The organism is Hymenobacter sp. 5516J-16, from assembly GCF_022919335.1.
GTDB lineage: Bacteria > Bacteroidota > Bacteroidia > Cytophagales > Hymenobacteraceae > Hymenobacter > Hymenobacter sublimis.
The window spans coordinates 2,521,781-2,577,812 of record NZ_CP095058.1 but is presented as its reverse complement, the minus strand read 5'-3'; the positions used below and the strand labels follow the sequence as shown (position 1 = coordinate 2,577,812).

At 59.7% G+C, this 56,032-nt stretch carries 57 protein-coding genes and 5 pseudogenes (1 of these 62 only partly in view); 37 read left to right on the top strand and 25 right to left on the bottom strand.

Annotated elements, in window-relative coordinates:
• Nucleotides 1-1,556, bottom strand: partial view of an excinuclease ABC subunit UvrA gene (uvrA, locus tag MUN84_RS12795; protein ID WP_244694441.1) — the 5' end (the start) only. It extends 1,585 nt beyond the left edge of the window; only the first 1,556 of its 3,141 coding nucleotides appear in the window; it begins with the start codon at nt 1,554-1,556; the stop codon falls past the left edge of the window.
• Nucleotides 1,557-1,817: 261 nt separating this feature from the next.
• On the opposite strand from uvrA, the gene MUN84_RS12790 reads away from it, so the two are divergent.
• The 10 genes from MUN84_RS12790 to MUN84_RS12745 all read left to right on the top strand — a co-directional run bounded on the left by MUN84_RS12790 (nt 1,818) and on the right by MUN84_RS12745 (nt 6,825).
• Nucleotides 1,818-2,549 (top strand): hypothetical protein, encoded by a 732-nt coding sequence (locus MUN84_RS12790; protein ID WP_244694440.1) that lies wholly within the window; start codon nt 1,818-1,820, stop codon nt 2,547-2,549.
• Between the two features lie 202 nt (nt 2,550-2,751).
• The gene (locus MUN84_RS12785) at nt 2,752-2,910 is read left to right on the top strand and encodes a hypothetical protein (protein ID WP_244694439.1); all 159 of its coding nucleotides are present in this window, start codon (nt 2,752-2,754) and stop codon (nt 2,908-2,910) included.
• Between the two features lie 35 nt (nt 2,911-2,945).
• A complete protein-coding gene (locus tag MUN84_RS12780) occupies nt 2,946-3,104 on the top strand; it encodes a hypothetical protein (RefSeq protein ID WP_244694438.1) in 159 nt (52 codons plus the stop codon).
• Nucleotides 3,105-3,364: 260 nt separating this feature from the next.
• Nucleotides 3,365-3,607 (top strand): hypothetical protein, encoded by a 243-nt coding sequence (locus MUN84_RS12775; RefSeq protein ID WP_244694437.1) that lies wholly within the window; start codon nt 3,365-3,367, stop codon nt 3,605-3,607.
• Between the two features lie 59 nt (nt 3,608-3,666).
• On the top strand, nt 3,667-3,918 hold the full coding sequence (locus MUN84_RS12770) for a hypothetical protein (protein WP_244694436.1): 252 nt from the start codon (nt 3,667-3,669) through the stop codon (nt 3,916-3,918).
• 290 nt (nt 3,919-4,208) lie between these two features.
• Nucleotides 4,209-4,751 (top strand): hypothetical protein, encoded by a 543-nt coding sequence (locus MUN84_RS12765; protein WP_244694435.1) that lies wholly within the window; start codon nt 4,209-4,211, stop codon nt 4,749-4,751.
• Nucleotides 4,752-4,795: 44 nt separating this feature from the next.
• Nucleotides 4,796-5,068 carry an MBOAT family O-acyltransferase gene (locus MUN84_RS12760; protein ID WP_244694434.1) on the top strand — a complete coding sequence of 91 codons (273 nt, stop codon included), beginning with the start codon at nt 4,796-4,798 and terminating at the stop codon, nt 5,066-5,068.
• Complete coding sequence (locus tag MUN84_RS12755) at nt 5,041-5,472, top strand: hypothetical protein (RefSeq protein ID WP_244694433.1); 432 nt, start codon at nt 5,041-5,043, stop codon at nt 5,470-5,472. Before MUN84_RS12760 ends, MUN84_RS12755 begins: the two co-directional genes overlap by 28 nt.
• 43 nt (nt 5,473-5,515) lie before the next feature.
• On the top strand, nt 5,516-5,707 hold the full coding sequence (locus MUN84_RS12750) for a hypothetical protein (RefSeq protein ID WP_244694432.1): 192 nt from the start codon (nt 5,516-5,518) through the stop codon (nt 5,705-5,707).
• A 59-nt stretch (nt 5,708-5,766) separates the two neighbouring features.
• Nucleotides 5,767-6,825: an alginate O-acetyltransferase AlgX-related protein gene (locus MUN84_RS12745; RefSeq protein WP_244694431.1), complete on the top strand. Its 1,059-nt coding sequence runs from the start codon at nt 5,767-5,769 to the stop codon at nt 6,823-6,825.
• A gap of 104 nt (nt 6,826-6,929) precedes the next feature.
• Here the strand turns inward: MUN84_RS12745 and asnS are convergent, their stop codons facing one another.
• Nucleotides 6,930-8,336 (bottom strand): asparagine--tRNA ligase, encoded by a 1,407-nt coding sequence (asnS, locus tag MUN84_RS12740; protein WP_244694430.1) that lies wholly within the window; start codon nt 8,334-8,336, stop codon nt 6,930-6,932.
• Nucleotides 8,337-8,618: 282 nt separating this feature from the next.
• On the opposite strand from asnS, the gene rpoN reads away from it, so the two are divergent.
• The 5 genes and pseudogenes from rpoN to MUN84_RS12720 all read left to right on the top strand — a co-directional run bounded on the left by rpoN (nt 8,619) and on the right by MUN84_RS12720 (nt 14,706).
• Nucleotides 8,619-10,208: an RNA polymerase factor sigma-54 gene (gene rpoN, locus MUN84_RS12735; RefSeq protein ID WP_244694429.1), complete on the top strand. Its 1,590-nt coding sequence runs from the start codon at nt 8,619-8,621 to the stop codon at nt 10,206-10,208.
• 142 nt (nt 10,209-10,350) lie between these two features.
• Nucleotides 10,351-10,980 (top strand): hypothetical protein, encoded by a 630-nt coding sequence (locus tag MUN84_RS12730; RefSeq protein ID WP_244694428.1) that lies wholly within the window; start codon nt 10,351-10,353, stop codon nt 10,978-10,980.
• A 116-nt stretch (nt 10,981-11,096) separates the two neighbouring features.
• Nucleotides 11,097-11,615: pseudogene (locus MUN84_RS24605) on the top strand (PAS domain-containing protein); the annotation flags it as partial.
• Between the two features lie 236 nt (nt 11,616-11,851).
• Complete coding sequence (locus tag MUN84_RS24600) at nt 11,852-12,565, top strand: PAS domain-containing protein (protein WP_410780102.1); 714 nt, start codon at nt 11,852-11,854, stop codon at nt 12,563-12,565.
• Nucleotides 12,517-14,706 (top strand): PAS domain-containing hybrid sensor histidine kinase/response regulator, encoded by a 2,190-nt coding sequence (locus MUN84_RS12720; protein WP_244694426.1) that lies wholly within the window; start codon nt 12,517-12,519, stop codon nt 14,704-14,706. Before MUN84_RS24600 ends, MUN84_RS12720 begins: the two co-directional genes overlap by 49 nt.
• Before the next feature lie 93 nt (nt 14,707-14,799).
• Here the strand turns inward: MUN84_RS12720 and MUN84_RS12715 are convergent, their stop codons facing one another.
• The 3 genes from MUN84_RS12715 to MUN84_RS12705 form a co-directional block, all read right to left on the bottom strand.
• On the bottom strand, nt 14,800-15,099 hold the full coding sequence (locus tag MUN84_RS12715) for a LytR/AlgR family response regulator transcription factor (RefSeq protein ID WP_244694425.1): 300 nt from the start codon (nt 15,097-15,099) through the stop codon (nt 14,800-14,802).
• The gene (locus tag MUN84_RS12710) at nt 15,096-15,533 is read right to left on the bottom strand and encodes a LytR/AlgR family response regulator transcription factor (protein ID WP_244694424.1); all 438 of its coding nucleotides are present in this window, start codon (nt 15,531-15,533) and stop codon (nt 15,096-15,098) included. The genes MUN84_RS12715 and MUN84_RS12710 overlap by 4 nt, the downstream gene beginning before the upstream one ends.
• Nucleotides 15,534-15,874: 341 nt before the next feature.
• A complete protein-coding gene (locus tag MUN84_RS12705) occupies nt 15,875-17,248 on the bottom strand; it encodes an FAD-dependent oxidoreductase (protein ID WP_244694423.1) in 1,374 nt (457 codons plus the stop codon).
• Between the two features lie 200 nt (nt 17,249-17,448).
• Here MUN84_RS12705 and MUN84_RS12700 point away from each other — a divergent pair, with 200 nt between their 5' ends.
• The 3 genes from MUN84_RS12700 to MUN84_RS12690 all read left to right on the top strand — a co-directional run bounded on the left by MUN84_RS12700 (nt 17,449) and on the right by MUN84_RS12690 (nt 20,359).
• Entirely contained in the window at nt 17,449-17,712 is a 264-nt protein-coding gene (locus MUN84_RS12700) for a hypothetical protein (protein ID WP_244694422.1), read from the top strand.
• Between the two features lie 186 nt (nt 17,713-17,898).
• The gene (locus tag MUN84_RS12695; protein WP_262920513.1) at nt 17,899-18,543 is read left to right on the top strand and encodes a carboxypeptidase-like regulatory domain-containing protein; all 645 of its coding nucleotides are present in this window, start codon (nt 17,899-17,901) and stop codon (nt 18,541-18,543) included.
• Nucleotides 18,544-18,610: 67 nt separating this feature from the next.
• The gene (locus MUN84_RS12690; protein WP_244694421.1) at nt 18,611-20,359 is read left to right on the top strand and encodes a TonB-dependent receptor plug domain-containing protein; all 1,749 of its coding nucleotides are present in this window, start codon (nt 18,611-18,613) and stop codon (nt 20,357-20,359) included.
• A 158-nt stretch (nt 20,360-20,517) separates the two neighbouring features.
• On the opposite strand, the gene MUN84_RS12685 is transcribed toward MUN84_RS12690, so the two are convergent.
• From MUN84_RS12685 to MUN84_RS12660, 6 genes are all read right to left on the bottom strand, one after another.
• Nucleotides 20,518-21,123 carry an alpha-ketoglutarate-dependent dioxygenase AlkB family protein gene (locus MUN84_RS12685; RefSeq protein WP_244694420.1) on the bottom strand — a complete coding sequence of 202 codons (606 nt, stop codon included), beginning with the start codon at nt 21,121-21,123 and terminating at the stop codon, nt 20,518-20,520.
• A gap of 6 nt (nt 21,124-21,129) precedes the next feature.
• Nucleotides 21,130-21,804 carry a hypothetical protein gene (locus MUN84_RS12680; RefSeq protein ID WP_244694419.1) on the bottom strand — a complete coding sequence of 225 codons (675 nt, stop codon included), beginning with the start codon at nt 21,802-21,804 and terminating at the stop codon, nt 21,130-21,132.
• A 108-nt stretch (nt 21,805-21,912) separates the two neighbouring features.
• Nucleotides 21,913-23,193: a kynureninase gene (kynU, locus tag MUN84_RS12675; RefSeq protein ID WP_244694418.1), complete on the bottom strand. Its 1,281-nt coding sequence runs from the start codon at nt 23,191-23,193 to the stop codon at nt 21,913-21,915.
• A 229-nt stretch (nt 23,194-23,422) separates the two neighbouring features.
• Entirely contained in the window at nt 23,423-24,475 is a 1,053-nt protein-coding gene (locus MUN84_RS12670; protein WP_244694417.1) for an amidohydrolase family protein, read from the bottom strand.
• Between the two features lie 25 nt (nt 24,476-24,500).
• Complete coding sequence (locus MUN84_RS12665) at nt 24,501-24,884, bottom strand: four helix bundle protein (protein WP_244694416.1); 384 nt, start codon at nt 24,882-24,884, stop codon at nt 24,501-24,503.
• A 31-nt stretch (nt 24,885-24,915) separates the two neighbouring features.
• Nucleotides 24,916-25,449: a 3-hydroxyanthranilate 3,4-dioxygenase gene (locus MUN84_RS12660; RefSeq protein ID WP_244694415.1), complete on the bottom strand. Its 534-nt coding sequence runs from the start codon at nt 25,447-25,449 to the stop codon at nt 24,916-24,918.
• A gap of 149 nt (nt 25,450-25,598) precedes the next feature.
• Here MUN84_RS12660 and MUN84_RS23845 point away from each other — a divergent pair, with 149 nt between their 5' ends.
• The 5 genes from MUN84_RS23845 to MUN84_RS12640 all read left to right on the top strand — a co-directional run bounded on the left by MUN84_RS23845 (nt 25,599) and on the right by MUN84_RS12640 (nt 29,135).
• A complete protein-coding gene (locus tag MUN84_RS23845) occupies nt 25,599-26,036 on the top strand; it encodes an SDR family NAD(P)-dependent oxidoreductase (protein ID WP_317238928.1) in 438 nt (145 codons plus the stop codon).
• A gap of 79 nt (nt 26,037-26,115) precedes the next feature.
• On the top strand, nt 26,116-26,412 hold the full coding sequence (locus tag MUN84_RS23840) for an SDR family oxidoreductase (protein WP_317238927.1): 297 nt from the start codon (nt 26,116-26,118) through the stop codon (nt 26,410-26,412).
• A gap of 93 nt (nt 26,413-26,505) precedes the next feature.
• Nucleotides 26,506-27,231, top strand: coding sequence for a glycosyltransferase family 2 protein (locus MUN84_RS12650; RefSeq protein WP_244694414.1), 726 nt, complete (start codon nt 26,506-26,508; stop codon nt 27,229-27,231).
• Nucleotides 27,232-27,297: 66 nt separating this feature from the next.
• Entirely contained in the window at nt 27,298-27,660 is a 363-nt protein-coding gene (locus MUN84_RS12645; RefSeq protein WP_244694413.1) for a hypothetical protein, read from the top strand.
• On the top strand, nt 27,624-29,135 hold the full coding sequence (locus MUN84_RS12640) for a hypothetical protein (RefSeq protein ID WP_244694412.1): 1,512 nt from the start codon (nt 27,624-27,626) through the stop codon (nt 29,133-29,135). The genes MUN84_RS12645 and MUN84_RS12640 overlap by 37 nt, the downstream gene beginning before the upstream one ends.
• Before the next feature lie 88 nt (nt 29,136-29,223).
• Here the strand turns inward: MUN84_RS12640 and MUN84_RS12635 are convergent, their stop codons facing one another.
• From MUN84_RS12635 to MUN84_RS12625, 3 genes are all read right to left on the bottom strand, one after another.
• Nucleotides 29,224-29,445, bottom strand: coding sequence for a hypothetical protein (locus MUN84_RS12635; protein WP_244694411.1), 222 nt, complete (start codon nt 29,443-29,445; stop codon nt 29,224-29,226).
• A 53-nt stretch (nt 29,446-29,498) separates the two neighbouring features.
• The gene (locus tag MUN84_RS12630; protein ID WP_244694410.1) at nt 29,499-29,786 is read right to left on the bottom strand and encodes a hypothetical protein; all 288 of its coding nucleotides are present in this window, start codon (nt 29,784-29,786) and stop codon (nt 29,499-29,501) included.
• Nucleotides 29,787-29,916: 130 nt separating this feature from the next.
• Nucleotides 29,917-30,405, bottom strand: coding sequence for a carbohydrate binding domain-containing protein (locus tag MUN84_RS12625; protein WP_244694409.1), 489 nt, complete (start codon nt 30,403-30,405; stop codon nt 29,917-29,919).
• A gap of 248 nt (nt 30,406-30,653) precedes the next feature.
• On the opposite strand from MUN84_RS12625, the gene MUN84_RS12620 reads away from it, so the two are divergent.
• From MUN84_RS12620 to MUN84_RS12605, 4 genes are read left to right on the top strand one after another with little or no spacing between them, the layout of a single operon-like run.
• Complete coding sequence (locus MUN84_RS12620) at nt 30,654-31,787, top strand: glycosyltransferase family 2 protein (RefSeq protein ID WP_244694408.1); 1,134 nt, start codon at nt 30,654-30,656, stop codon at nt 31,785-31,787.
• A gap of 43 nt (nt 31,788-31,830) precedes the next feature.
• Nucleotides 31,831-32,136: a hypothetical protein gene (locus tag MUN84_RS12615; protein WP_244694407.1), complete on the top strand. Its 306-nt coding sequence runs from the start codon at nt 31,831-31,833 to the stop codon at nt 32,134-32,136.
• The gene (locus tag MUN84_RS12610; RefSeq protein WP_244694406.1) at nt 32,130-33,575 is read left to right on the top strand and encodes a hypothetical protein; all 1,446 of its coding nucleotides are present in this window, start codon (nt 32,130-32,132) and stop codon (nt 33,573-33,575) included. Before MUN84_RS12615 ends, MUN84_RS12610 begins: the two co-directional genes overlap by 7 nt.
• Nucleotides 33,503-33,979 (top strand): hypothetical protein, encoded by a 477-nt coding sequence (locus tag MUN84_RS12605; RefSeq protein WP_244694405.1) that lies wholly within the window; start codon nt 33,503-33,505, stop codon nt 33,977-33,979. The genes MUN84_RS12610 and MUN84_RS12605 overlap by 73 nt, the downstream gene beginning before the upstream one ends.
• 89 nt (nt 33,980-34,068) lie before the next feature.
• Here MUN84_RS12605 and MUN84_RS12600 read toward each other — a convergent pair whose 3' ends face one another.
• Nucleotides 34,069-34,527 carry a hypothetical protein gene (locus MUN84_RS12600; RefSeq protein ID WP_244694404.1) on the bottom strand — a complete coding sequence of 153 codons (459 nt, stop codon included), beginning with the start codon at nt 34,525-34,527 and terminating at the stop codon, nt 34,069-34,071.
• A 427-nt stretch (nt 34,528-34,954) separates the two neighbouring features.
• On the opposite strand from MUN84_RS12600, the gene MUN84_RS12595 reads away from it, so the two are divergent.
• The 4 genes and pseudogenes from MUN84_RS12595 to MUN84_RS22995 all read left to right on the top strand — a co-directional run bounded on the left by MUN84_RS12595 (nt 34,955) and on the right by MUN84_RS22995 (nt 38,120).
• Nucleotides 34,955-35,659 (top strand): class I SAM-dependent methyltransferase, encoded by a 705-nt coding sequence (locus MUN84_RS12595; protein WP_244694403.1) that lies wholly within the window; start codon nt 34,955-34,957, stop codon nt 35,657-35,659.
• Between the two features lie 35 nt (nt 35,660-35,694).
• The gene (locus tag MUN84_RS12590; protein ID WP_244694402.1) at nt 35,695-36,648 is read left to right on the top strand and encodes a glycosyltransferase family 2 protein; all 954 of its coding nucleotides are present in this window, start codon (nt 35,695-35,697) and stop codon (nt 36,646-36,648) included.
• Nucleotides 36,649-36,679: 31 nt separating this feature from the next.
• Nucleotides 36,680-38,037 (top strand): annotated as a pseudogene (locus tag MUN84_RS12585) (aldehyde dehydrogenase).
• Nucleotides 37,986-38,120 carry a hypothetical protein gene (locus tag MUN84_RS22995; RefSeq protein ID WP_262920512.1) on the top strand — a complete coding sequence of 45 codons (135 nt, stop codon included), beginning with the start codon at nt 37,986-37,988 and terminating at the stop codon, nt 38,118-38,120. Before MUN84_RS12585 ends, MUN84_RS22995 begins: the two are co-directional and overlap by 52 nt.
• Nucleotides 38,121-38,132: 12 nt before the next feature.
• Here MUN84_RS22995 and MUN84_RS12575 read toward each other — a convergent pair.
• The 3 genes and pseudogenes from MUN84_RS12575 to MUN84_RS12565 all read right to left on the bottom strand — a co-directional run bounded on the left by MUN84_RS12575 (nt 38,133) and on the right by MUN84_RS12565 (nt 40,380).
• Nucleotides 38,133-38,713 (bottom strand): annotated as a pseudogene (locus tag MUN84_RS12575) (Uma2 family endonuclease).
• A gap of 201 nt (nt 38,714-38,914) precedes the next feature.
• On the bottom strand, nt 38,915-40,027 hold the full coding sequence (locus MUN84_RS12570; RefSeq protein ID WP_244694400.1) for an energy transducer TonB: 1,113 nt from the start codon (nt 40,025-40,027) through the stop codon (nt 38,915-38,917).
• Nucleotides 40,028-40,077: 50 nt separating this feature from the next.
• Nucleotides 40,078-40,380, bottom strand: coding sequence for a hypothetical protein (locus tag MUN84_RS12565; RefSeq protein WP_244694399.1), 303 nt, complete (start codon nt 40,378-40,380; stop codon nt 40,078-40,080).
• 163 nt (nt 40,381-40,543) lie between these two features.
• Here MUN84_RS12565 and MUN84_RS12555 point away from each other — a divergent pair.
• Nucleotides 40,544-41,444, top strand: a pseudogene (locus tag MUN84_RS12555) (pirin family protein); the annotation flags it as partial.
• A 353-nt stretch (nt 41,445-41,797) separates the two neighbouring features.
• Here the strand turns inward: MUN84_RS12555 and MUN84_RS12550 are convergent.
• Complete coding sequence (locus tag MUN84_RS12550) at nt 41,798-44,023, bottom strand: S9 family peptidase (RefSeq protein WP_244694396.1); 2,226 nt, start codon at nt 44,021-44,023, stop codon at nt 41,798-41,800.
• Nucleotides 44,024-44,153: 130 nt separating this feature from the next.
• On the opposite strand from MUN84_RS12550, the gene MUN84_RS12545 reads away from it, so the two are divergent.
• Nucleotides 44,154-45,152: a hypothetical protein gene (locus MUN84_RS12545; RefSeq protein WP_244694395.1), complete on the top strand. Its 999-nt coding sequence runs from the start codon at nt 44,154-44,156 to the stop codon at nt 45,150-45,152.
• A 100-nt stretch (nt 45,153-45,252) separates the two neighbouring features.
• Here the strand turns inward: MUN84_RS12545 and MUN84_RS12540 are convergent, their stop codons facing one another.
• A complete protein-coding gene (locus tag MUN84_RS12540) occupies nt 45,253-46,770 on the bottom strand; it encodes an OmpP1/FadL family transporter (protein WP_244694394.1) in 1,518 nt (505 codons plus the stop codon).
• 81 nt (nt 46,771-46,851) lie between these two features.
• Nucleotides 46,852-48,168 (bottom strand): hypothetical protein, encoded by a 1,317-nt coding sequence (locus MUN84_RS12535; RefSeq protein ID WP_244694393.1) that lies wholly within the window; start codon nt 48,166-48,168, stop codon nt 46,852-46,854.
• A gap of 189 nt (nt 48,169-48,357) precedes the next feature.
• Here MUN84_RS12535 and proS point away from each other — a divergent pair.
• Nucleotides 48,358-49,832: pseudogene (proS, locus tag MUN84_RS12530) on the top strand (proline--tRNA ligase).
• A gap of 68 nt (nt 49,833-49,900) precedes the next feature.
• Here proS and MUN84_RS12525 read toward each other — a convergent pair.
• On the bottom strand, nt 49,901-50,146 hold the full coding sequence (locus MUN84_RS12525) for a hypothetical protein (RefSeq protein ID WP_244694392.1): 246 nt from the start codon (nt 50,144-50,146) through the stop codon (nt 49,901-49,903).
• 54 nt (nt 50,147-50,200) lie between these two features.
• Complete coding sequence (locus MUN84_RS12520) at nt 50,201-50,722, bottom strand: GreA/GreB family elongation factor (protein WP_244694391.1); 522 nt, start codon at nt 50,720-50,722, stop codon at nt 50,201-50,203.
• 112 nt (nt 50,723-50,834) lie between these two features.
• Here MUN84_RS12520 and MUN84_RS12515 point away from each other — a divergent pair, with 112 nt between their 5' ends.
• Both MUN84_RS12515 and floA read left to right on the top strand, forming a co-directional pair.
• The gene (locus MUN84_RS12515; protein WP_244694390.1) at nt 50,835-51,302 is read left to right on the top strand and encodes an NfeD family protein; all 468 of its coding nucleotides are present in this window, start codon (nt 50,835-50,837) and stop codon (nt 51,300-51,302) included.
• Between the two features lie 74 nt (nt 51,303-51,376).
• Nucleotides 51,377-52,378: a flotillin-like protein FloA gene (floA, locus tag MUN84_RS12510; protein ID WP_244694389.1), complete on the top strand. Its 1,002-nt coding sequence runs from the start codon at nt 51,377-51,379 to the stop codon at nt 52,376-52,378.
• Between the two features lie 113 nt (nt 52,379-52,491).
• On the opposite strand, the gene MUN84_RS12505 is transcribed toward floA, so the two are convergent.
• Together MUN84_RS12505 and MUN84_RS12500 are read right to left on the bottom strand one after the other, a co-directional pair.
• Nucleotides 52,492-53,193, bottom strand: a complete 702-nt coding sequence (locus MUN84_RS12505; RefSeq protein WP_244694388.1) for an OmpA family protein — start codon at nt 53,191-53,193, stop codon at nt 52,492-52,494.
• Nucleotides 53,136-54,533: a glycoside hydrolase gene (locus MUN84_RS12500; protein ID WP_244694387.1), complete on the bottom strand. Its 1,398-nt coding sequence runs from the start codon at nt 54,531-54,533 to the stop codon at nt 53,136-53,138. The genes MUN84_RS12505 and MUN84_RS12500 overlap by 58 nt, the downstream gene beginning before the upstream one ends.
• A 402-nt stretch (nt 54,534-54,935) precedes the next feature.
• Between MUN84_RS12500 and MUN84_RS12495 the strand changes: the two genes are divergently transcribed.
• Nucleotides 54,936-55,913: an isopenicillin N synthase family dioxygenase gene (locus tag MUN84_RS12495; RefSeq protein WP_244694386.1), complete on the top strand. Its 978-nt coding sequence runs from the start codon at nt 54,936-54,938 to the stop codon at nt 55,911-55,913.
• Nucleotides 55,914-56,032: the final 119 nt, after the last annotated feature.

Below are 56,032 nucleotides of genomic sequence, written 5' to 3'. Positions count from 1 at the left end.
ATGTGCTTGTTATCGAGTTTGAAGTGCAGGCTTTCCTTTTTGAGACGGTAGCCGTGGCACTCCGGGCACTCCTGGGCCTGGGTGTACTGCTGAATCCACTCCCGGATGTTTTCCGAATCAGACTCCATCTGCCGGCGCAGGAAAGGAATAATGCCCTCGAAGGGCTCCGTGTAATTCGCTTTTTTCGGGTCGGCGTCCTCATCCTCGGGCACGCCGTGGAGCAGGCGCTCCACCAGCTCCGTGGGCAGCTTCTCGATGGGCGTGCTCAGGCTGGCCTTGTTCTTCTTGACAATGAGACTGAGCTGCTGGAAAATCCAGATGTCGCGGTACTCCCCCAGGGGCGCAATACCCCCGCGACTGATGCTCAGCTTCTTATCCGGCATCACCGAGTCCTCGGTGATTTCCTGCACCTCGCCCAGGCCGTTGCAGGTAGGGCAAGCACCGTAGGGTGAGTTGAAGGAGAAAGTGTTGGGCGCCGGATCGTCGTAGGCAATGCCGGTGGCCGGGTCCATGAGGAAGCGGGAGAAGAACTGGGTGTTGTCCTTCTTCTTGTCGGGGTCAAGCACGAGCATGGTGCCCTTGCCTTGGGTCAAGGAGTTCTGCACCGAACCGGAGAGGCGGAACCGGTCTTCTTCCTTCACCACCAGCCGGTCAATCACGATTTCGATGTCGTGGATTTTGTAACGGTCCACCTGCATCTTGGGCGTGATGTCAAGCAGCTCTCCATCGACACGCACTTTAGTAAAGCCCAGCTTGGCAATCTGTTGAAACAGCTCCCGGTAGTGACCTTTGCGACCCTTTACTACCGGCGCCAACACAATAAGCTTGCGGCCGTCGTACTCTTTTAGGATATAATTGATAATCTGGTCGTCCGACTGCCGGATCATCTTCTGGCCCGTGGCGTAGCTGAACGCCTCGGCGGTGCGGGCGTAGAGCAGGCGCAGAAAGTCGTAAATCTCGGTGATGGTGCCCACGGTGGAGCGGGGGTTGCGCGAGGTGGTTTTCTGCTCGATGCTGATAACCGGCGACAGGCCCTCAATCTTGTCCACGTCGGGCCGCTCCAGGCCGCCCATAAACGAGCGGGCGTAGGCCGAAAACGTCTCCATGTAGCGGCGCTGACCCTCGGCATAAATCGTATCGAAAGCAAGCGACGACTTGCCCGAGCCTGAAATGCCGGTAAACACCACCAGCCGCCCGCGCGGAATCTGAATGGATACATTCTTGAGGTTGTGCTCCCGGGCCCCATACACCTCAATGTAAGGCGCTTCCAGGTCGGCGGGGCCGGTAAGCTGGCCGGTTACCCGGCTTTCTGCCACGGCCTCCGCTACTTCTCCCAAGCGAGGTACGGCCTGCACGGCAGCGGTAGTATGCTGATTAGCGTTATCGGCCACGGCAGCAGCAGTGGAGCGTGGGATCTTCTTTGGTTTGGCTGGGATAATAGCCGGAGCCGCTGCGGCCTGCTTCGTCGCTTTGGCCGGTCGAGTGGCTTTGGCAGTTGGGGCGGCAGATTTATCAGCAGGAGAAGAAACGGAAGCGGCAGTTGTTTTTTTAGCCATGCAGCAGCGAAGCGAATAAGTCTGCAAAGGTACGCAAATCAGGCCCCAACGGCTACCCCGAATAGCTTATTTGCCAAGCATAATAGTGGAGTGAGGTAAGGGCTGAACAACGGGCAGATGGGCTACAACACGCACTGCCGGGGAAATGTCCCGACCAGCCTTAAACTTCTTTTAAACCTAGGGGCGCATTTCCGTCTAACTCGCAAATTATGGTGCGGCTTTTGCCTTACGTCCAGCCTCTCCCTTTTGCTTTCCTTCTATATGAAAACGTTGTTTAAATCAGGCTTGGTGCTGGCCCTCGGACTGCTACTCTACAGCAGCCGCGCGCAGGCGCAGGTGCAGATCAATGTGCAGGTTCCGGCCTGGGGCCCCGCCGTAGGACCGAACGTGCAGTACTACTACCTCCCGGAAATTGATGGCTACTACGACTTGTACACGCAGTCGTACCTGTTCTTCGACCCGGTGTATGGGGCGTGGGTTAGCTCGCCGGTGCTACCGCGCGCCTACGCCGGCTATGATCCGCGCTTCTTCCACCCGGTGGTGGTGCAGTACGTGGGCCGGCAGCCCTGGGGCTATCTGCGCGACCACCGCGCCTACTGCGACCGGTGGGGCGTGCAGCCCGGCCGCTACTACGGCTCGAACTGGCCCGGCCACGGCTACGTGGTAGCGCCGCGCCCAAACTACGGTCCGGGCGGCTACTACGATAACCGCCCTTACAACCAAGGCGGCTACGCCCGCGGTAATTACCGGGACAGCCGAGACTACCGCGGCAATTACGGTGGCGGCTATGACGGCCGTTACGATGGTCGCCGCGACGATAACCGCTCCAACCAGAACCCGGGCGGCTACTACGGCCGCAACGACAACCGCGGTGCTTACGACCGTAACGGCCAGGGTAGCATCAGTAGCCCTAGCAACCCAGGCGTTCAGCAAGGTAGCCAACCAAGCCCAGGTGGTTACACCGGAGGCCGGGGACGTGGCCGCGGCATGTAAGAGTTCTTAGGTTACCGCTCTCAAAAAGGCCTTCTGCTACTAGCAGAAGGCCTTTTTCGGTTTAGGAGCTTACTGCTTTAACACAAGCCTACCTCCTGCCGTAAGCTCGACACTATGCAGGCGGGCTCCTACGCCTTGTTTCGTTTGGCCCCGTTCTTGCCACTAGTTTCTTGTTCCCATCATTTCACCTACCTATTCAGCCATGAAACTGCTCCCTAAAGTCGCTTTATCGGGCCTGTTGGCTCTTTCATTGTCCGGGCTCACCCATTCGGCCCAGGCTCAGGTTACCATCAACGTGAACCCGCCTTCCTGGGGCCGGCCGCTCCAGCAGGCACCCAGTACTACTACATTCCGGAAGTAGGCGGCTACTACGACCTGCGCGACCAGCGCTACCTTGTGCAGCGGGACGGCCGCTGGGCTCGGGTAGCTACCGTCAGCGGCTATTCGCCTAGCTCCTTCCACCCCGTGGTTATCGACTACGTAGGCGCTCAGCCCTGGACCCAGATTGGCCGGCACCGGCAGCAGTACCCAGCCAGCCTGCCCCAGGCCAGGTGAAACGTCTGGAAAGCGGCAAGGGCTTGCCGCCCGGCCAGGCCAAAAAGCTGGGCTATGGTGGTCCCGGCGGCAATGGCAAGAGCCACGGCAAAGGCAAACACTAAGACATCTCAACCCCAGCTACATACTACCCCCAGCTTCCTACTAGAGTAAGCTGGGGGCTTTGTTATAAATTGTGAGTAATCCAGACAGTAGTTTTTTCTTAACATACTCTTACTACCTGGCCGCATCTTTTTATAGTTCAATCCGTTCAGGTCGCTATGCCTACGACCCAACATCTATTTCACCGCGGTCTGCCCCTTGAGCTGCAAGCGCTGATTGGGGAAGGCCGGCGGTGCCTGCTGGTGTACCGCACCCCGGGCACTTCCGCCGAGTTTTGCGTGCGGGGAGTGTTGCTGGGGGTACTGCGGCGTGGTCAGGTTGATTACCTGTGCTTGGCCAACGGGTGCGAGCTGCGTCTTGACTGGTTGATATCCGTAAATGGGCACCGACTAGCCGCTTAGCGCCCCATCTATGGGCGGTGGTTTTTCGTAGGTGAGAAACGCACTTTTTCCACCCTCCAATGTCCAACTCCACGTACCGCCCCATCAGCTGCTCCTTCTACGATGAACTGGAAGCCCGGGCAACCACCGGCCAAGTCTGCAGCCTCACCTACCGCACCCAACCCGACACGCCTCCTAGCACCTACCATGGCACCATCCAGGATTTATTTATCCGCGACAAAGTGGAATACCTGCGATTGGCCGATGGCTTTGAGCTGCGCCTGGACGCCCTAGTAGCAGTCGACGATAAGGAGCTGCGCAACTACTGCTAATACTGCTACCTTCCAAAGTCCTTGTGCACTGGCGCTTCGCCGGCGAGGGGCTGGTGGACCTAACTCACGGGCGCTTTCCAGAATACTGGCGGGCTTGCTACCTTGTGCTGAATTCTTACGTTGCCGCGCATGGTTTTTAGCAGTACGCTGTTTCTATTCTATTTTCTACCAGGTTTTCTGCTACTCTATTTCCTGGCTCCAGCCCGGTTCAAGAACGTGGTGGCGCTGGTGGCCAGCTTATTATTCTACGCCTGGGCGGGCTTAACTTCCTCGCCTTATTTCTGGCTTCCGTGGTTATCAACTTCGTGTTGATCCGGTTCATGGACAAGGCCCAGAACTGGCAGAAGCGCATTTACTTGATTCTGAGCATTGTCCTGAACGTGGCCATGCTCTTTTACTTTAAGTACGCTAACTTCTTTCTCGAAAACGTGAGTGCACTGGGCGAAGCAGCGGGCAGCTCCCCGCTCACCTGGGAAAAGGTGGTACTACCCATTGGCATTTCGTTTTTCACCTTCGAAAAGCTCACGTACACCATCGACGTGTACCGCGGTGTGAACAAGCCGCTGCGGAGCTTCTGGGACTTCATGCTCTACATCATGCTGTTTCCCAAGATGATAGCCGGGCCCATTGTCCGTTTTCACGAAATAGCCGATCAGCTGACGGACCGCACCGCCTTTGACACCGTTGACCAGAAGCTGGCGGGCCTGTTCCGCTTCATGATTGGCCTAGCCAAGAAGGTACTGATAGCCAACGTACTGGGCGAACAGGCCGATGCTATTTTCAGCTTGCCGCCCGCTGAGCTGCCGGTAGCTCAGGCCTGGCTCGGGCCGTAGCGTACACGTTCCAGATTTACTTCGACTTTTCGGGCTACTCCGATATGGCCATCGGGCTCGGGCGACTGATGGGCTTTCAGTTCCCGGAAAACTTCAATAATCCGTACATCTCGCGCAGCATCACCGAGTTTTGGCAGCGCTGGCACATCACGCTGGGTCGCTGGATGCGCGACTACCTCTATATTCCGCTGGGCGGCAACCGCGTGAAGCCGGCCCGGCTCTACGTGAACCTCTGGACGGTGTTTATTTTGTCGGGCTTCTGGCACGGGGCGGCCTGGAACTTCATTGCTTGGGGGCGTACCACGGCCTGTTTCTGATTCTAGATCGACTTTTTTTACTACGGCTTTACCGCAAGCTCGGCGCCCTAAGCATCCTACCCACTTTTGTTATCACGGTAGTAGGTTGGGTGCTGTTCCGGGCCGAAACCCTGGCTGGTGCGCTGGCCTACGTCAACCGCATGCTGGGCCTGGGAGCCGATGTTACCGCAGCTCTGCCCTACTACACCCGCGAGTTCTGGTTTACGCTAGTCCTGGCCACCGTCTTCTCCTTTATGGCCGCCTTGCCCCGCATTGAGCGCTGGGAAATACGCACGCTGGCGGCGTCTCATTTTTCCGTGCGGGCGGCCGCGGGCATCACGGCGGTAACTGCTTTGTTGCTGCTGCTGAGCATGGGCTACATCGTGGGCAGCTCGTTTAACCCCTTTATCTACTTCCGCTTTTAGCTCTCTTTCGTTAGCCTTCCTTGGAAAGCGCTATTCCTTTTCTGTGACGACGTTGTTCAAGAGACTTCTGCTCGGGCTGTTGGTGCTCCTACTGCTGTTGCCCGCCTTGCAGGCGCGGCTGCGCTTCTATCCGGAAGGGGAGCTGGCGGGCGCTTTCACCCGGGCCCCGCACCCAGAGTTCAGCTGGGAAGGCCTACAAAGCACCGCCTACCAAGAAGCTCTGGGCGGTACGTAGAAGACCGCCTGGGCTTTCGCACCCTGGCAATCCGGCTGCACAATCAGCTTTCTTTCTCGTTGTTCCGGGTAGCCGGCCTCACCGACCTGACGGTGGGCGAGCACGAAGTATTGTTCCAGCCCGGCCCCATTGCAACATATGCCGGCCAAGACCTGCTGGACGAGGCCGAAGTACGCTTCCGGGTGCGACGCCTCCGCATAGTGCAGCAGGAACTGGCCCGGCGCGGCGTCAAACTCCTATTCGTGCTGGCGCCTAACAAGGCCCGTTTTCAGCCCGAAGACCTCCCGCTCCGCCTACGGCCCGCTCCCGGCACCCTCACCAACTACGACCTGTTCACGCGGGCCATGCGCGCCGATAGTCTGGCCCTGCTGGATCTGGTGCCCGTATTTGCCCGCTGGAAAACCACTAAGCCCTACCCTCTTTTCCCGCGGGCCGGCACGCACTGGAGCGGGTACGGCGCCACCCTGGCCGCCGACACGCTGCTGCGGCATCTGGAGCAGCTGGGCGGCCTGCGCTTTCCGCAGGTGCGCACTGTAGGCTCGCCCCGCATCATCAACTCCTCCGACTCGCTTCTAGCTACGGATAATGATCTGGGCTGGCCCCTGAACCTGCTGTGGCAGCGCGAGGCAACTCCGCTGGCTTACCGGCGCTTGGCGTTCCTACCTCCACAAGCCGGCCAAACTCGTCCTTCGGCCTTGTTTATCGGCGACAGTTTCACCTGGGGCCTGATGCAGTTTAGCCCCTACATCCAGCGCGAGTTTTCCGAGGATACCCGCTTCTGGTATTACAACAACGAGGTGCACCTGCCCGACAGCACCTACCACGATACGGGCGAGCGAGTAGCCAAGCTCAACCTGCAGCAACAGCTAGAAAGCCGCCGCTTCGTCATCCTGCTATTTACCGAACACAACCTGAAGGACCGGGAATACGGCTTCACTGACCAAGTGTACCGCCTGTACCATCCGCTTACGGCCACCGACCAGGCAGCTATTGACCAACTCGCGCAGAAGCTAACCCGCGAGGCTTCCTGGGAAGAGCAAACCAAAGACCTTGAAGGCTTTCAGCAACGCATCCGCGCTAAAGCCCAGGACCTCTACGAGCGGCAATTACTGCAATAACCAAGCGCCGCAAAACGGCCAGCACGCAAACGGCAGCCCCATCTGAGGCTGCCGTTTGTCTTATACCAATCCGTGCAATCCGGAAAATCCGGCTACGTCCGTGATTAAAATTCTGCGCTTTTGGGGAAGCGGGGGAAGGGAATGACGTCGCGGATGTTGGCCATGCCGGTAATGAACAAGATGAGGCGCTCGAAGCCCAGGCCGAAGCCGGCGTGGGGAGCGGTGCCATACTTGCGCAACTCCAGGTACCACCACAGTTCGTGCTCGGGCACGTGCATAGCGGCCATACGGGCCTGCAGTTTGGTCAGGTCTTCCTCGCGCTGGGAGCCGCCGATGATTTCGCCAATGCCGGGGAACAGCACGTCCATGGCCCGCACGGTTTTGTCGTCGTCGTTGAGCTTCATGTAGAAGGCCTTGATGTCCTTGGGGTAGTCCGTCAGGATAACCGGCTTCTTAAAGTGCTTCTCCACCAGATAGCGCTCATGCTCGCTCTGCAAATCGGTGCCCCAATCCACGGGAAACTCGAACTTCTGCTTGGCAACTTTCAAGATTTCCACGGCCTCGGTGTAGGTAAGGCGCTGGAAATCATTCTCTACCACAAACTGCAGGCGGCTCAGCAACTCCTTGTCGTACTGCTCGTTGAGGAACTGCAGGTCGTCCTGGCAATGCTCCAGGGCGTAGCGCACTAGGCTCTTGAGGAAGTCCTCGGCCAGGTCCATGTTGTCCTGCAGGTCGTTAAAGGCCACTTCGGGCTCAATCATCCAGAATTCAGCCAGGTGGCGGGCCGTGTTGGAGTTTTCGGCCCGGAATGTGGGACCGAACGTGTACACCTTGCCCAGGGCCATGGCCGCTACCTCGGCTTCCAGCTGCCCGGAAACCGTGAGGTTGGTTTGCTTACCGAAAAAGTCCTGCTTGTAATCTACCGCCGACTTGTCTTCCGTCAGGGGTGGGTTTTGGTCGGGCAGGGTAGTCACGCGGAACATCTGGCCCGCGCCCTCGGCGTCGGAGCCGGTTACGATGGGCGTATGGACGTAGTAGAAGCCCTTGCTGTTGAAGTAGTTGTGCACGGCAAACGCCATGGCGTGCCGGATGCGCAGCACCGCCCCGAACGTGTTCGTGCGGGGGCGCAAATGGGCAATTTCGCGCAGGAACTCCAGGGAGTGCCCCTTCTTCTGCAGGGGGTAGGTAGTCGTGTCGGCCGAGCCGTACACCGTAATTTCCGAAGCTTGAATTTCTACGGTTTGGCCTTTGCCCTGCGAGGCTACCAGCTTACCGCGTACCTGCACCGCGGCCCCGTTTTCTACCCCGTCCGCCTTTAGCTTTTCCTCCGGAAACTGCTCGGCATTAGCCACCACCTGAATGGAATTAAAGCCGGAGCCGTCATTCACGGCAATGAACTGCACGTATTTGTTGCCGCGGCGGGTGCGTACCCAGCCTTTCACCAGCACTTCACGGTCCAGGTCGGTGCTGCGGAGCAGCTCCTGCACGCTGGTTTTTCGGAGGTCGGACATCGGGAGGTTGTTCTTCTGAAAAGGTAAATCACTAAGAACGGCAAAGGTAGAAGTTTTCAGGGGCGCGAAAACCGCTATTTGTTGGTCAGAATAAAGCGCAGCCCCTCTCCTGCCCGAAACCGCCAGCCGCCGGCGCCCTACCCCTGGCACGGCAGCAGCACTTTGCGTCGTCCAAGCCAACAAGGAAAGCCAACATTTTCGCCCCAATTCCAGTACAGAAAGGGCTATATTTGGCCTAACCACCCCGTTTCCAAACCGGCGGGGCGTACGCGTTTTTGGAGTATGCAACGACTGGACATGAAACAGCTTCTCTCGCAGAAGCTGAGCCCCCAACAGATTCAATTTATTAAGCTCCTGCAAATCCCGACGGCAGAGCTAGAGGCCCGCATCAAGGAAGAGCTGGAAGTGAATCCGGCCCTGGAAGAAGGCGACGAGCCCGAAGATGAGTTTGAGGACCAGGACCGTGATGACTCCAGCGACTCGGACGAGGACTTCGACAACGACCCCGACGCAGAGTTTGATAATCCGGATAATACCCTCGACGAGGATTTTGACAGCGGCCAGAGCGAAGAGCAACCCGAAATAGAGCTGCCTACCAAGGAGGAGCCCGCCGATAATAAGGAATCAGCGGACAACGACGACCTGGACCTGAGCGACTACCTCCACGACGACGAAATAGCGGGCTACAAGATGCAGGGCGATGGCCCGGGCGAGGACGAGGACGACCGGGAAATGCCCCTGGCCGACACCAGCGGCTCCCTGATGGACAACCTGCTGGACCAACTAGGCTTTGCCAACCTCGACGAGAAACAGGAAGCCATTGGCCGCCAGCTGATTGGCTCCATCGACGGGGACGGCTACATCCGCCGCGACTTGTCGGCCATTGCCAACGACCTGGCATTTTCCCAGAACATTGAGGCCACGGTGCCGGAAATTGAGGGCGTGCTGCACGTTATCCAGTCGTTTGACCCGCCTGGCATTGGGGCCCGCGACTTGCAGGAGTGTTTGCTGCTGCAGCTGGAGCGCCGCCCCCAGGACGAGGCCACGGAGCACGCCGAGCAAATCCTGAACGAAACCTTCGACGAGTTTACCAAGAAGCACTACCCCCGCATTCAGCAGAAGCTGGACCTGGAAGACGACGAGCTTAAGGAAGCCATTGCCCTGATTCTCAAGCTCAACCCCAAGCCCGGCGGTACCGGACCAGTGGGCATGGGCAAGGTGCAGTACATCATCCCCGACTTCATCCTGACCCACGACAACGGGCAGTTCAACCTGACCCTGAACTCGCGCAACGCCCCCGACCTGCGCGTGTCGCCGGCCTACACGGATATGTTCCGGGCTTACGACAAGGCCTCGAAGAAGGACAAGAAGATGAAGGAAGCCGTGACCTTTGTGAAGCAGAAGCTGGATTCGGCCAAGTGGTTTATTGACGCCATTCGGCAGCGCCAGAACACCCTGCTGCGCACCATGGACGCCATTGTGCGCTACCAAAGCGAGTTCTTCGCCGAGGGCGACGAGAGCAAGCTCCGTCCCATGATTCTGAAGGACATAGCCCAGGAAATTGGCATGGACATCAGCACCGTGAGCCGGGTGGCCAACTCCAAATCGGTCCAGACGGAGTTCGGCATTTATCCACTCAAGTACTTCTTCTCCGAAGGCATTGCCACTGACTCGGGTGAGGATGCCTCCAGCCGGGAAGTAAAGCACATTCTAAAGGAAATCATTGAGGGCGAGCAGAAAAACAAGCCCCTCTCCGATGACAAGCTGGAGAAAATGCTCAACGCCCGTGGCTATAACATTGCCCGCCGCACGGTAGCCAAGTACCGCGAGCAGCTGAATATTCCGGTGGCCCGCCTGCGGAAGGAACTGTAAGCCGCCTGCCGTCCGGCAAACCAAACGAGCCCCTGTTAGCGTAGCTACGGGGCTCGTTTGGTTTTACGGGGTGGCTGGGCCGCTGCCCTGTAACCGCCGGCCATTGTACCTTCGTTTGCTTCTGCCCTAGCTCTGCCTATTCGTGACGCGTGGTTTTGCCACGGCCCTGTCGGCGGTGTTTCATCCGCTGCTGGTGCCGTTTTACCTGTTCTACATCGTCTGCTACCAGCTGCCGGGAGTGGTGCTGCTGCCGCCCCTGCCCGACCGGTGGCTGGTGCTGGCGGTGGTGTGGGGCTTCACGTTTTTGCTACCCTCCCTGGGCACGGTGGTACTCATGAAGTTCGGGCTGGTCGATTCGTTGCAGATGCCCGAGCGGGAGCAGCGGGCGTGGCCTTTGCTGCTGGCGGCCAGCAGCTTCGGGGCGGCGGCCTGGCTGCTGCACCGGCCGGGCCTGTTCGATCCGCTGCTCCCCCGCATGATGGCCGGCATGACTGTGGCCGTCCTGCTCACCTTCCTGATTACCCTGCGCTGGAAGATTTCGGCCCACGGCGTAGGCATGGGCGGGGCGGCCGGGCTGCTGGCGGTATTGCACCTGAGTGGGGCCGACGGCGAGCCGACCGTGTGGTGGCTGGCCGGCACTATTCTGGCGGCCGGAGCCGTGGGCAGCGCCCGGCTGGCCCTCAATGCGCACACCGAAGCCCAGGTATGGGCTGGCCTGGCGCTGGGCGCGGGACTGGCACTGGGAGTAAGTGCGGGGCTGGCCTTGGGCTAGCCCGGAATCATTCCTATCTTTCCTATACCAACCGGCATTCTCGCTTGTCGGCTCTACTCCCTTCCTAGCCACTGGTTAGCGCCTTAGGCTGCCGCTGCCCGATTCCGCCACTTTCTATGTCTTCCTCGTCTTCCTCTGATTCAACTATTGACGCGGGTACCCTGGCCGACCAGCTGGCCCAGGAGCGACGGGAACGAATGGTGGCGGAGCGACAGGTGCAGGCGCTACGCCGCCACCTGACGGCTACCCAGCGGGTTGTTGGCCGCCTGACGGGCAGCATTACCCGGCTAACCCAGAACCTGCGGGTGGCGGTGCTGGTGGCCCACCAAAACGGCAAAGTAGTACTCCTGAATCAGGAGTTTTGCGACTTGTTTGGGCTGGAAGACGCCTCGTCGGGCATGCAGGAGCAGCCCGCGGAGCCCCTGCTGGAAGGCCTCATCAACCAGGCAGCCCGGCCCGAGGCCATGCGCCAGCGCCTGGAGGCCATGCGCGCCGTTAACCAGCGGGTGCTGGGCGAAGACCTGGAGCTGGCCGATAGCACGGTGCTGGAAATGGACTTTATTCCGCTCAGCGGCCCGGACGACCTGGTACCGGCGGGCTTTATGCTGTCCTTCCGCGACGTAACCCAGGCCCGCCGCGCCGAGCAGTACCTGAACTCCCTCTCCCGGATTCCGGGCCAGAACCCCAACCCCGTGCTGCGCTTGCACGCCAACGGGCGCGTGCTGTACGCCAACCCGGCCGCCGAGGAGCTGCGGCAGGAATACCTTGACCCGCGCGAGGAGCCGGCCTTCTCCCAGAATCTGTACCAGGCCGCCACCAGCGCCCTGGCGGCGGGAGTGTCCACCCAGGCTGAAATCGGCTTTGCCGACCACTGTTTTCAGCTGGCCATTGTGCCCTTCGTGCACGACCAGTACGTGAACCTCTACTTCACCGACATTACCCAAGTGAAGGACGCCGAAAAGCGCCTGGTGGAGCAGCAGGGGTTTTACGAGACGGTGCTCAACCAGCTGCCCGCCGACGTAGCCGTTTTGGATACCCAGCAACGCTACCGCTACGTGAACCCTCCGCCATCCGGGAGGCAGCCCTGCGCGAATGGATTATTGGCCACAACGACTTTGAGTACTTCGAGTACCGGAACCGCCCGCTGGAACTGGCCCACCGGCGGCGTTCCATTTTCCAGCAGGCCGTGCAGCAGCGCCGCCTGGTGGCCTGGGAAGAAACCCTGGATACGCCCGAAGGGCAGCGCCTGTCTTTGCGCCACATGCACCCCGTATTTGGCCCGGAAGGCGACCTGCGCATGGTCATTGGCTACGGGCTCGATATTACGGAGCGCCACGAAGCCGAGGAGAAAGTGCGGCGCAGTGAGGCCCGCCTGCAGGAGCAGCAAGACTTTGTACAACAGGTAGTTAACACTACTCCCATCATTATCTGGGTGTGTGATGCGGAGGGGGAAACGCAGTTTTCCAACCAGGCTTTCGAGGATTTGATGCGCACCGGCCGCCACCGCACCACCAGCTCGGCCAGCCCGAAGACCCGGTGGCCACCGAAAACTGGGCCCACGAACAAAGCATTCAGCAAGTGCTGAAAACGGGCCAGGAAATAGCCTACGAAAGCTCCTTTACCCAGCTCAGCGGCGCCGTGCGGTGGTTCCAGACCATAATCCGGCCCTTGCTTCGGGCCGATGGCAGCCTCAACGTCATGGGCGTGAGCACCGACATCACGGAGATAAAGCAGGCCGGCACTACCCTGGAGCGCACGGCCAAGCAGTACCGCGACCTGATGCACTACTCCCAGGCCCTCATCTGCACCCATGACCTGCAGGGCGTGCTGCTGTCGGTGAACCCCGCGGCGGCCCAGCTGGTGGGCGTGGTGCCGGAGCGGCTAGTGGGCCGCACCCTGCACCACGTGCTGAGCCCCGAGCTGCACCCCCAGCTGGAGCTATACCTGGAGCAGGCCCACCAGCAGCAGGAGCTCATGGGCCTGATGACCCTGCACGGCGCCGACGGCCGCCCTCACCACCTGATGTACAACAACTACCGCGTGGAGGAGCCCGGCGAGCTGCCCTACGTCATTGCTTACGGTCAGGAAATAACCGAACGAATTCAGGCCGAGCAGGAGCTGTTGCGCGCCAAAGAGGAAGCCGAGAACACGGCCCGGGCCAAGGAAAACTTCCTGGCCAACATGAGCCACGAAATCCGCACGCCCATCAACGGCATTCTGGGCATGGCCGGGCTGCTGGCTAAAACCTCGCTCGACCCTGCCCAGCAGGAACACCTGCGCATCCTGCGCAACTCGGGCCGCCACCTGCTCACCGTCATCAACGACGTGCTGGACGTGGCCAAGATTGAGGCCGGCAAGCTGGAGCTGGAACGCATGGCCTTCGATATCAACCAGTCGATTCAGGATGCGGTGCAGAGCCTGGCGTTTCGGGCCGAGGAAAAGGGCATTGGCTTCCGCCTGGAGCTGCTGCCGCTGCCGCACCCCGTCGTCATCGGCGACCCAGGCCGCATCAACCAGATCCTGCTTAACCTGCTCAGCAACGCCGTAAAGTTCACGACTCGCGGCGAGGTAGCCCTTACCTCCCGCCTGCTCGAGGAAACCCCGACGGAGCTAACTGTGGAGTTTGAGGTGCGCGATACGGGCATTGGCATTTCGCCGGATAAGCAGGACACCATTTTCGAGAGTTTTTCGCAGGCCTACGCCGATATTTCGCGCCGCTTTGGCGGTACGGGCCTGGGCCTGACCATCAGCCGCAGCCTGGTGCAGCAGCTGGGCGGGCAGATGCGGGTGGAAAGTGAGCTGGACAAGGGTAGCTCCTTTTTCCTTTCCCTGACCTTGCCCCGGGCCCAACACGCCCTGCCTGAACCCACCCGCCTACCCCCGCCCGACTACGGCAAGCTGCGTGGCAAGCGCGTGCTGCTGGTGGAAGACCACCCCGTAAACCAACAGTTGGCCCTGCTGATTCTGGAAGGCTGGGAGGTGGAAACCCACGTGGCCTCCGATGGCAACGAGGCCCTGGACCAGCTGGAGGCCCGCCTGTACGACGTGGTGCTGATGGACATTCAGATGCCCGGCATGAGCGGCCTCGACGTGACCCACCGTCTGCGCCAGCACCCTGACCCGCTGCGCGCCGCTACCCCCGTTATTGCCCTCACGGCCAACGTGATGCGCTCCGACAACGAGATGTACCGAGCCGCCGGCCTGGACTACCTCTCCAAGCCCTTTGAGGAGGACGACTTGTTTCGCAAGCTGGAAGCCAACCTGCGCCCCGTGGCGGTGGCCGTGCTGGAAGCCCAGCCGGCCCCGGCGCCTACCCCAGCCACCGAGCCGGTACTTGCCGGGGCCCCAACCGAGGCCCCGGCAGAAGCACCGGCCCCGCTGTTCGACCTCACCCGCCTGCGCGACACGGCCCACGGCAGCACCATTTTCATGCAGAAAATAGTGGGCTCCTTCCGAACCCATACGCCGGCCGCCGCCGCCCAGCTGCGGGCCGCCGGGGCCGCCGCCGATTGGCCGGCCGTGGGCGCCGTGGTGCACAAGCTGCGGCCGTCCTTGCAGTTACTGGGCATTGAGGCCGCCCAGGAATTAGTAGCCGCGCTGGAGCCGCTGTCCAGGCCCAACGCGCCCATCCTGGCTACCCCCGACCAGCTTCCGGTTCTGACCTATCAGCTTGCCGATTTGCTGGAGGCCGCCGTGGAGCAGCTCGGCAACGCCCACATTGAGTAGAAAACAGAGCCCAAAAACGTTGAGCGGGCTACCTTTCCGCACCTGCTGGAAAAGTAGCCCGCTCAACGCTTTCAGGGGGAAGCCCGGGAAATACTAGATGCGGTTTAGCTTCCGGAAGAAGGCTTCCTGGTACGATTTGCCGATGGGCACGTGCTGGCCGCCCGGCACCACGGCGGCCCCGTCCTCGATGGCCTCAATCCGGCGCATATTCAGGATGTAGGACCGGTGTACGCGCACGAAATGGTCGAAGGGCAGGCGGGCGTCCAGGGCCTTCATGGTGGTGTACACAATGTACTTCTGCTTGTCCGTGACGATAATAACGTAGTCCGAGAGGGCTTCAATGTAGAGCACCTCGTCGAAGTTAATACGCACCATCTTGTTGTTGACCTTCACGAACAAGTCGTTGTCGGGGGCGTGGGAGCGGCTACGGGGCTGACAGCGGCGGGCACCGGGGCAGTGTGCTGCTGCAGGGCCCGCTGCACGGCCCGGCTGAAGCGGGCGTAATCAAAGGGCTTCACCAAGTAGTCGGTCACGCGCAGGTCAAAGGCATCAACGGCGAAGTCCTCGTGGGCTGTTGTCAGAATGACGATGGGCGGATCGGAGAGCACGCGCAGCAAATCCAGGCCGTTGAGCTGGGGCATCTGAATGTCAAGAAAGAGCACATCGACCCGATTACCGGCCCGGAAGTAGTTCAGGCCCTGCAACGCATCGTCCAGAGAAGTAACGAGTTGCAGCGAATCGGTGAGGGAAATGTAGTGCTCCAGCGTCAGCCGATTGATTTCTTCGTCATCAATAATAGCACAGGTCAGAACGGGGGCAGTAGCCATAAGGAGCGGGGAAAGGAAACCAGAGCGTGTACCACCTCCCTACCCATTGACACGCAAGATGTACCTGTCAGACAAGCGGTTCGGTGCTGTTTTGAATAGCTAAACTACTCTACTTCGAGTAGTCAATCAAATTAATTGTATTTCTTCTGTCCTATTATCTCATTCTTGGACACACCAGGAGTTAGGTAAGGGGCAAAAGAGCCTTTAGAAGCCGTTGTACTGGTTCAGCTTGTCCAACCTGCTACCGTATTTTCCCGGATTGGGCTGCCCCTACCAACGAATTGTCCAATGATTTGGATTGCCGGAATGGAGTCAGAATCCTGTGTTTATTCAATCTCAGGCTAGCGGCGCTCCATCTCCGCCGCCACCAAAGCCTGCACCTCGGGCCGCTGGTAGTCCTCTTCTGACTGAATATGGGGCATGAGCCGCTGCATGATCTGCTCCTGTTGCTGGCCGTTGGCCCAGGCCTCGGCGTAAGGCAGGTGGGAAAAGGTTACCTGCGAGTACAGGGGTAGCCACTTGCTGGGATACTGGGCGGAAATTTTGCTCTCGATTTTTTTCTGGAGCAGAAACCGCGGGTCGGCCACCCGGTCGCGCATCTCCTCGAAATTGTACACGGCCAGGTCGGCCATGGCGTCGGCGTTGGGCTTGCGCACCTGCTGAAACTCCTGAAAAATGGCGTTCCAGTCGTGGCCATGCCGGGCGAGCAGTTCGTGCAGCACGGTGCAGTCTTCGAAGCCGGCATTCATGCCTTGCCCATAAAACGGCACAATGGCGTGGGCCGCATCGCCCAGCAGCAGCACGTCATCGTGGTAGGTCCAGGGGTAGCAGCGCACAGTTACCAGGGAGCTGGTTGGGTTGTCGAAGAATTCGGTTTCCAACTCCGGCATCAGCGGCACGGCATCAGGAAATTCTTGCTCAAAAAAGGCGCGCACCTGCGCGGGCGTTTGCAGGGCAGCAAAGGAAGCGGGGCCTTCAAACGGGAAAAACAGCGTGCAGTTAAAAGAGCCGTCGAGGTTGGGCAGGGCAATCATCATGTACTGCCCGCGGGGCCAGATGTGCAGGGCGTGCTTTTCCAGGGCCCAGCCGCCCCCGGGCGCCGCCGCAATGGTCAGCTCCTTATAGCCGTAGTCGAGGTAGTGCTGGGAGTAGTTGAAGCGGTCCGTGCGCTGCAGGGCGGCCCGCACGGCCGAGTAGGCCCCGTCGACCCCAAACAGACGACGAAAAGAAACGGTCCGGCTCTGGTTTAGCTCCGTATCGAGTACATCCATGGTTTGCTGGCGTAAGTCAACGCGCTGGCACTGCTGGTTAAAAGCCACCCGAATGCGCGGGTTCTGCTCCACTAGGTCCAGCATGCGGCGGTTGAGACCCGCCCGCGACACCGAATAGATTGATTGGCCTTCCTGCCCGTAGGGCTGGTACGTGAGCTGGCCCTGCACGCTGTGCATAATGCGCCCGTGCATGGCCACCGCCACATCCCGCACCGACTCGGCAATGCCTACCCCTTCCAGGGCCCGCCACCCCCGGTCGGAAAGGGCCAAGTTGATGGAGCGAGCCTCCACGGACCCGGCCCGCCGGATGTCGGGCCGCCGCTCGAACATCTCCACCGAGTGCCCGTGCTGGGCCAGATAAAGCGCCAGCAGAGAGCCGACCAAGCCGCCGCCCATTACGGTAAGGGTTTCAGTTTCAGGGGCAGTAGATGCAAATTCGGCCATGGGGCGCACAGGAGTAAGCGGAACAGGAAGGAGCGGATAGACCAACGAAAGTAACCGATTCTGCTGGTATCGATTGGCCGAGAATCCAAGGGGGTTGAACGGGCAGAATACCAGGGTTGAACGGGAGAGGGAGAATCGGGGCCGGCAAGCTCGCTTCCTTTGAATTATTAAACGATTTAATATTCATTAATACGGACACCATGCCAGCCAAACCTGCTACCTCTCGCCTGTTGACTGGGGCAGCCTGCTACCATTATTGGCCGGCAACACCCCGCTACATTCGCCTGGTCCGAAAAGCGGCTGCGCGCACCGGCACCGAGCCCGGCAGCGTTGGCCCCCGCAAGCCGCTCGCCCGCTCCGTAGATACTACCCCACAAAAGCCACCGGTGTTGCGCCTCGGCGACTATGCCATTGGCGACGAGGACTGCCCTTTTCTGTACGGCCCAACTGATTTACGGTACTAAGCTTAGAATCAGGCTTTAGACAGGCCTCATTACAATGGGGTATAACAATGCTGGAATACAATTGTGAAAAAACAACAACTATAAGGTTATCAATTCATTACCATAGGATATTCTCTCTCCACCCGATACATTTGTAGCCCTTTCTGAGTAGGAAGGGCTTTTTTCATTTTTGTAATTTTTCTTGATATGGGAAAACCTTACCGTTTTCTACTTCTTATTTTGGGAATACTATTGGGGGCAACCCCAGCAGCTTTTGCGCAGGAATTGGGGACTGTGGCTGGTTTGGTACAGGACCAGGCCGGGGAACCGATGCCCGGAGCAACGATATTTATACGGGGTACTTTTGTTGGCACCAGCACAAACCGGGAAGGCAAGTTTTTGCTGCGCACCGACTTTAACCAGGGCCCCGTGGTGCTGTCTGTTTCATTTGTGGGCTACGAAAGCCGGGAGGTAACCCTACCCCAGCCCGACAACGCGGTAGTTGTGCAGCTTAAGGTGAACCCCACCCAAACCAACGAGGTAATTGCCTCTGCCTCACGGGTAGAGGAAGGCATTTTGCAGGCGCCCGTGACGGTAGAGAAAGTAACCTCCCAGCAGATTCTGCGGCTGCCGCCGCCCGATGTGCAGGTGGGCCTCAACCAGTTCAAGGGCATCGACGTGAACAGCACCAGCATGCTGATGAACTCCCTGAGCACCCGGGGCTTCAACTCGGCCAAGTCGGAGCGCCTGATTCAGCTGACGGATTATTTCGATACTCAGTCGCCTTCGCTGAACATCAACGCCGGGACAGCTGCGCTACGCCAAGAAAATCGGAGACAAGCTGGCGTTTAAAATTACGGGCGCCTACCTCACAGCCAACGACTGGCTGGCCAGCAACTACGCCGCCACCAGCACCCGGGTGCAGCAAAACAATAACGCCCAGGGCTCTGCGCTGGGCTACGACGCCGTGAACCGCTACGGCGACGTGGGTGTCACGTATGGTCTCACTGGCGGACTGCTGAACGGTCGGACCGCTTTTATGCCGGGCTTCGAGGAGAAAATTCTGGTGGGCGACGACAACAAGGCTACGTCGCTGAAAATACATCCTTCGCTTTCCTACCTGCTTACCAGCACCATCAAAGCGACCGTGGGGGTGAACTACAACCGAGGCGATGCTAGCTACCAGAGCACCAGCCGCTACCGGCTCAAGGACTTCGGCACCAACCAGTACCACGGCGAGGTAAAGGGCGAGCGGTGGTTTGTGCGGGGCCAGTCGGTGCAGGACTTTGGCGGCACTACCTACGATTTGAGCTTCCTGGGGCTCTTTATTCAGAACTCCCCGGTACCCGGCCTACTCGACGCCAACGGCAAGCCCGTTACGTACGCTCAGCGTTATTTCAGCGAGTATGCCAGGGTATACAACACGGCCCGCTTGCGCGATGGCAAAGCTGATGCCGATGCCCAAGCCCTAGCGCTGGCCGCCGCCCAGCCCTTGCAGCTTTCGCCCGTCAGTGCTGAATTTGCGGCCCTACGCGAGCAAATTGTGCAGGATGCTACCCCTGGCCGCGGCGCGCGCATCAACCCCAGCTCCCTACTCAACGAAGGCAACGCGCAGTACAACGTCAACCTAGGCGAAACCACCGACCTGATTGTGGGGGCCGCTTACCGCAAGTTCCGCCTGGGCTCCCAAGGCAACCTCTACTCCGACGTGGATGGCCGGATTCAGAACCACGAGGTAGGCGGTTACGCGCAATTCACGATAAAGCTGCTGGACGAGCGCCTGAAGCTGGCTCTAGCCGGCCGCCTAGACGCCTTCAAGAACTTTAAGCCGGCGTTTTCGCCCCGGGCTTCGGCCGTGTACTCGGCCGGCAACCAGCGCCAACATAACTTCCGCGCCAGCTACGGCCGCGCCTTCCGCTCCCCCACCCAGCTCGATCAGTACATCCGCCTAGACCTGGGCCCAGTGCTACTGCTGGGTAACGTTGGTAATGGTTTCCAGGGCTACAGCCTCACCAATGGTCAGGCCGTGAACGTGGCAGCTCTGGAACTGGAGCGCCTGAGCAGCTATGAGGTAGGTTACAAAGGTGCCTTGAGCGAGAAGCTGGTGCTGGACGTGAACTACTACCGCAACTACTACAACGACTTTATTGGGGCGCAGCGCTTTGTGGGCAGCGCCGATGGCAGCCGTCCTGCCACGCCGGCTGCCGGCCGCATGCTGCAGGTATGGACCAACGCCAACCAGGAGGTACGCACCCAGGGTGCTGCCGTGGGCCTAAACTACGCCTTCGCGCCCTTCCTGAACGTAGCGGCCAACTACTCCCTCAACGTGCAGGACCGCAGCGACGTGCAGGACGCGGAGTTCCAGACCTACTTTAACACGCCCAAGCACAAGTACAATGTGGGCGCTAACGGCATTGTTGTTTCGCACCTGAGCTACGCCCTGAACTACCGGTGGGCCCAGGGCCACGAATACGGCCTACCCTTCGCCGTGGGTCAGCTCTCCGATTACAGCTCCATGGATGCCTACTTAGGCTATAGCTTCTCTAAAATGGGCCTCACGCTGCAGGGTGGCGCCTCTAACCTGCTCAATGCCAATAACATTCAAGTATACGGCGGCCCTCAAATTGGGCGGTTGGTGTACGTAGGCGTACAGCTGGATATCAAATAAGATCTGCCATACGCAACGCAAAAAGCGCGGCCTTCCGGGTAGGAAGGCCGCGCTTTTTGCGTTGGCTTACGGGGCTTGGCTGCTACCTCACTTCCTCGCTGCCTGCTCGTGCGGTTAGGTAAGAAGACAAGACGCTACATCATCACCTTACTGCCTCCCTATTTCACCGCCACCTGCCGAAACGTAAGGTTCAGCCGAGGGCCGACCGGGCGGGTGGTTTTCGGCAGGGCGTGCAGCCAGTGCTGCTGGGTGGGGCCGCGCATGAGCAGCAGGCTACCCGACGTGAGCAGAAGACTCAGGGGCGCGTGCGGCGTGTGCTGGGGATGGCGGGGCTTAAGTCGAAAAGTGCGGGTAGCGCCCAGCGTGACGGAGGCAATAACGGGTTCGGGGCCAAGCTCCGGCTCATCGTCGGCGTGCCAGCCCATACTGTCTTGGCCCGTACGGTAAAGGTTGAGCAGCACACTGTTAAAGGAAGCGTCGGCGGCAGCTTCTACCCGCTGGCGCAGGTTACGTAGCGCCGGGCTCCAGGGCTTAGGTTGCAGCTGCAAGCCGGAGTACTGGTAGGCGGCGCCCAGGTCGCCGTGCCAGGCTGTGAGCCGGGGCTGCAGCACCTCGCGGCCGAAAAGCCTAATAGTTTCGTGCCGCCAGGGGGTGGTATTCGTTAGCTCCGTCAGCAAGGCGTTTGCCTGCGCTAGGGGTAGGAAAGCCGGATCGAAAAGCAAATCGGCGTCCGGCAGCGGAATAGAGGTTAACCCGTGCTTCACGCCTTACTACAGGGTAGGATTCAGGCCAAAGCGCACGTACAGAATGGCGTAAACCAGCGTAATCAGACCGCATACTAGCAGCGCCCCGCCCCACGGACGGCTTCGGTACGGCGTCAGCCCGATGTAGCGGGGCCAGAAAACCACGTTATACAAGACGATGGCCACAATGTTAAACACCGAGCCCAGCCACATGTATTGGTTGCCATATTGCTGCTGCAGCCACTGCAACGCAAAGTGAGTGCCCGCCACGTAAGCCACCACAAAGCCAATTACCAGCCACGATTTTCCGAAGCGGCGCAGGGCCCGCAGGTTCAGGGCCAGCAGCACGCCGCCGGCCGCCATGCTGAACAACACGGAAAAAATGGTGATGGTGCTGGGCGAATACAGGGCCGGGCCAGTTTCTTCGGCTTCCTCGGGGTAGTCGCCGCGCATGCGCCGCCGGGCCAGCTCGTTCTCAGCTTCCCGCTCCCGGGCTGCCTGCTCCCGCTCGTTGGTTACCTGCTGGCTAACCTGCAATTCCTGAATGATGGAGGCCGCGCCCGGTTCGGGCATACCGCGCTGGGCCAGCTCCTCCAGGGCGGCCAGCACGGCTTCCTCCCGATACTGGTAGCGGTTCGCCACGTAGTCGCGCAGCTCGGCGTCGGTTTTACGGCTCATTTTCGCCGCGAAGTCTTCGGCCATGATTGGGTAGTGCTTAATTCAGAAACTAGAACAGCTGGAAAGCTTTTCCCTCTACGGATAACAACGCCTACCAGTGAAAAACTTCCCCGCCGGCACCAAATTGTGTTATTAGTTGCGGCCGGCCCACTCGGCCAGCACCACCCCTACCCGGTACACATCCTCGAAGGTATTGTAGAGCGGCACGGGCGCCAGCCGAATCACGTTGGGCTCCCGCCAGTCGCCGATAACGCCTACGGCCATCAGGTGCTCAAATAGGTCGCGGCCGCCCTGGTGTACTAGCAAGGAAAGCTGACAACCGCGCTGGGCAGGGTCCTGGGGGGTAATGATTTCGAGGCGGGTTTTGGGTAAGTTGAGGCGGGTGATGAGAAACTCTAGGTAGCCCGTCAGCAGCTCGCTTTTGCGGCGCAGAGCCTCCATGCCACCAGCGGCTTCGTGAATGGCTAGGGCCGCTTCGTGCACGGCCATCGTCAGGATGGCCCCGTTGGAAAGCTGCCAGCCGGCTGCCCCACGCATGGGCCGGAAGCCCTTTTTCATCTTGAAGCGCTCCTTCTCATCGTAGCCCCACCAGCCAGCCAGGCGCACCAGCTCGGGCTGGTCGGCAAACCGCTCGTGCACAAACGCCCCGGACACGCCCCCGGGGCCGGAGTTCAGGTACTTATAGGAACACCAGCAGGCGAAATCCACGTCCCAGTCGTGCAGGTGCAGCGGGATGTTGCCAGCGGCGTGGGCCAGGTCGAAGCCCACCATAGCGCCCACGGCGTGGCCGGCCCGGGTAATGGCAGCCATGTCGTACACCTGACCGGTGTAGTAGTTGATACCGCCCATGAGCACGGTAGCCAGCGAATCGCCCAGCTCCTCAATTTTGGCCAGAATGTCCTCGGTGCGCAGGGTATGCTCGCCGGGGCGGGGCGTTAGCTCCACCAGGGCTTCGTCGGGGTCGAGGCCGCGCATGCGCACCTGGGTTTCCAGGGCGTATTGGTCGGAGGGAAAAGCGCCGCCTTCCATCAGCACCTTGTAGCGGGTAGCAGTGGGCTGGTAGAAGGATATCAGCAGCAGGTGCAGGTTGGTCGTGAGGTTGTTCATCACGACCACCTCCACGGGCTTAGCCCCCACAATGCGAGCCGAAGCCGCCTCCAGGCGCTGATGAAAGTGCATCCAGGGCGTTTCACCCTTGAAGTGCCCTTCCACGGCCAGCTGCTGCCAGTTCTGAAACTGTTGCTCGGCGGCGGCGCGGGCCGTGCGCGGCTGCAGGCCCAGGGAGTTGCCGCAGAAATACAGGCACTCCTCCCCGTTGGGCGCGGGCGGAATCAGAAACTGCTGACGAAAATCGCGCAACGGGTCCTGCGCATCAAGTTGGCGGGCAAAGTCGAGGGTGGGTTCGAAGGTCATCGGCAGTAAAGATACCAGCGGTGAAGTTGTGAAGTGGTGAAATTGTGAGTAGGTGCCAATGGCGAGCAGCGCGACACCATCCGTCCTGAAACAGGACAAGCCCTCGACGCAACCATACATCAAGGGCTTGTCACTTTACTACGCTGGTCACATGGAGAGGACAGGTGGCTTCGTCGTGCCTCCTCGCCATAACAACTCAGTCAATAACTCGCTAAATCACTCAACCAACTCACCGCTTAAAGCGCGAGGCTTCCAGACCCAGCCAGTCCAGGGCGTTCTGGCCCAGCATGCGAGCTTTCACATCGTCGGGGTAAGGTAGGGAGCGAATCAGCTCGCCCGGCACGGCTTCGCCCAGGGGGAAAGGGTAGTCGGTGCCGAGCGTGATTTTGTCGGGTCCGATGGTTTGGGCCAGGTAGTCGAGCAGGCGCGGGTCGTGGACTAAGGAGTCTACCCAGAAGCGGCCGAGGTAGTGGCTCGGGTGTACTGGATTGTCGACAGCGCACAGGTCGGGGCGCACCTCGAAGCCGTGGCCGATGCGCCCAATGGTGGTGGCGAAAGTGCCGCCGCCGTGGGCCACGGCCACCCGTAGGCGCGGCAGCCGCTCCAGCACGCCCCCAAAAATCAGGGAGCACAGGGCCCGGGTGCTTTCGGCGGGCATGCCCACCAGCCAGGGCAGCCAGTACTTGGGCATCTGCTGCTGGCCCATCATGTCCCAGGGATGAATAAACACGCAGGCGCCCAACTCCTCAGCGGCCTGAAACACTGAGAACAGCTCCGGGTCATCCAGGTTCCAGTCGTTAACGTGGGAGCCGATCTGCACGCCGGCCAGCCCAATTTTCATGCAGCGCTCCAGTTCTCGCACGGCCAGGTCGGGGGCTTGCATGGGCAGGGTGCCGAGGCCCACGAAGCGGGTAGGGTAGCGCCGCACTACGTCGGCAATGTGGTCGTTGAGCAGCTGGCTTAGGTCTAGCGTATCAAGGGGGCGGGCCCAGTAGCTAAACATGACGGGCACGGTGCTAAGCACTTGTACTTGAGTACCCAACTGGTCGTACTCGCGCAGGCGCACCTCGGGGTCCCAGCAGTTATCCTGTACTTCGCGGAAAAACCGGTCGTCCTGCATCATGCGGGCGCAGCAAGGCCGGTGGTGTTCCAGCCGAATAAAGCCGCCGTACCCATACCGCTCCCGCAGGTCAGGCCACCGCTCGGGCAGAATATGGGTGTGGATGTCTATTGTTAATGAGGAATTAGGAATGAGGAGAGAAGAATTCTGCTGCGGGTTCATAGCTAGTGGCGCTGGGCAAGCGGGTTCAGGATGGTTCGGTATCCTGTTCTTTCTCCTTTTTGATGCGGGTGGTGTTCAGAATGGCACGTAGAATACGACAGAGTTCTTCGCAATCCGTTTGAATGCTGGTAAACGCTGCGGGGGTCAGTGTATTAGTGGCTGCTAATAACTTCAACCAATAGTTTGTTTCGCGGGCTTCTTTATAAGCAATGCTGATTTTATGGGAGAAATCAGCTTTAGAAATGCCACCAATGGCTTCCTCTACGTTGGCCCCAATAGAGGTACCAGAACGCAGTAATTGCTTAATCAAGACATATTCGTGCTGATCGGTCCGCAAATGCCTGCACAGCCGCACGATTCTAACAGCAAAAGCAAACGACTTGGCGGCCACTACATTCTCCGCCTCCATAGGTAGTTAGCGTCTACAGCAAGCTTATTCTTCATTCCTCATTCTTCATTACAGAGCCGGGCGCTTCCATGTAGGTGCCGCATACCTGGCAAGTGCGCAACGCATCGGAGGCCCAGAAGCGGTTCATGATGGGCGGCAGCTGGGCCACGATGTCGGTGATTTCGGCAAATTCTTCGTGGAGCTTGTGGCCGCAATTTTCGCAGTACCACTGGAAGCCATCCAGCTCGCCGGGGGTGCGGTAGCGCTCCAGCACCAGCCCCACGGAGCCGGCCGGGCGGCGCGGGGAGTGGGGCACGCCGGCGGGCAGCAGGAACATGCTGCCGGCTTTAATTTCGATGTCGACGGGCTGACCGTCTTCAATGATTTTCACCACTATGTCGCCCTCCAGCTGCAGAAACAGCTCCTCGCCCTCGTCCACGTGGTAGTCTTTGCGGGCGTTAGGGCCGCCCACTACCATCACAATGAAATCCTTGTTATCCTTGAATACCTGCTGGTTACCAACGGGCGGCTTGAGTAGGTGGCGGTGCTGCTCAATCCACTGCTGAAAGTTGAAGGGCCGAATCATAAGGCAAAGCGCTGGGGTGAAGACGTAGGGGGACAACGGGTGCGTCACGGCAAATAACGACATTCCCGCGTATCGGGACTACCGACTTTGCCCGCATATTTGGCACGCATCCTCATTCTTTCCTTTATTCCCTTACCCCCAATTCACTAATGGACTTACGTTCTCGTCGCGCCCTGGTGGGCGGCAGCACCCAAGGAATTGGCCGGGCCGTAGCCGAGGAGTTGGCCCAGCGCGGAGCCACCCTCACGCTGGTAGCCCGCAACGAAGCCGCCCTGCGCGAGGTAGCGGCGGCCCTGCCCACACCAGCCCAGCAAAAGCACGATTTCATTGTAGCTGATTTCAGTCAGCCCGCTACCCTGGCCCAGCAAGTACGGGAGTACCTGGAGCAAACCTCTACCGGCTTCGATATCCTGGTCAACAACACCGGAGGGCCTGCCGGCGGACCCATTCTAGACGCTCCCGTGGAGGCATTCCGGGCCGCGTTTGAGCAACATTTGGTGTGCAACCACCTGCTGGCTCAGGCCCTGGTGCCGGGCATGCGTCAGCGCCATTGGGGCGTATCATCAACATTATCAGCACCTCCGTAAAGCAGCCGCTGCCGGGCTTAGGTGTGTCGAATACTATTCGGGGGCCGTAGGCAACTGGGCCAAAACCCTGGCCAACGAGTTGGCCGCCGACGGCATTACGGTTAATAACGTGCTGCCGGGGGCCACCGTCACGCAGCGCCACACTTCCTTGATTGAGAAGAAGGTAGAGCAAACCGGCCAGACCACCGAGCAGGTGGAGGCAGCCATGCTGCGGGGCATTCCGGCCGGCCGGTTCGGACAGGCGCAAGAGGTAGCGGCGGCTGTGGCCTTCCTAGCCTCGGAAACGGCCGCCTACATCACCGGCATCAATGTACCCGTGGATGGGGCCGTACCAGCAGCCTGTAGCCCTGTAGGGCCTGAGCCCTACGCGGCCTAGAGTCTGCAGCTGGGGCTAATGCAGTGCCAAATGCCCTGGTTTCTGGGTGCTACCGATATCTTTGGTTGTTCTTTGCCTTTAACGCTGCTGCTTTTGGTACCCTTCCGTACGCTTTCTATCATCATTCCGGTTTATAACGAGGCCCGCACTATCCACCAAATTCTAGATGTGCTGCGTGAGCTGGAGCTGGTCAATAATATTGGAAAAGAGATTATTCTGGTCGATGACTGCTCCTCTGATGATTCGGCGACAGTAATTGAGGCGTACGCCGCCCGTTACCCCGCCTTAGGGCTTCGGCTGCTGCGCCACCGCGTAAACCAGGGCAAAGGCGCGGCCCTGCATACTGGCATCCGGGAGGCGACCGGCGAGTACGTGATTATTCAGGATGCCGATCTGGAGTACGACCCGGAAGAATATAACCTGCTCATCCGGCCCATTCTGCGGGGCATGGCCGACGTAGTATTTGGCTCCCGCTTTATGGGCGGCCGGCCCCACCGCATCCTGTTTTTCTGGCACAGCATCGGTAACGGGCTTCTCACCTTCCTCTCGAACATGGTGACCGATCTGAACCTGACCGACATGGAAACCTGCTACAAGCTGTTCCGCCGCGACCTTATTCAGGGCTTGCAGCTGGAGGAAAAGCGCTTTGGCTTTGAGCCCGAAGTAACGGCCAAAATAGCGCGGGTACCGAATGTGCGCATCTACGAAGTCGGGATCAGCTACTACGGCCGCACCTACGCCGAGGGCAAGAAAATCGGCTGGCGCGACGGGTTCCGGGCTATATATTGCATTCTGAAGTACGGGCTGCTGGCTCGCTAGGACCGGCAGCAGCACCGGTTTCTTCTTTGTTCGGGCCCACCACCATGCGCCCTTGCCACCCCAACTATGCTTCTTTCTAAACAATATGCCACCCGGTGGCCGCTGCGCCTGGCGCTGGCTACCATGCTGGTTCTGCTGCTGTTTGCCTGGCATTTTTACCTGGAGCGGGCCGCCTATTACGACCTGGCCTACCACCTGTTTATCTACCTAAAAGACAAGGCGCTTTTCGTGCAGAATCGGCGCTTCGTGGCCATCGTCACCCAGCTACCCACACTGCTGGCTTTGAAAGCCGGATTGCCACTGGATGCCGTGCTGCGGCTGTACTCGGTGGTATTTATTCTGTACTACCTGGGGTTTTTCTGGCCTGCGCCTACTGGTTTCGCAACGAGCAGGTGGCCCTGGTTGTGGCCCTGCTCTACGTGCTGCTAGCGTCCCGAACTTTCTACTGGGCGCAGTCGGAGCTGCCTCAGGGCCTGGCGGCACTGCTGCTGTTTTACGCTGGAGTGGCCCGACAAGCTCCTCTGCAACTGCGGTTTAGCACCCTGGCTCTGGCGGCGCTGGTACCGGTTTTTATTTTCGGGCACCCGCTTATCATCCTGCCGTTTCTCTTTATCTGGGCCTACGATTGGCTGCTGAACCGCCGGTTTCGGGATTGGGCGTACTATGGCATGCTGGTCTTGGCCCTGGGCATGTACCAGTTGCGCGCCATGCTTATTCCGCCTGGCTCCTACGAGGCGACCCACATGACCTTCACGCCCAATTTGGTAAAGTACTTTCCGAACTACCTGGCCATCGGCAGCTTCGATACTTTCTGGCAGCTGTGCACCCACGGCTTCTTGGCTTTGCCTTTGCTGCTGCTGGCACTTACCGTGTTCTACGTTTGGCAGCGTACTTGGCTGGCCTGGCTCCGGCTGGGGCTCATGTGGGGCTTTGTGGCCGGCTATACCTTTATTATTAACGTCTCGAACCCGGGCTACACCGAGGCTACTTACCTAGAAAACCTGTACCTGCCGCTTACGCTTTTCGTGGCGGTTCCCTTTGCTCTGGAGCTGCTGCCGGCCCTGGAGCGGCGCTGGAACGGGCGCGGCCCCGTGCTGGTGGCTTCCTTGCTGGCGGTGGTACTAGTGGCCCGGCTCGGGCTGATTTGGTACCGCCACGTGCCGTACACAGCGTATCAACAGTGGCTCAACCACTTGCTGGCTTACACCAGTACGTATCCGGAGCGAAAGTTCATTATGTACCCCGATAACGTGGACCCGCACCGCCTGCGGGCGGGCTGGCCCTGGTGGGCATCGGCCAGTGAAACCATGATGGTCAGTGCCCGGCACAGCCCCGATTCGGTGCAGACCGTGCGGGTAGGCTGGGATATTGATCAGCTGGCCGAGGCTGGCTCGCGCCCGGGCGTGTTGCTGGGGCCCTTTGAAACCATGAACACGGCCGACTTGCCCGCTACCTACTGTCGCTTCCCAAACACCGCCGTCTACCGCGTCCTCAACACCCCACCCCCACTCGATACGGCGGCCCTGCGGCCCTACATTGCCGCGCATCAGCAGGTGAAATTGTCGCTGCCCGGCGCAGTGCCGACTACGTGGCGGGCCGGCCGTCAGCAAACGGTACAGGTGCAGATAAACGTACCCGCGGCAGCCCAGCCCCTGCACTCAGGCACGCGGGTTCCCCACCCCACCCTGTTGCGCACGGCATTCTACAAGTCGCACGACTGGCCTTCCGACACGAACCCTATGGAAGTAGCCCTGGAGGTCGACGTCTGGCAGCCCTGGACGCAAACCGTGCCGCTGCAGGCGCCGCGCCAGCCGGGTCGTTATACCTTCGAAATCAGCCTCATCAGCAAAGATTACCGCGACTGGCCCGTGCGCTTGCGCCTGCCGGTGGAGGTAGTCAACTAAGCAGCGCCCTCACAACACAGATCGGGCAGCAGTGGCAGAAATAAACAATTTTCCGCCGCTGCTGCCTGATCTGTCAGTTGCAGACAAGTTATTTCTGACCGGCCAGCGTGATTTTCAGGTCGTCGAGGTAGACGGGCTCTTTGCTGTCGGCGCGCCATAAGTACACCAGCAGGCGGCTATCGGGCTTGGCGGTAGCGGGTAGGGTAATGGTTTGCTCCACGTACTGCCATTTGTTGAATCCCTTGGCCGCTTTCGCCAAATCAACTCCCACCCAAAGCAGAGAAGGTTCTTTATCCGTGGGGCCTTTCACCTCGGTAACCAGTTTGGCGGCGGCCTGCTCGCTGGGCAGCAGTACCCAGCCTCCTATGGTGAGTTGGCCGGGCCACTCGGGGAGAGGCGGCTCAGCGCGTTCATGTAACCCAAGCTGAAATCCTGCCCCGGGCCTACCATGGTGCTGTAATTGCCCGTGTGGGCTTTGTCGCGGGTGAGCGTGGTGCGGGTGGGCAAATCGGCCAGCCAGCCATCCAAGTTCTCGAAGCTGGTAGCGGCGAGAGGCTGCGCGCCAGCCGTCACTTCCGCTTCAGGATTCGAGGAGCAACCGGTCAGCAACAGGGCCGGTAGCAACGCCGCAGTAAAGGCATGTTTAAGCATAGCAAGTCAAAAAGAAATTGGCTGACGAAAGCGCCGGACAGCAACAGGATTTCTACTCTAAACCAATCAGTTAGTAGGCGACAAAGACTCATACTGAATCTAGTTGTGCTTCAGTATGATTCAGGCCTATCTATTCCAGACGGGTTAGGGTCAGGTCGTCGAGGTAGGCGGGTTGGGCGGCACTATTGCGCCATAGGTACACGCGCAGCTCCTTATCGGCCGTGAGGCCAGCGGGTAAAACAAACTCCCGTTTGAAGGGCTGCCACTGATTTACTTCCTTGAGTTCATCGGCGAAATTGATGGACTGCCAGAACAGCTGTTTGCGGTTCTGGGCGGGGTCGGTTATTTCGATTACCAGCGTGGCAGTGCCATCTTTGCCGGCCCGCATGGCCCAGCCGTTTATCATCAGCTTGCTGATGCGGTTGGTGCTGGCCTTCCCCAAGGCGTTGGAATAGTTGAAGCTGTACTCCTGCGCGCCATCAACTTTTATTGAAAACCGGCCGGAGTGCGCTTGCTCGGTAGTCAGGGACGGAACGGGAGTACCCCAGCCGTCTAGGGCTTCAAAGTCATTAAAGGTAATCTGTTCGGCAGAGGCAGCATTGGGGCGGGGGCTGAGCACGCCGTAGCTCCCGCTAACAAAGTGGCACCCAGCAGCCGGGGAAAGCAAAATTTCAGCATACGTAGCAATAAGGCCGTAAGGAGCCCGGCAAAGATAGAAGCTCCTGGAAGCCGGCCAAGCCGGAGTGCTAAAGCACGATAAGGATGTGGCACTTCACGGGATATCCCGTAGTTTTGACCACCGCGGGCACCCCTTTTTATCCATGGTCGCTCCTTTCCGCGTTCCGCATTTTAGAGGTTCTTGCTTGCATGAAGATATCCGTTGTTATTCCGGCCTATAATGAGGAGGAAAACCTACCGGAAATAGCGGCGCGGGTAAAAGAGCACCTGCCCGGCCGTTACGAGCGGGAGCTTATTTTCGTGGATGATGGCAGCACGGATGGCACCCAGCGCATTCTGCGGGAACTACGGGCCAAGGATTCCGAAATTCATTACGTCCTGCTTTCGCGCAACTTCGGCCACCAGAGTGCCCTGCGCGCGGGCATTGACTATGCCACCGGCGACTGTATTATCTCTTTGGATGCCGACTTGCAGCACCCACCCCGGTTGCTGCCTGAGTTGCTAGGGCACTGGCTTAATGGCTACGATATTGTATATACCCAGCGTGCCGACGATGAGCGCCTGCCGTGGCTGAAGCGGCAAACCTCGGCCGCCTTCTACCGCCTGATGAACAGTCTGTCGAGCGTTGATTTTGAGCCCGGCACGGCCGATTACCGCCTGATCGACCGGCGGGTAGCCGAGGCCGTGCGCAACAGCCCCGACGTGGATTTATTCCTGCGGGGCTTCGTGCATTGGGTGGGGTTCCGGCAGAAGCGCGTGGCTTACACGCCGGATGCGCGCTTCCGAGGCAAAACCAAGTACACGGTCCGCAAAATGGTGAAGCTGGCCCTCAATGGTATTACCTCGTTTAGTGTTCGACCCCTGCATTTCGCTACCCTGGCCGGCATGGGCATCTCGGTGCTAGCGTTTTTGTACGCCTTATATGCGCTTTATATTCTGGTGTTCACCCAGGATGCCGTGCCGGGCTGGGCCTCCGTGCTAATCAGCGTGCTCTTTATTGGGGCATTCAGCTGCTGGTGCTGGGCATCATGGGCGAGTACTTGGGTAAGCTCTTCGTGCAGGCCAAGCAGCGCCCGCCTTACCTGGTACGGGAAACTGACCCGGGCCTGGCCGACCTGCGCCCCGTGCGCCCCCCTTCCGATTCCTTGGCTTCTGACTCCGCCCTATGATTTCGCCCCGAACACTACCGCGCCCTACCACTACCGACCGGTACTGGCTGGCAGCACTGGTAGCGCTTCACCTGATTATACTCTGGCTTCGGGTTGGGCCCCTGCTCCTGCATCCTTCCCAGTACCTGTTCACTACCGGCGGCGACGGTCTTAAGTCGTACTTTTCCCTGCTCTATTACCTGCAGGCCGACCACGGAATGCAGTTTACGGGCATGCACTACCCTTACGGTGAGCTGCTTCTCTTCACCGACGGCTTCCCACTGCTAGCCTGGATTCTCAAGGTCTGGAAAAACTTGTTTGGGCTAAGCCTGCACGATGCCCTGGGCGTTTTCAACCTTACGGTGCTGCTTTCCTCGGTGCCGGCTACTCCGCTGGTGTACACCCTAATTCGGCGGGGCGGGGTAGCGCCTTGGTTTTCCGCCCTTAGCGCCCTGTGCATTGTCTTTCTTTCACCCCAGTTTCACCGCATTGGGGGCACTATACTCTGGCTATTCCGGTGGTAGTGCCGCTACTCTGGTACGTGCAGCTGCGCGTAACGGAAGCGGCTACGCTGCCGGCTCGGGTTCGGTGGGTAGTTCTGTATACCCTGGCCACGGTGCTGCTGGCCCTGATCCATCCGTATTATCTGCTGCACGCGCTGCTGCTGCCCGCCGCTACGGCTCTGGTGCTGCTGGTTCAACAGGCCGCGAGCTGGCTGCCGCGGTGGTGGCATATGCCGGCTTGGCTGCTGGCTACGGGGCTGCTGCCGGTGGTGCTTTTTCAGGCCTGGATCAGCTGGCTCGACCCCATCACCGATCGGCCTACCAACCCTTACGGCTTCTTTGTGTACCACTCCAGTCCGGCCGCCGTGTTCGGGCCGGCTATTGAGCCATTTAAGTCCGTCTTTCGGTTTATTTTCCATACCGGCGACCCTGCTTTTGAAGGCGTGGCCTACGTGGGCTTGCCGGTAGTGCTGGGCCTAGTGCTGTGGATAGTACGCGTAGGCTGGCACCTGGTACACCGCCATTGGCGGCGGGTGCTGCGCCCCACCCTCCCCAATTCTTTGCAACCCACCGTATGGGCCGCGGGGCTGGTGCTGGCCTTTGCCATGTGTCTGCCTTTTAAGCTACCCGGCTTCGAGCCCTTGCTAGACTGGCTGCCCGCACTTAAGCAATTCCGCTCCCTGGGCCGTTTTACCTGGATTTTCTACTACGTAGCCGCGGTGCTGGCCGCCGTGCAGTACTGGCAGCTCTACCGGTTTCTGCGCCAGCGCGGTGCGGCCCGGGTGGGGCTGCTGATCATGGTGCTAGTGCTGCTCGTCTGGGGGTTAGAAGCGAAGTATCAGCTAGAAGCTATTACCCGTCCCCTGCTGGCTAACCGCGTGGCCGATACCTTCCTCCGGCCCGGCAACAACTACGCTGAGCTCCTCGCCCGCTCCGGCCACTACCCCGATCAGTATCAGGCTATTCTACCTATGCCGTACTTTTCGCTGGGCTCCGAGAAGTTTGACTTGTCAGGTATCATCGACGTAAGCGCGGCCGAAAGCTTCCGGGCGGCACTCAGCCTGCACCGGCCGGTGGCCGCCACCATGATGTCGCGCACCTCCACGGAGCAGACGCTACGCCTGCTAGAGCTGTTTTCCTCCGACCTCACGCCTAAATCGTGGCCTAGCCAGTTGCCTTCCCAGCAGCCATTGTTGGTGGTAGCCTCCCGCCGTGACGCCCTGCGGCCCGCCGAGCAAGCCCTGCTCCGGCGCGGGGCCAAGCTGCTGACGGAAACGCCCCTGGTTCAGCTCTATGAGTTACCCCTCTCGGCCTTTACTACCCAGCGGCCGGCCACCGAGCGCGCCTGGTTTACGGCCCACCAGGCGGAGCTGCTTCGCGAGGGGAAGTGTGGCGCACGGCCCCCGGACCGGCGGTTATCTGGCGCAGCTTTCAGGAGAAAACCGCGCCCGGCGGCGTAAGCTTCACCCGCCCTGGCGCCGCCCACGCCGCCAAAGGCATGCTTCCCATCTTCGATGGTTCCCTACCCGGCGCAACGGACACGACAACCTACGAACTGAGCATCTGGGCCTACGCCAAAACTTCCGACTGGCTGCCCTACATCAGCTACCGGCAGCTAACGCCCGAAGGCCAAGAGCTGGAACGCCTGGACTTGTCTCTGAAGGAATCCACTGAAATCCACGGCGACTGGGCCCGCTTCAGCCTGCCCATTCGCCTGCGCAACCCGGCCAACCGAGTAAAGGTAGAAATGGGTGGGGCCGATATTGTGGTGGATGACCTGCTGATCCGGCCCCGCAGTACCCACGTGTACTGGCTTGATGCTCAGCAGCAACCCGTGCTCAACGGCTTTCCGCTAGCGAAATAGTCCTTGACCACTGAAAAGTCCGGCCGGTGCAGTTCCCCCAAATCAGGAAGCTGCACCGGCCGGACTTTTTACTACCTGCTGCCAGGTATTTACTCAACAGCCGTTACGGTCAGGTCATCTAAGTACACCGGGGCCGAACCGCCGGTGCGCCATAGGTACATCTGAAACTTGTTGGTGGGTGTCACACTCTCGGGCACAGTCAGCTCATTGCTGATTTCCACCCACTTCCCATACTGGCCTTTCACGGCGGCTACCACGTCGAGGCCATCCCACACGGCGGGCTTGGCATCGGGGGCCGGATCAGTTATTACGGTCACCAGTTTGGCACCGGCCTGGGCGCCAGACACGAATACCCAGGCGTTGATCTTAAGCTTTTTAGGCCGGGTATCGTGCATCTTGCCCAGCTGGTTGGTGTAGGTCCGGCCGTATTCGGTGGTGCCATCTACTTTCAGCGAGTACTGGCCAGAGTGCGCTTTTTCGCGGGTGAGGGAAGTGGTATTCAAGTCGTTCACCCATCCTTCTAGGCTTTCGAAATCGTTCGAAATCAAGGTGTCGTGGTTCTTGGGGAGGCTTTTTCGCCACAGCCAGCCAGGCTCAGCACCAGCAGGGCCCAGGGTAATTTTTTCATCACGCGAAGAAGTGCTAATAGGTTCAGAATGTAAAAGTAAAGGTATTTGCCAGCCATCAGGTTACGCTTTTGTAATCTACCGCATCAGTATAGCGGGACGTGAGTACCGGCGTTTAACAACGGGCGCTGCTACCGGCGAGCTAGGGAAACTGCTACCCGTATGGCACACCTGACCGCGGGTTGATGCTGGAAACCAAACGTAGCGAGCTTAGCCATTAGAATCTGACTATCTGCTCACTACGGACAACTCAGCCTGGGTAGCAGGCATGGAGTTAACTCATTCCGTACTTTCGCCTTATGCAAGTTCAATACGAGGCTCTTTATCATCAACTAGAGGAAAATCACTGGTGGTTTCGGGGCGGCGCGACATTGTGTTTGACCAGATAAAGCGCCTGGGTTTGCCGGCTACGGCGGCTATTTTGGAAATTGGGTGCTCTGGCGGGCCCCTGCAGCAGCAGCTACGAGAGGCCGGCTTCCATAACCTGACCGGCATCGACATCAGCGAAACAGCCATTGCTTTGGCCCACCAGCGCCAGATTCCGAACGTGTCGGTAATGGACGGGGCCCGGCTGAACTTTCCGGATGCTTCCTTTGACCTGGTAGTAGCCTCCGATGTATTGGAGCACATTGAGGACGAGCATCAGGCCCTGCGCGAGTGGCGACGGGTGCTGCGGCCTGGCGGGCAGCTGCTGGTGTACGTACCTGCGTATCAGCAGCTTTGGAGCCAGCACGACGTGGTAAACCGCCACTTCCGCCGCTACACCGGGGCTACCTTGAAGCAGGCCCTCCAAACCAGCCAGCTGCAGGTGCTGCGCCATTCATATTGGAACTTCTCCCTGTTTTTCCCAACCTACCTGATCCGGCAGGCCCAGCGCCTGACCAGTGGCACGAAGCCCGCGGAGACCGGCGGTACCGGGGACTTGGCTGCCCTACCCCAGCCCCTGAACCGCTCCCTAATCTGGCTGCTGCAGGCTGAAAACCGCCTGCTGCGCCACCTGAACCTGCCGGTGGGCGTGAGCGTGTTTGCCCTGGCCCGTAAGCCGGTTTCCTGAACATGCACCCGCTTGTCTTCCCACCCGCCCCACCCATGGACCTGTCCGTTATCATTCCCATCTACAACGAAGAAGCCAACATTCCGGCCCTGTATGAGCGGCTGCGGGACGTGCTGGACCCCATGCAGTTGCCTGGCGGCTACGAGTTTATCTTTATTAACGACGGCTCCCGCGACCATTCCCTGGCCCTAATTCAGACCCTGGCCCTGCGCGACCCGCGGGTGCGCTACCTCGATTTCAGTCGCAACTTTGGGCACCAGATTGCCGTGACGGCTGGCCTCGACCGGGCCGGGGGACAGGCTGTGTGCATCATTGATGCCGACTTGCAGGACCCGCCCGAGTTGATTCCGCAGTTGCTGGAAAAGCTTCGGGAGGGCTACGAGGTAGTGTACGCCAAGCGCCGCTCCCGCCAGGGCGAAAGCGCCGCCAAGAAGCTTACTGCCAAGTTATTTTACCGCATTCTGGCCAGCATCACCCACATTTCCATTCCCGTAGATACCGGCGACTTCCGGGTTATTTCGCGCAAGGTGGTAGAGGCCCTGCGCCGCATGCCCGAGCAGAACAAGTTTATTCGGGGGCAAATTTCCTGGATTGGCTACCGCCAGACCTACCTGGAGTATGACCGGGCCGAGCGGGCGGGCGGGGAAACTGGCTACACCTACCGCAAAATGTTCAAACTGGCCCTCGACGGCATCACGGCCTTCTCCGATGTGCCCCTGAAGGCGGCTACCGTCAGTGGCTTTATCGTGTCGGGCATTGCGTTTCTGGTCATGCTCTACACCCTGTACTCCCGCTTCGTCACGAAAGAGTACGAGCCCGGCTGGCCTTCCCTAATGGTGAGCATCCTGTTTTTGGGCGGTGTACAGCTGATTGCCGTGGGTATTATCGGTGAATACATTGCCCGGCTTTCCGCCAACGTGCGCCAGCGGCCCCTGTATATTGTGTCGGATTCCAACTTGCCCGAGCCCCCGGCCCAACCCCAGCGGTAGGCGGGCGGCGGGGTCTTACGCCCTTCTGCTCATGCTGCAGCTCTGCAACTTCATCAACGGCAAGCTTCAACCACCCGCCGCCGGCCGATACCTGCCCCTGCTCAACCCCGCCACCGGCCAGGTGTTCGGGCAGGTACCCGACTCGGATGCGGCTGACGTGGACAGGGCGGTGCAGGCCGCTACGGCCGCTTTTCCAGCCTGGCGGGCCCTACCGGCCGAAGAACGGGGCCGCCGGCTGGTGCGCCTTGCGGAGTTGATTGACCAGAACCTGGAAACCCTGGCCCAGGCCGAAAGTCAGGACAATGGCAAACCGCTGAGCTTGGCCAGCACCCTGGACATTCCGCGAGCGGCCAGCAATTTCGCTTTTTTCGGCACGGCTGCCCAGCATTTTGCCACTGAAACCTATCTGCAGGAAGGCGTGGCGCTCAACTATACGGTACGCCATCCGGTGGGCGTAGTGGCGTGCATCTCGCCCTGGAACTTACCGCTCTACCTCTTTACCTGGAAAATAGCACCAGCCCTGGCCATCGGCTGCTGCGTGGTAGCCAAGCCCTCGGAAGTCACGCCCTACACGGCCTTTCTGCTCAGCGAGTTAAGCCGAGAGGCCGGGCTACCGGCGGGAGTACTCAATATTGTGCACGGTACGGGTCCGGGCGCTGGCCAGGCCTTGGTGGAGCATCCGGGTATCAAGGCCATCAGCTTTACCGGCGGCACGGCTACCGGGGTCCACATTGCCCGCACGGCCGCCCCGCAGTTCAAAAAACTTTCCCTGGAACTGGGCGGCAAAAACCCTAACCTCATCTTCGCCGACTGCGACCTGGACGCCGCCGTGCAAACCAGCATCCGCAGCTCCTTCGCCAACCAGGGCCAGATTTGCCTCTGTGGCTCACGCATCTTCGTGGAGCGCAGCGTGTACGAGCCGTTCAAAGCCGCCTTTCTGGCCCAGGTGCAGGCGCTGACCGTTGGTGACCCGCTGGAGGCTAGCACCCGGCAAGGGGCCATTGTTAGCGAAGCACACCTGAATAAGATTCTCTCCTACATCGACTTAGCCCACCAGGAAGGCGGCCGGCTGCTGGCGGGCGGACAGCGGGTGCAAGTACCCGGTCGTTGCGCCGAGGGCTATTTTTTGCAGCCCACGGTATTCGAAGGCCTAGCCCCTGACTGCCGCGTGAACCAAGAAGAAATATTCGGGCCCGTTGTTACGCTTACTCCTTCGACCACGAAGAAGAAGCCCTAACCTGGGCTAACAGCACTGACTATGGCCTTTCCGCCACCGTCTGGACCCGTGACCTAGCTCGGGCTCACCGGGTAGCCCACCAGCTGCAAGCCGGCGTGGTATGGGTAAACACCTGGCTGCACCGCGACCTACGCACGCCGTTCGGGGCATGAAAAACTCCGGCTTGGGGCGGGAAGGCGGCCTGGAAGCCCTACGCTTTTTCACTGAGGCGCAGAACGTGTGCGTGAAGCTCTAAGAAAGGGACTTTCTACCCTTCTAACACACCCGCGTAGACATCCGTCAAGGCAATGCGGCAATTAATGCTACTCAATTCCAGGACTGTTTGACGGTCAGAGGTTTCAACGAGAATCCAGCGCCCTTGCTCATCCCGGGTGTGCAACTCGGCGTGGACGCTTTGGGAGTCAAGCAACAGGTACTGCTGCAGGCCCGGAATCTGACGGTACAGAAAGAATTTGTCGCCCCGGTCGTGGCTTTTGGTAGTCGGCGACAGTACTTCTACTAGCAACGTGGGATTAAGCAGCGTATCAGGCTTGGTGTTATCCTCAAATCGAGGCTGACCGCAGACCACCGTCAAGTCTGGATACACAAACGTGGACTCACTCAGGACCTGCACGCGCTGGTCGCTGCCCACCACCGAGCAGTTTTTGCCTTTGAGCTGGAAGTGAATCTCACCCCAAGATTGGCGGCTATCCGGTTGTGGGCAAAACTGGCCCCAGACATGGCCCGGATTTCGCCGTCCCAGTACTCGTGTTTGTGTTCAGCTTTGCGTTCGGCTTCGAGGTAGTCCTCAGGCGAAACGTAGGATAGTGGTGTAGCGGGCAGTCCCATGGTGCAGTAGAAAAACGTCAGGCAAGATACCAATTCTGCCCTGGCGGGCCAGCCCTACCTGTCGGCCCAGTTGGGAGTGCACGGCCTACTTCAAAAGTGCTTTTAGCTGGCCGTGTTCAGAGTAAAAACTTCGGTTGGTTCTTTACCGGTAGCTAAGCCGTCATTTTACCCGAAAAAATCTGCTTGAGAGCTTTATGTCAGCTAGTCCAGCTTGGCTAGGGCAGCTTCCAGATCAGTGAGGGTGGTTTCCTGGAAGTGCAGCGTATCGGAAGGAGCGCCGCCGGTGGTAGCCTCCCGGCGGGCCAGGAAGGGCGTGCCGTTTTCGTAGCGTAACCCAAGCACTACCACGGCCGCCCCACTGGGAGCCGTAGCAAATTGGTAGCCAGCGTCCTGGGGAGTACCAGCCAGCACTATGCGGCGGCCCGGAATGAGCAGGCGCACGGTGGTATGGTCCCCGTCGGCGGGGGTAGCGGAGGGCACGTAGAGCGCCGCCGCCGACCCGGCCCACGGCTGCCCCACGGCCAGCCAGCCCAGCTTGGTGGGCTGCAAGGCATTTGGAGCCGGGGCCAGTTCATCCGAAGCAGCCAGGGTTTCCTCTTCCTCCGCTGGCTCAGGCAAAGCGGCCGGCTCCGGGGCCGAGGCCATACCAGCTTGAAAATTAAAGCGAATGGGCAAAACCATTTTCACCTTCACGAAGCGTCCATCCTGCTGCCCCGGGGTCCAGCGGCCGGAGGTTTGGCGCAGCACCCGCAGCACTTCTTCGTCGCAACCGTCGCCGAGGCCGCGCAGGATGCGGGGCGCCCGAACCCGGCCGGCCTCATCCACCACAAAAGAGGCGAAGACCAGTCCCTGCGTCTGGCGCTCCTGGGCCTGGCGGGGGTAGCGAATCAGGCGGTTAATATCGGCGGGGCCTTGGCCGTAGCGGGGCATCTGCTGGGCCGTGGTGTATATCTGTTCCGAAGCCGCAGCGGTAGCCGAAGTCTCACTTTCCAGCCACCGCACTGGCGCGGCTGGGGCCGCTTGCCCGTAGAAAAGCGGGTGCGCCGAGTGGCCGCCGGCTAACTCTAGCTGCAAGCTGCGACCAGTTGCCAGCAGTAGCTGTTGCCCTGCGGCCGTGGCTCGTACCAGCACGGCCCCGGTCAGTTCCAGGGGGGCGCCAGCTAGCGTTTCGGTCAGCAGGTTAGAGAGCAGCATGTCGGAAGCGGCGTAGCACTCTTTGAGTTCCACCCACACGGCACCAGTAGCGGGCCGCTGGCGGCTATCCACCAGAGAGCCGGCCGGAATGCGGACAACGGTACCTTCGCGGCCGCGCACTTCGGCAGGCTTGGTGGGGTCAATCTGGAAATACTCGCTGGCTTTCAGGGTCAGGTCATGAAGGCGGGCTTCGGCGGGCGGCGCTTCGGCCCCAAGCCGGCGGGCCGGCGGGTGCTGCCCCGGTACACAATCAAAGGGGCCCGGCGGCTGGTGGGCTGCTCCAGACGGTGCCAGTCGCGGCGCACGGGGGTAGCGCCTACGGGCTGGGCCAGAGAATCGTAGGCTAGGGAATCGGCCAGAGCGGGAGCAGCGGCAGGCTCGGGGCGTTGGGCGGTGCGCTCCGGCTGACAGGCTGCTAGCAGCGTACCGGTTATGCTCAGAAAAAGGAGACGAATTGGGGTAGACATCGGCATAGGGTCACTCTACGCGGTAAACACCGGTTTTATTGATCCAAGGTTACGCTTTTCTGCTAAATAGTTGAGTGAAAATAGGTTTAGTTCTATTCATCTTTGCTTCTGCGGCCCGGCAGAGCGTCTGCTGCTACGGCCAAGTCCTTTTCTTTTAGCCTTTCCGCGTATGCTCGACCTTGTTATTGATGCGCGCCAAGCGGCCCTGAGCCCCGGCTTTGAGGTGCGCCGCATTCTGCCTTACCGCCTGCGCCGCATGCTAGGCCCCTTCATTTTCATGGACCACGCCGGGCCAGTTAATTTCGCCCCGGAAAAGCTGCCCGAGCTGGATGTACTGCCTCACCCCCACATTGGCCTGAGTACGGTTAGCTACCTGTTCGGGGGCAGGTCACGCACCGCGACAGCCTCGGGGTGGAGCAAATTATTCGGCCAGGTGAGGTCAACTGGATGACGGCCGGCTCGGGCATTGCCCACTCTGAGCGGTTTGAGGACCCGGCCGCCCTGGCTGGCGGAGCGTTGGAAATGATTCAGACCTGGGTGGCCCTGCCCGAAAAAGACGAGGAAACTGACCCCGCTTTCACTAACTACCAGCCCCAGGAGCTGCCTATCTTCACGGAATCCGGCGTGTGGATGCGCCTGATTGCCGGCGACGCCTTCGGCCTGCGCAATGAGGTACGCACTCATTCGCCGCTGTTCTACCTGCACGTGGTGCTGCAACCCGGGGCCCGGTTTGGCCTGCCCCGCGGCCACCCCGAGCGCGGCGCCTACGTGGCCAAAGGGCTGGTAGAAGTGAACGGCCGCAGCTACGGCTCCGGCCAGCTGCTGGTCTTCACCCCCGGCATCGACCCGGTGCTAGTAGCTCGTGAGGCCAGTACCTTGATGCTGCTGGGCGGCGAGCCACTAGGGGAGCGGTTCATTTGGTGGAACTTCGTGTCCTCGAAGCGGGAGCGTATTGAGCAAGCCAAAGCCGACTGGCAAGCCGGCCGCATTCTGCTACCTCCCAACGACAACCAGGAGTTTGTGCCCTGCCCCAGGACAAAACCCGCCCTGCCGGTGCCGGCTCACCGCCCCGCAGGCATTGTCGTAGGGCCTCACCCCCGGCCCCCTCTCCCGTGGAGAGGGGGAGCCTGACGATTCCGGCAGCGCCGCCCCGTCGGCTCGCGCCTCCGGAACAGCTACCGGCTTCTACATGGGGGTGAAGCCTATGCTATGTAACGCGAAGTTCCACTTCGCGACCCGCTAGAACAGTCCTCGTGTGAGTGCCATTCAGGTGGGTCGCGAAGTGGAACTTCGCGTTACAGGTACAAAGAGGTAGCAGTGCTTGAGGCGCGAGCCGAAAGTGCTGCGTAGAACGGCCTACGTCTGACTCCCCCTCTCCACGGGATACTGCGCATGAAGCAGTTGCGGGGCCGGGGGTGAGGCCCTACAAGTTCTTCAGCACGAAATCCGTCATCTGGCGGTAGAGGTGCAGGCGGGTGTTGCCGCCATAGATGCCGTGGTTGCGGTTGGGGTAGTAGAGCGTCTGGTAGTCTTTGTTGGCCTTAATCATGGCTTCAGTGAAGGCTACCGAGTTCTGGAAGTGCACGTTGTCGTCGCCGGTGCCGTGCACTAGCAGGAGCTTGCCCTTCAGCTTGTCGGCGTACTGTACGGGCGAGTTGTCGTCGTAGCCCTGGGGGTTCTGCTGGGGTGTTTTCAGGAACCGCTCGGTGTACACGGAATCGTAGTAACGCCAGTTGGTTACGGGTGCTACCGACACGCCCATCTTGAAGATATCGGCGTTTTTGGTCATGGCCAGGGCCGTCATGTAGCCCCCGAAGCTCCAACCCCAGATGCCAATGCGCGACTTGTCCACGTAGGGCAGGGTAGCCAGGTACTTGGCGCTTTCGGCCTGGTCAATGGTTTCCAGCTTGCCCAGGTTGGCGTAGGTGCTTTTCTTGAAGGCCGCGCCCCGGGCGCCGGTGCCGCGGTTATCGACGCTCACAATGATGTAGCCGTTCTGGGCCAGCAACTGGTGCCAGAGGTAGTTAGTGAAGGCAATGCCGCCGCCCACATCGTCCTTCACGGTCTGGGAGCCGGGGCCGCCGTACACGTACATGAGCACGGGGTATTTCTTGCTGGCATCGAAGTTAGCGGGCTTCAGCACCGAGGCGTTCAGCTCTACCCCTTCGGCCGTTTTGAAGTTGATAAACTCCAGCTTGCCCAGGTTGTATTGGGTCAGCTTCTGGCGCAGGGCGGCGTTGTCTTCCAGCACTTTCACCAGCTTACCGTCCTGACCGTTGCGCAGGCTTACTACCTGGGGCTCACCGGCCTGGGAGTGGTAGTTGAGGAAATAGCGGGTGTCGGCGCTCATGTTCACGGCGTCGTTGCCGGAGCCGGCTTCGCTGAGGCGGGTTTTGCCTTTGCCCTTCAAATCTACGCGGTAGAGGTGGCGCTGCAGGGGCGAGGCTTCGGTGCTCGTGAAGTACACCAGGCCCTTCTTCTCATCGAACCCATCAATGCTGGTGATTTCCCAGTTGCCTTTGGTCAGCTGGCGCGTCAGCTTACCGTTCATGTTGTATAGGTAGAGGTGGCGGTAACCGTCCTTTTCGCTGCTGAACAGGAACTCCTTGCCACCGGCCAGGTAGCGCAAATCGTCGTTTACTTCCACGTAGGCCGGGTCCGTATCGGTCAGGACTACCGTGGTTTTGCCGGTAGCAGCGTCGGCGTGCAGAATCTCCAGCTTGTTCTGCAGGCGGTTCATGCGCCGGATGCTGAGCAGGTTGGGCGTCTGGGTCCAGATGATGCGCGGAATGTACTGGTCCCGCTCCGGGCCCACGTCCATTTTGGTGTTTTTGCCGGCGGCCACATCATAGGTTGAAATGCTCACGATGGAGTTTTTTTCGCCAGCCTTGGGGTACTTATAGCGGTAGTCTTTGGGGTAGAGCGGGCCCCACTCCTGCATGTTGTACTCAGGCACCTCCGTTTCATCGAAGGTGTAGTAGGCCAGCTGCCGGGAGTCGGGCGACCATTGGAAACCCTGGGCAAACTCGAATTCCTCCTCGTACACCCAATCAGTACCGCCGTTAATGATGCGGTTCTGGGCTCCGTCTGTCGTCACGGCGGTTTCCTGCATGGTAGCCAAATCGACTACAAACAGGTTGTTGTCGCGCACGAAGGCCACGCGCTTCCCGTCGGGCGAGAAGGTGGCGTAGAGCTGCTTGCCGGCCGTTTTGCTTAGGGGCACCAGTTGCTTACTACCCTGGTCGTACACGAAGAAGTACGACTTGCTAGAGCGACGGTAGATCGGCTCGGTATCGGTGCTGAACAGGATTTTGGTTTCATCGGCGTTGAAGCTGTAACCGTCCACGTCGAGGGGCTGGCTCTGGCCGGGCAGCTTCAGATCAGCGCCATTGACCAAAGTTTTCACGGGTTGGCCGGTCGTCACGTCGTTCTGTACCAGGTTGCCCTGGCTGAGCGAGGAGTAGTAGCGGCCATCCTTCATCCAGTTGAAGCCGGGCACCGAACGGGCCTGAAAGGTGCCTTTCTGCCAGATGTCTTCGAGGGTAATGTTTTGTTTTTGCTGGGCAAATGCGGCGGGCGCGCTGCCGGGTAGCACGGCCGGGCTGGCCGTCGTCAGAAACAGGGCCAGGCCCAGGGAGCGGAAATTCATGCGGGGTTAGGTAAAATGTCGGCGGGAATCAGCCGTTAAGGTAGGAAATGCGGGCAGCATGGTTGCACGTGGCCGGGGTTTCTGGCTGAACCGTGCCCCGCTCCCGACCGTTCCGCCAGGGCGTTTGCCCTTGCTGCTAACTAATCAGGCCCAAATTCCGACCTTCGTGGCTATGCGCTTTCGTTTTCTAGTTCTGCTGCTATTTCCCGCCCTGTTCACGGCCTGCGAGCCGGGCCTGGAGTCGGGGCCACGCGTTGATTTAATCGGGAGCTCCCGCTTCAGTACCGCCGACCGCCGCCTCACCAGAGCCGGGGATACCGTGGCCGTCAAGATGTTCGCGGAAGCCGATGACAGTCCGATTACGCGCCTGACCATCACGGCGGAATACTTGCCTGTGCCGGAGCCCATTATCTATCCTACTACCACTGACGAACTGAACAACCTGAGGCCGCGCACCTACACCTATCTTGATTCGGTGCTGAACCCGGCCACCAGCAATGCAAACCGTGTGGCGTTTGAGCACGTGCTAAGCTCGCGCACCACGGCCGGGCTGGAGGTGTGGCGCTACGAGGCCACCGACGAAGAAGGCCGCAGCGGCAAGCGCAGCCTACGCCTGCGCTACAGTCGCTCTGATTCGGCCCAGGCTTACCATAGTTACTCCGTGCCAGTCCAGGCGCCGGCGCGAGGAACTTTCGGCCGGCGCAGTTTCCTAGCCCTGCGCGAAGGGCTGGTGTTCCCTAAATTTTCGGTGCACAGCCTAGCCGCGAATCAAGCTATTGTCGACCTTGTATACTTGCCTGCGCGTGGCACCAGAGCCCCTACCCTAGCCACTGCCCTCGATGATACGTTGGGGTTGAAATGGAGCACGCGCCGCGGCACGCTGATCCGGCGGACATCACTAAACGCGGCGGCTTTTTCGGGTGCCGCTACTCTTACCGCCTTCACCACGGCCTTTACCCAGGGTGCCGAGTTTACCCCGCGCACTACCAGCACAGGAACGCTGACCAAAGGCCAAGTTATTGCCTTCCAAACCCCAGCCCCTGACAGCAAGTACGGCTTGGTGCTGGTGCAGGACATCATCACCACCGGCATCCCGACGCTGGTGCTGGAAGTTAGAATCAGCAAGTAATCGGGCCCGGAGCCTACGTAGCGCCAGGGTCCATACTAACACAAGGGGCTCCTCATTGAATGAGGAGCCCCTTGTATTGGTGCATAGTATATAGCAGGCGCTAGAATAAGAAGCCGGCCGTGAGGGTAGTCGTGAACCGCTTGTCCTCCACATCGATGGCAGGCGTTTTTTGCGGATTCGCTAGCTCGTAGGGCGTGTATACTTGGTTGCCCGAGGAGTATACCCCGGCTACGTCCAGGAAAAAATTCTTTTGGCGCAGCCCTAGCCCGCCTGTGTAGAAATTCTGGCTTCGGTCTATACGACTGTTGTTTTTGTACGGGTCGCCGTAGTGGGCGAAGCCGGCCCGAACCCGAAAGATATCGAGGCGCAGTTCCCCACCTACCCGCAGGTTTACCGTCGACTGATACTGCTGCTTGATGGCATCGTTGGTAGGGCCCAAGTCGGTAGGATCTACGCCGCTGCTATTGGTGTCAGTGTCATCGTAGCCAAAACGAGCCTGCCCGTAGTTCACGTATTCTGCGTCGGCACTCACGAAACCATATTTACCCAGCACCAGCGCCGCGCCCCCCGTAGCCCGGAAAGGCGACGTGAGGGTGTAACCCAAATCCTCGGCCGGAAAGTTGGCGTTGCCCGAGGAGAAGGTGCTGCCGTTTGGCAGCGTAATAGGTGTATCGTAGGCTACGTCCAGGGAAGCGCTGTACGTTTCGACCAGTTGGGAGTAGGTAGGCGACTGCACCGAAGCGCCCAAACGTAAGACGTCGTTAGGTCGGTAAATGACCCCGAGGCGGGCATTAATACCTGTGCCGCGGGTTTGAATATTTTCCCGCAAATTCAGATTGGCAAAGGCAGTGCCGGGGGCGCTGCTAGGCGCCGCTGGGTCAGTGGCTGTTAGCGTAGATACCACGTTGTAGCGTGTGCTCACAATGCCAATGGCTCCGCCTACGTACAGCTTATCTTGGTAACTATTCGCGTAGCCGAAGTCAAACTGCGTCTGGCCACCGCTGCGCTGAATAGTCTCGCGTTGCGTGAGCTGACCCGTCGCGTCGTAGTCCCCTGGAATGTAGGCTCCTTCATCATCCCGCTCCGTTAGCAAGGCCTCGTAGGCGAGGTCGTCCAGAATCGTTAGCTGATCAAGAGGCACATTATTAAGCCGCTCCAGAATATCCTGGTCCAGGGGCGGGGTAGCAGAGTAGCGCAGGTTCTGGTTGAAGTCGTTGATGCGGTTCAGGCCAAAAGCAAAGGTTCCACCGCGCCACGGGGTAGGGTTGTCCCCATCGGGCCGGCGGCCAGAAAAGGCAATACCTAAACTTCCGACTTGCAGGTAGTTACGCGAGTCGGAGCTACTGGTACCAAAGGCTTGAGTGGAGATATTGCTAGAACCAAACCCAGGCGAGAAACTGATTTCTGAGCGCTGAAACAGGCCTAGCCCCGCCGGGTTAGTCAAGATGCTTCCGAAGTCGGCACCCACCGCGGAGCTGGCGCCCCCGATGCCCAGGGTACGCGCCGTGCCGCCAATTTGCGTACGGGAAAAGCGCAGCGCGTCCGATGCGCTTTGGGCAAAGCCGTAGCTAGCCGGGCCGAGCAACGCCGCGGCCAGGTAATATTTCAGGTTTTTCATGTGGGTGAGAATAAGCGCCGGCTCCCTTTGGAGCCGGCGTTACACATAAAATAAAAATGAGTTGCCCGAGGGCCCGGTTACTTAGTTACCCCGGCCCCGACCGCCGCTGCTGCTTCCGCCGCCTCCGCTGCTGCGGGTTCCGCTACTTCCGCCACTGTTGCCGCCGCCATCAAAGCTGCGGGAAGGCTGGGAGTAAGAACGTGAGGGCTCAGAGTATGAGCGGGATGGTTGCGAGTACGAGCGGCTCGATTCCGAAGAGCCCGAAGACTCAGAGTAGGTACGGGTAGGCTGCTGGTACACTCGCTCCCGACGCGGCTGCGCAACGGTTCCGCCGGCCTCGCTAGCCTGGCTGCGCGTGCCCGCCGTATTATCCCAGGCGCGGCGGCTACGGGTGGGCTCGGTGCCAGCTTCCGTGGCGGCTCCCGTGTTGTTTTCGCTGAGTACGCGCCACCGGCGCGCGGGCGGCGCAGTGGTAGCGGGTGTAGCCTCCGCTACCCGACCCTCAGTTGAGGTAGGCGAAGTAGGCTGAGCCCTGTCGGTAGGTAAGGTTTCCCGGTAGCGCCCCCGCCCGCCCGTTGGCGAAGCAGCAGGCGTGGCAGTAACGCCCGCCGAATTGCTGGCGCCGGGTGCTACCAAACCGCTTTCGGCCATGTCACTGCGCGTGCGGCTACCCGTTGTGGCGCGAGGCGTGTTGCCCGTAACGCCACCCGTGGTGCTGTTCATCTGGCTGCGGGTGCCCGTCACAACGGAGCGTTGCACTCGGTCATAACCTCTACCCCCAAAGTAGCCGCCCCCGCCGTAGCCGCCACCACCATAGTAGCCACCGCCATAGTAGTTACCAAAGCCGCCTCCGTAGTAGCCGCCCCAGGGCCGGCCAAAGCCGTAACCGTAGGGATTGTACCTGTAGTAATCGTAGGGGCTATAGCCGTAGCCACCCCACGGACGGTACCAAGGCCGGCCGAAGCCAATGTTGATGTTCACGTAGGAACCCAGACCCCAGTACGGGCTATAGAAGGGGTCGTAGAAAGAATACGCCGGGCCACCGTACCAAAAAGGATCGGTGTAGGCGAAATCATAGTAGCCTAGGCCTAAGCCCCGGTATGAGGGCTGGTGGAAGCGCCGCAGGCGGGCTGCGTAGTAATCGTCATCGTAGTACTCTGAGCTGCCGCTGGAGCGGGAACTAGTAGGCCCGGCGTAGTCGGGGTTGGCTACGTCGCCACTCGTATCGGTAGTTTCTTCGGTGCTGGCTACAGTAGTAGTTTGCACGGCCGTCGTGCGGTCCTGGGAATAATAAACACCGTCCGTCTCCGTGGTGGAGGTGAGGGCCGATGTGCCCGCACAGCTTCCTAGCGTAAGCAGGGCCATGGCGGGTAACACGGATGGAAATAATTTTTTCATGGCTGCTTGCGCGTAAGGAATGATCCGGAAGATGAAGAGCGAAGATGACCCGGCGGCGCCAGGACCAGAAACGGGCCTTCACCTCCGAATTTAATAACGTAATTTGGACCCGAAACGGTGCCCTTTTTTGTGCGACAAATCTTGTACCAAAAAAAGGAACTTTTTCACTACCTCTAAGATACTCTGAATATGAGCAAAAGTTTGCCCAAGCGCAGTGAAGATTACTCGCTGTGGTACAACGAGTTGGTAAAGCGTGCTGGTTTGGCCGAGAACTCCTCCGTGCGGGGCTGCATGGTGATTAAGCCCTACGGCTACGCCATCTGGGAAAAGATGCAGCGCACCCTCGATGATATGTTCAAGCGCACTGGCCATCAGAACGCGTATTTCCCGCTGTTCGTGCCCAAAAGCTTGTTTGAAGCGGAGGAAAAAAACGCCGAAGGATTCGCCAAGGAATGCGCCGTCGTTACGCACTACCGCCTGCAGAATGACCCCGACAAGCCAGGTAAGTTGCGCGTTGATCCTAACGCCAAGCTAGAAGAGGAGCTGATTGTGCGCCCCACTTCGGAGGCCATCATCTGGAGCACCTACAAAAACTGGATTCAGAGCTACCGCGACCTGCCGCTACTGATCAATCAGTGGGCCAACGTAGTGCGCTGGGAGATGCGTACCCGCTTGTTTCTGCGCACCGCCGAGTTCCTGTGGCAGGAAGGCCATACGGCCCACGCTACCGCCGAGGAAGCCCTGGCCGAAACCCGCCAGATGCTGGAGGTGTACGCCCAGTTTGCCGAAGAGTGGCTGGCCCTACCCGTAGTGAAAGGGGTAAAAACTGAAAACGAGCGGTTTGCCGGCGCCCTGGAAACCTATTGCATTGAGGGCTTGATGCAAGATGGCAAGGCCCTGCAGGCGGGCACTTCTCACTTCCTGGGTCAGAACTTCGCCAAGGCCTTTGACGTGCAGTTCGCCAACAAGGCCGGCGGCCTGGAGTACGTGTGGGGCACGAGCTGGGGCGTGAGCACCCGCCTCATGGGCGCCCTGGTTATGGCTCATTCTGATGATGAAGGCCTGGTGCTACCCCCAAATTGGCCCCGATTCAGGTGGTGATTGTGCCCATCTACAAAACCGGCCAGCTCGACGAGCTGATGGAGCGCATCCGCCCCATGCAAATGGGCCTGATTGAGCGCGGCATATCGGTGAAGGTAGACGACCGGGACACCGAGCGCCCCGGCTTCAAGTTTGCCGAATGGGAGCTGAAAGGCGTGCCCGTGCGTATTGCCGTGGGCATGCGCGACCTGGACGCCGGCACCCTGGAAGTAGCTCGCCGCGACACCAAGGAGAAGCTGACCCTACCCCTTTCGGACATCGTGAACAGCGTGGACCAGTTGCTGCAGGACATTCAGCAGAACATCTACCGCCGGGCCCTCAACTTCCGCGAGGAACACACTACCCGCGTGGAAAGCTACGAGGAGTTCAAGCAAGTGCTCGATGGCAAAGGCGGCTTCGTGGTGGCCCACTACGATGGCACCTCTGAAACCGAGGAGCGCATCAAGGAGGAAACCAAGGCCACCATCCGCTGCCTGGCCCTGGCTGAGCCGGAGGAAGAAGGCGTTTGCATCGTGACGGGCAAGCCTTCCACGCGCCGCGCCCACTTCGCCCGCGCTTACTAAAGCTACCTTGAGTAGCAAGTAAAAAGCCCCTCATCCTGAGCAGTGCTTAGGATGAGGGGCTTTTCTTTTTACCGGGCGGCGGCAATGGCTTGCTGCAACTCCTCATCCGACAGGTTTTGCTGCCAATCGGAAGCCAGCTCCAGACGCACAGTTTGGGCGCCGCCGCGAGGAGTACATACCACCGTTACCCCACCTTGGTTGGTGGCGCTGCGCTCCACGGCCTCGGCTGTGGCGGCGGTTTCTACTCCGGCGTAAGCTTGTACGCAGGTCCAGGTAGTATTATGAGAGTCGGTTACTTCGCGTTGTTGCATCATGCGCGGTAGTACGCCGGAGCCGCCGGCAGGTTCCCTACCCATAAATAGGCTCGCTTAGTCCTGCCCGTAGCGGATAGCTGCTACCTCCATTTCCTCCGCCTTGGCACCGAGCCGTACCTGCACGCGTTGGCCTAGCTTGGCTCCCTGCACGGCGCGGGCAATGGGGGCAACAAAAGCCACTTTGCCCGCCGCGACTGACGCTTCGTCTACCCCCACGATAGTAAAGCGCCGCTCAGACGCGTTGCCGCCGCCAACTGGCCGCAACGTAACGGTAGCGCCGAAGCGCACTTCCTTAACCGGTTGGCTGCGCGGGTCTACCACTTTGGCGCTGGCCAGGCGCGAGTTGAGGGCGCTGAGTTGGCCGTTGAGCACGGTGAGGCGGCGGGTGCGGTCGGCATCGTTTTCCCGGTTGGCTTCGGCTAAGGTGCGTTCAGCTTCCAAGGCCGTTAACTCCTGGCGTAGCAGTTCCAAGCCTTCGGGGGTGACGTAGTTGGGCGTACCCGGCGGCAGGGCGGCGCGGGGTGGAATAATGGGGGCCTCCAGCGAATCGTCTTCCTTAGTAAATGCACGGCTCATAGTTTCTGCTAACGCGCCAGTCAGGGTGAGGTTGCCGCGGGCCGCTGCCTAAACTTCCTGTGCCACTGAGCCAGCTTCTGCGTATCTTTTCTCAACCTAATCTCCTACCGTTATGGACTGGCTCACGATTGCGCTGCTGCTTGTATTTGGCCTGCTGTTTCTGGTAGCCGAAGTGATTTTCATTCCGGGCACTACCGTGGTAGGGCTGGTAGGATTTGGCCTGCTGGCGGCCGGAATTTGGTTTAGTTACCGCGACCTAGGCGCTACTACCGGCCACATTCTGCTGGGTAGCTCCACGGTGGCTATCGGGGTGCTGGTGTATCTGGGGCTGCGGCCCCGGGCCATCAACCGGGTGGCCCTAACCAACGTCAACCACGCCCGCGTGCAGGATGTGCGCCACCCCGATGTGCAGCCCGGTACCACCGGCCGCGCCCTCTCGGCCCTGCGCCCGGCTGGTACGGTACTCTTCGACGATGACCGGCGCGAAGTAACCACGCGCGGCGAATTTGTGCCCGCCGGTACCCAGGTGCGGGTGCTGGGCATTGAGCACAACCGCATTGTAGTAGAAGGCGTGGCCTAAGCAGCGGCCACGTTCTCATTTTTTGGTTGTTAGTTGCCGTCTGGCACTACCCTTCTTCCCTTTTCCCATCTCGCATGGACTTCCCCTTCTTCCCGATTGTTGTCGGTGGCATTGTGCTGCTGGTGTTTCTGTATTTTTTCCCTATCAGCCTCTGGATTACGGCGCTGTTCTCGGGAGTGCGGGTTAGCTTGTTTCAGTTGGCCTTCATGCGCGTACGCAAGGTGCCGCCCTCCCTTATCGTCAACTCCCTGATTACTTCCACTAAAGCGGGCTTGGAGCTGACAGCCAACGATTTGGAAACCCACTACCTGGCTGGCGGTAACATTCCCAGCGTTATCAAAGCCTTGATTTCGGCCGATAAAGCCAACATTCCGCTTAGCTTCAAGCAGGCCACGGCCATTGACTTGGCTGGGCGCGACGTGTTCGAGGCCGTGACTACCTCCGTGAATCCCAAGGTAATTAATACGCCCAATGTGGCGGCGGTGGCACAGGACGGCATTCAGCTGATTGCCAAGGCCCGCATTACGGTGCGCGCCAACATTGCCCAGCTCGTGGGCGGGGCCGGCGAGGAAACCATTCTGGCCCGCGTGGGCGAAGGCATCGTGACCAGCATCGGCTCGTCCCGCTCCCACAAAGAGGTGCTCGAAAATCCTGACAAGATTTCCAAGCTGGTGCTCAGCAAGGGCCTTGATGCCGGCACCGCCTTCGAAATTCTCTCCATTGACATTGCCGACGTGGACATCGGAGAAAATATCGGGGCCAAGCTCCAAACCGACCAAGCTTCCGCCGACCTGCGCGTGGCCGAAGCCCGGGCCGAGGAACGCCGCGCCATGGCCGTGGCGATGGAGCAGGAAAACCGCGCCAAAACGCAGGAAGCCAAGTCGCGGGTAGTAGAAGCTGAAGCCGAGATTCCCAAGGCCATTGCCGAAGCGTTCCGCTCCGGCAACCTCGGCGTGATGGACTACTACAAGATGCGCAACATGCAGTCAGACACTGACATGCGCGACTCCATTGCTAACCCCGGCGGCCAAAGCGGCAGCACCAAACCCGGCCGCGACGAAGGCCGGCTGAGCTAAATCAGTAGCTAATACCTAAAGCTATAAAACCCCAAACCCACCTAGCATCCTTTGCAAGCTCAGGATGCTAGGTGGGTTTATTGCTTCTCGCTCCTTGCAGCGTGAGAAGAGCCTTACTTCTTCGTAATCCGGAACTCTACCCGGCGGTTGAGCTTGCGGGTTTCTTCCTGGTCGTTGCTGGCAATGGGCTTGCTACCGCCGAAACCCTCGGTGGTAATCCGGTTGCCGCTGATGCCTTTGCTAACCAGGTACTTCTTTACCTCGTTTACGCGGTCCTGGCTGAGCTTCACGTTTAGTTGTGGGTCGCCTTGGTTGTCGGTGTGGCCTTCCAGCTTGATTTCTACCTGCGGATAGTCTTTCAGGATGCGCACTAGGCGCAGCAACTCGGGGTAGGAGTTTTCGCGCAGGTAGTACTTGCTCTGAGCAAAGAAGATGTTGTTCAGCTTGATGCTCTGGCCTACGGCGAAGGGCACTAGGTACAAGTCCTGGTTTACCTCCGAGTACTTCTGGCGGTCCGTCACGTCCAGGTTGTCCGATTCGGCGAGGTAGTCCTTGGCCTCGGCCCGGTAGCCATAGTGGGCACCCGAGGGCAGTACAATGGTGTAAGAGCCGTCAATGGGACTGGTTTCGGCCACCCCAATTTCCTCTCCGGTCAATAGGTTTTCGTAACGGATGGTAGCGGCCACCGGCTTCTTGGAAGCGGCATCCAGCACCTTGCCGCGCACCAGGGTTACGACCTCCGGGCGGAAGGTAGACGTCAGGCTAATGCGGAAAATGTCCTTGGAGCCGCCAATGCCGTTGCGCGCCGATACCAAATAAGCATCTTCACCCGCCGCCGATACGGTGTAATAGGCGTCAAAGTCGGGGAGTTTACGCTGGCGCCCAGGTTGCGCGGTTTGGTCCAGTTGGTCCAGCTGTCATCGAGGCGCTTGGAGTAAAATACATCGCTCTTGCCGTAGCCACCGTGGCCCTCCGAGGCGAAGTACAAGGTTTTGCCATCAGCGGCCAGGAAGGGGGCAAACTCGGGCTTCTTGGTGTTGATGTTGGCTCCAAGGTTTTTAGGCTTGCTCCAGGTTTTACCGTCGGCCTTCATGAAGCTCACAAAGATGTCCTGCTCGCCCTGCCCGTCGCGCCGGTCCACGGCCATGAGCAGCACCTTACCCGAGGTAGCGAGGTAGTAATCCACGTTTTCCTCGTCGTTGTTGTAGAAATCCTCGATTTCAATCTTGACGGGCTGGCTCCAGCCGGTTTTGGTGCGTCGGGCCAAGCTCAAGCCCTTGGGGTCCAGGGAGCCGTCGGGGTTGTACACGTTAATCAGTACGGCCGTATTACCATCCGACGACACCGAGGCCAGTCCGTTGGGGCCGGTGGTGTTGATGGGACTACCGATGTTCTTGGCTTGGTTCCAGGTTTTCTTCTGGGGGTTGCTCAGGTTGCTGTACCACACGTCCTGCACGTCTTTGGCGCCGCCTACGTTCTGCGGGCTTTCCTGACGGGCAAAAAACAGCGTCCGACCATCGGGCGAGATAACCGGGTGGGTGTCAACATACTTGGAGTTGACGTTGGGGCCCAGGTTCACCATGGCCGAATCGAAGGTCACGCCGGGCTGCTCGTTCTTGAACTCCTTTTTCACCATCGTCTCGGCCACATCGGCAATGCCGATGGCGTCAATCTGGTTGACGCCGTTCACGGCCTTGGTGTTCATGGTAACTACTACCCCAATGGTGCGGTACGTACCCGGCGAGAACGTGACTTGCAGGGAGCGAAACTGCTCGGGCACGGGCCCGGGGCTGTCATTGGTGTACACCTGGTGCTTGGCTCCACGGGTGTCCACCAGCTCGATTTTAGAAACGGAGCCCGGATTGAAGTTTTCCACGACCGTCACTTGCTTGGCTACCAGCGACTTGCCAAAGCGCACCTCGATAAACTCGTTGTTGCTTTCCTTTTTCGGAATCCAGGCCTCATTGCTGGCCTGGCCCAGCGGGGTAGCATTTGGCTCACCCAATACTTTTTCCGGCGAGAAGGGCTCCTTGCCTTCCGTTTTCTGCGACGAGACGGCTACAATTTTCGCCGCCCACACGGCGTGTTGCGCCCTAGCCAATGTATTCACCCCGACAACCAACCCCAGCGACAACAGTAACTTAGTAACGTTCATACAATCAAGGCCAAAACAAAAGCTTTCGGGAGATACCTCCTGTTAAATGGACGTCCAGAGTCCTCAAGACGTCCTGAACCGGCCGGAAGTTTCGGGGCCGGGGAAAGCGGCCTTAAAAGTACCGCCTATCAGCCCGGAGTTTTATTAATTCCTTGTTAAAAAAGAAAATTGTGCCCCGGCTACTTCCACCGCGGGTACTGGTTTTTCCTGCCACCCAGCCAACCTGGCCGACTGAGGGGAAAATTAGGTTGCCGAAACCCAACGCTACCAGACTCAGTTCTAAAGGTAACAGTTGCACCCCGATGTGTCTCGGACCGGAGGCAGAACTGGGCACTTCGGGCATTTTTTGAGTACCTTGCGCCCCTCGTACCGTCCCCCCACAAGTACCATTTTCTCTTCACAATGGAAGAAAAGCTGCTGGAGGTAATTCCCTCCCTCGATTTGGCTGATTTCCGCTCCGGTGACCCTGAGCGCAAAGCCCGCTTCGTACAACAACTCGGCGAAGCTTACCAGAACATCGGCTTCGTAGCCCTCAAAAACCACGGTCTTTCCAACGAGCAGACCGAGAAGCTCTACTCCGATGTAAAGTCCTTTTTCTCGCTGCCCGACGACGTAAAGCGCCAGTACGAAAAGCCGGAGCTAGCGGGCCAGCGTGGCTACGTAAGCAAGGGCAAGGAGCACGCCAAGGGCCGCAACACCGGCGACCTGAAGGAGTTCTACCACGTCGGCCAGGAAGTGGACGATGCCAATGACCCCATTAAGTCGGAATACCCCGACAACATCTGGCCCAACGAGGTAGACAGCTTCGCCGATACTTCGCTGACTACGTACAAAACGCTGGAGGCCGCCGGCAAAGATGTGCTGCGCGCCATTGCCCTGTACCTGCAGCTGCCCGAGAACTACTTCGACGATAAGGTGCGCAACGGCAACAGCATTCTGCGTCCCATTCACTACTACCCCATCGAAAACCCCGACGCTGTACCCGCCGACGCTGTACGCGCCGCCGAACACGGCGACATTAACCTGATTACCCTGCTGATGGGTGCCTCAGCCGATGGCCTGCAGGTGCTGCGCCGCGACGGGAAGTGGATTCCGATTACGGCCCTACCCGACCAGATTGTGGTAAACGTAGGCGACATGCTGCAGCGCCTAACCAACGGCGTGCTCAAGAGCACCATTCACCGCGTGGTAAACCCGCCCCGCGAGAAAATGAACTCCTCGCGCTACAGCATTCCCTTCTTCATGCACCCGCGCTCGGAAATGAGCTTGGCCGCCCTGGAGAGTTGCGTAACCCCCGACAACCCCAAGAAGGAGGCCGACATTACCGCCGGTGAGTTCCTGAATGAGCGCCTGATTGAGTTGGGCCTGAAGAAAAAGTAATTACGATTGTCTTTTCGAGCGGGGCAGAAAGGTTAGGTGGTTTACTCAATGATACTACCAGACTTTCCGCCTTCCTCGGAAGAACACAGCTAACTTTCCGGCCCCGACTGCTTTATGTA

Coding starts and splice junctions, on each gene's coding strand:
- MUN84_RS12645 (WP_244694413.1), top strand. CDS start 27,298: ATGCTTCTTTCTAAACAATATGCCACCCGGTGGCCGCTGCGCCTGGCG.
- MUN84_RS12665 (WP_244694416.1), bottom strand. CDS start 24,884: ATGGAGGCGGAGAATGTAGTGGCCGCCAAGTCGTTTGCTTTTGCTGTT.
- MUN84_RS22995 (WP_262920512.1), top strand. CDS start 37,986: ATGGGTAAACACCTGGCTGCACCGCGACCTACGCACGCCGTTCGGGGC.
- MUN84_RS12695 (WP_262920513.1), top strand. CDS start 17,899: ATGGGAAAACCTTACCGTTTTCTACTTCTTATTTTGGGAATACTATTG.
- MUN84_RS12590 (WP_244694402.1), top strand. CDS start 35,695: ATGGACCTGTCCGTTATCATTCCCATCTACAACGAAGAAGCCAACATT.
- MUN84_RS12710 (WP_244694424.1), bottom strand. CDS start 15,533: ATGGCTACTGCCCCCGTTCTGACCTGTGCTATTATTGATGACGAAGAA.
- MUN84_RS12495 (WP_244694386.1), top strand. CDS start 54,936: ATGGAAGAAAAGCTGCTGGAGGTAATTCCCTCCCTCGATTTGGCTGAT.
- MUN84_RS12550 (WP_244694396.1), bottom strand. CDS start 44,023: ATGAATTTCCGCTCCCTGGGCCTGGCCCTGTTTCTGACGACGGCCAGC.
- MUN84_RS12630 (WP_244694410.1), bottom strand. CDS start 29,786: ATGCTTAAACATGCCTTTACTGCGGCGTTGCTACCGGCCCTGTTGCTG.
- MUN84_RS12705 (WP_244694423.1), bottom strand. CDS start 17,248: ATGGCCGAATTTGCATCTACTGCCCCTGAAACTGAAACCCTTACCGTA.
- asnS (WP_244694430.1), bottom strand. CDS start 8,336: ATGTCCGACCTCCGAAAAACCAGCGTGCAGGAGCTGCTCCGCAGCACC.
- MUN84_RS23845 (WP_317238928.1), top strand. CDS start 25,599: ATGGACTTACGTTCTCGTCGCGCCCTGGTGGGCGGCAGCACCCAAGGA.
- MUN84_RS12785 (WP_244694439.1), top strand. CDS start 2,752: ATGAAACTGCTCCCTAAAGTCGCTTTATCGGGCCTGTTGGCTCTTTCA.
- MUN84_RS12515 (WP_244694390.1), top strand. CDS start 50,835: ATGGACTGGCTCACGATTGCGCTGCTGCTTGTATTTGGCCTGCTGTTT.
- MUN84_RS12670 (WP_244694417.1), bottom strand. CDS start 24,475: ATGAACCCGCAGCAGAATTCTTCTCTCCTCATTCCTAATTCCTCATTA.
- MUN84_RS12680 (WP_244694419.1), bottom strand. CDS start 21,804: ATGGCCGAAGACTTCGCGGCGAAAATGAGCCGTAAAACCGACGCCGAG.
- MUN84_RS12540 (WP_244694394.1), bottom strand. CDS start 46,770: ATGAAAAACCTGAAATATTACCTGGCCGCGGCGTTGCTCGGCCCGGCT.
- MUN84_RS12520 (WP_244694391.1), bottom strand. CDS start 50,722: ATGAGCCGTGCATTTACTAAGGAAGACGATTCGCTGGAGGCCCCCATT.
- MUN84_RS12775 (WP_244694437.1), top strand. CDS start 3,365: ATGCCTACGACCCAACATCTATTTCACCGCGGTCTGCCCCTTGAGCTG.
- MUN84_RS12770 (WP_244694436.1), top strand. CDS start 3,667: ATGTCCAACTCCACGTACCGCCCCATCAGCTGCTCCTTCTACGATGAA.
- MUN84_RS12790 (WP_244694440.1), top strand. CDS start 1,818: ATGAAAACGTTGTTTAAATCAGGCTTGGTGCTGGCCCTCGGACTGCTA.
- MUN84_RS12565 (WP_244694399.1), bottom strand. CDS start 40,380: ATGCCGATGTCTACCCCAATTCGTCTCCTTTTTCTGAGCATAACCGGT.
- MUN84_RS12615 (WP_244694407.1), top strand. CDS start 31,831: ATGCAGTTTACGGGCATGCACTACCCTTACGGTGAGCTGCTTCTCTTC.
- MUN84_RS12500 (WP_244694387.1), bottom strand. CDS start 54,533: ATGAACGTTACTAAGTTACTGTTGTCGCTGGGGTTGGTTGTCGGGGTG.
- MUN84_RS12535 (WP_244694393.1), bottom strand. CDS start 48,168: ATGAAAAAATTATTTCCATCCGTGTTACCCGCCATGGCCCTGCTTACG.
- floA (WP_244694389.1), top strand. CDS start 51,377: ATGGACTTCCCCTTCTTCCCGATTGTTGTCGGTGGCATTGTGCTGCTG.
- kynU (WP_244694418.1), bottom strand. CDS start 23,193: ATGACCTTCGAACCCACCCTCGACTTTGCCCGCCAACTTGATGCGCAG.
- MUN84_RS12620 (WP_244694408.1), top strand. CDS start 30,654: ATGAAGATATCCGTTGTTATTCCGGCCTATAATGAGGAGGAAAACCTA.
- MUN84_RS12700 (WP_244694422.1), top strand. CDS start 17,449: ATGCCAGCCAAACCTGCTACCTCTCGCCTGTTGACTGGGGCAGCCTGC.
- MUN84_RS12660 (WP_244694415.1), bottom strand. CDS start 25,449: ATGATTCGGCCCTTCAACTTTCAGCAGTGGATTGAGCAGCACCGCCAC.
- rpoN (WP_244694429.1), top strand. CDS start 8,619: ATGCAACGACTGGACATGAAACAGCTTCTCTCGCAGAAGCTGAGCCCC.
- MUN84_RS12760 (WP_244694434.1), top strand. CDS start 4,796: ATGGCCATCGGGCTCGGGCGACTGATGGGCTTTCAGTTCCCGGAAAAC.
- MUN84_RS12525 (WP_244694392.1), bottom strand. CDS start 50,146: ATGATGCAACAACGCGAAGTAACCGACTCTCATAATACTACCTGGACC.